Here is a 56,549-nt window from a genome sequence, read left to right on the forward strand (position 1 = left end):
CCGCCGAGCTCGTCGCCGCGGTGCGCGCGCGCGGGCTCGCGGACGTCGTCACCGTCACGTCGTTCGATCGCGCGCAGCTCGACCGCGTGCGCGCGATCGCGCCCGAGGCCCCGCTCTGCTGGCTCGTGCGCGACGACGGGACGAACCTGCCCGGCGCGAGCGAGCGCGAGCGGCGCGCGCTGCTCGCCGACCAGCGCGCGCGCGTCGACGAGGCGGCCGCGAGCGGCTTCGCGCAGGTCGGGCTGCGCGCCGGCGCGCTCTCGCGCGAGATCGTCGACTACGCGCGCGTCGAGCGCGGGCTCGAGGTGCGGGCCTGGGGCGTGCGCTCGACGGCCGACATGGAGCACGCGATCGCCGTCGGAGCGAACGGCATGACGATCGACTGGCCCGATCGCCTGCTCGCGCGGCTGCGCGAGCTCGGCGTGGACGCGCGCGCGGGCGCGCTCACGGAGGATGCGCGATGAAGCTCGACCGGGTGAGGCGGCGCCTCGAGCGCGCGTGGAACTGCGGGCTCACGACCGTGGGGCGCCGCAGCGGCGCGCCGCGCCGCGTCACGATCTGGTTCGCGCTCGACGGCGACGACGTCGTGCTGACCGGCGGGCCGGAGGGACCGCACTGGGTGCGCAACCTCGCCGCGCGCTCCGACGCGGTGCTCGAGATCGCGGGCGTGCGGCTCGTCGGGCGCGCGCGCGTCGTCGACGACGCGGCAGAGCAGGAGGCGATCCGCGATCGGTTCGTGCGCCGCTATCTCGGCGCGCGCCTCTCGAAGCTCTTCGGGGGCTACACGCGCTCGACGTGCGTGCGCGTCGCGATCGACCGCGTCGAGGACGCGCGCGCCTAGCACCCGCGGCGCGAGCACGCTCCGCGCAGCGAGTTCCGCGCGAGCGCCGGGCGTGCGCGCGCGCGCTACGCTGCGCGCCCGTGCCGCTCCGCCGCCCCGACCCCGCCGCCGAGACGTCCGAGCCCTTCCGGATCCTTCCCGCCGTCGGGCCCGAGAACGAGCACTTCTGGCGCGGCGGCGCCGACGGCCGTCTGCACCTGCTGCGCTGCGAAGCGTGTCGCGCCTTCGTGCACCCGCCGGCGCCCGTGTGCGGCGCATGCCTCGGGCGCGCGCTCGCGGTCGAGGCGGTCTCGGGGCGCGCGCACCTGCTCACCTACACGGTGAACCACCATCCGTGGATCCCGGGCTTCGAGCCGCCCTACGTGGTCGCGATCGTCGAGCTCGTCGAGCAGACGGGGCTGCGGCTCACGACGAACCTCGTCGGCGTCGAGCCGGCCGACGTGCGCATCGGCATGGCGCTGCGCGTCGTGTTCGAGCGGCGCGCGGGCGACGTGTACCTGCCGCTCTTCGAGCCCGACGAAGCTCCGGACGCCACCGCTCGCGCGGAGGCGCGCGGCTGACGTGGAGAAGCTCGAGTCGCGCGCGGTGATCAGCGGCATCGGCCAGTCGGACGTCGGCCGCCGTCTCGATCGCGACCCGCTCGCGCTCACGGCCGACGCGTGCCTCGCGGCGATCGAGGACGCGGGTCTGCGGCGCGAGGACATCGACGGCCTGTCGACCTATCCGGGAATGATGACCGCGGGCGGGCCGGGCTTCTCGGGCGCGGGCGTCACCGAGGTGCAGGACATGCTGCGCCTGCGCCTCTCGTGGTTCAACGGCGGGCCCGAGCAGCCCGGGCAGCTCGGCAGCGTGATCGATGCGGCCGCGGCCGTCGCGACCGGGCTCGCGCGGCACGTGCTGTGCTTCCGCACGGTGTGGGAGTCGACGGCGCAGGGAGCGGGCCGGCGCGCGGGCATCGGCGCGAGCGGGGGCGGCGGCTTCCGCGCGTCGGGCGCGCTGCAGTGGACGCTCCCGTTCGGCGCCGCATCCGCGGCGTGCTGGATCGCGATGTTCGCGCAGCGTCACTTCCACGAGTACGGCACGACGCGCGAGCAGCTCGCGCAGATCGCGCTCAACGCGCGCCGCAACGCCGCGCGCAACCCGAAGGCGATCTTCCGCGAGCCGCTCACGCTCGAGGACTATCTCGGCGCGCGCATGATCAGCGAGCCGTTCGGCCTCTACGACTGCGACGTCCCGTGCGACGGCGCGACGGCAGTCGTCGTGTCGCACGTCGAGACGGAGCGCGACCTGCGCAAGCCGGCGCTCGGGATCGAATCCGTCGGCTGTGCGCTGCGCGGGCGGCCGTCGTGGGACCAGTTCGACGACCTGACGACCATGGCGACGCGCGACGCGGCCGCGATGCTGTGGGAGCGCACCGACCTGCGGCCCTCCGACGTCGACGTCGCCGAGTGCTACGACGGCTTCAGCTTCATCGCGCTCTCGTGGCTCGAGGAGCTCGGGTTCTGCGGGCGCGGCGAGGGCGGTGCGTTCGTCGAGGGTGGCGCGCGGATCGCGCTCGACGGGGAGATCCCGCTCAACACGCACGGCGGCCAGCTCTCGGCCGGGCGCCTGCACGGCTACGGCTTCCTGCACGAGGCGTGCGTGCAGCTGTGGGGCGAGGGCGGAGAGCGCCAGGTGCCGGGCGATCCGCGCATCGCGGTCGCGGCCGCGGGCGGCGGCCCGCTCGGCGGAGCGCTGCTGCTCGCCCGACGTTAGGCGCGACGCGGGTCGGCCGTCGCCCCGCTCACGACAGCACGAGCTCGAAGCCGTCCTTGCCCATGCGGCGCGGGAGGTGCAGCTCGAAGAGCGCGCCGCAGCCCGTGCCCCGGAGCGCCGCGTCCACCTTCGCGCGCTCGGCCTTCGCGAGCGCGCGGTAGGCGTCGATCGGGCGCTGCGCCATGTAGAGCGTGTAGGCCTGCACGGCGCGCTCGGTCGTGCGGCCGCGGAGCGTCGACTCGACGCGGCCGACGATGCGCGGCGGCGCGCCGCCGTCGGGCAGCTCCTTCTTCGCGAACGCCTCGATCGCCGCGACGCCGTCGGCCACCCACGGCACGGCGTCGTGGCCGATCAGCTCGAGCACCGGGCGCAGCGTCTTCGGGAGCGCGTCGCGCGCGCACCACTTGCCCGCGTCGCCGGGCACCGGGTGGTTCATGCGCTCGACCCAGTTCGCGACGCGGTGGTACTCGCGCACGATGCGCCCGGGCACCGCATCGAGGTAGAGGTGCGCGTACATCGGGCCCATCAGCGCGCAGTCGGCGAGCGACGGGCGGTCGCCGAGCAGGTAGCGATGCTCGCCGAAGTGGTTCTCGAGCGCGGTGAGCAGGTCGTCGAGGTGCGTCTCGATCGGCACGATCGTCGCGTCGCTGACGCCGAGGAACGGGAGCGACCCCTTCATCGTGTCGGCGAACGCGTCCGCGCGCGCGGCGTCGTCCTGGATGGCCGCGAAGTCGCCGCGCGCCTTGAGCTCGCTCTCCTCGAAGTTCCAGCGGTAGTGCATCGCCGGCAGCACGAGGAACTCGTCGGCGTAGAGCTCGAAGAGGAAGGACACGACGCGCTGCACGGGCGTCGTCGGATAGAGCGGCGGCTGCGGGTGCGCGGCTTCGAGGCGGTCGAGGATGTCGCTCGTGTCCTGCCACGTATCGTCGTCGGGCGTCACGACGACGGGAATGAAATGGAGCCCGGTGCGCTTCCGGATGTCGGCGAAGTCGGGGAGCACCTCGGCGTAGCGGATGCCCTTGTAGCGGAGCGCGGGCCTCACCTTGCCCGAGAAGTACGAGATGTCGGCCGCGTGGAAGAGATAGGGTCGCTCGCTCACCGTCCTGTACCTCCGCTCGAGCCGTGGGCGAGCTCGAGCCACGTCGCGTCGTCCTCGACGTCGCGTGCGATCACGTCGACGTCCTCGCGCAGGCCGTCGAGGTAGGCGCGGAGCGCGTCGTCGCCGCGCCGCCGCCGCCACTCCGCGCGCACCTGCTCCTCGATCTCGTCGAAGGGCGGCACGTGCGCGTCCTCGCGCTCGACGAGCACGAGAACGTGCACGCCCGTGCCCGAGCGCACCGGCGCGCTCACTCCGCCCGGCGCGAGCTCCATCGCCGCGCGCAGCGCCGTCGGGCCGACGTACTCGCGGAGCTTGAGCGGCGGCAGGAGCACGTCGGGGAGCGGCGAGATCTCGGCATCGCCGAGCTCGTCGCGCACGCGCTCGAAGGGCTCGCCGGCCGCGAGGCGCTCGGCGGCGCGCGCGGCGCGCGCGTCCGGGCTCGCCCCGTCGTCCGCGCTCGCGCCGCCGGGCCCGGTCGCCGCGCCGCGGCGGAAGAAGACCTGGCGCACGTGCAGCCGCCCGGCCGACGCGAAGAACTCGCGATTCGCCTCGTAGAAGCGCTCGAGCTCGCGGGCGGTCGCGTCGTGCTCCTCCGCGTCGTCGACGATCGACTGGATCATCGAGGTCGTGAGGTCCGCCCGCACGCGGCGGTCGACGTCGACGAGGCCGAGCTCGACGGCGCGCTGCACGAGCAGCTCCTCGTCGATCATGCGGTCGAGCACGTGGCGGCGCAGCGCGCCGTCGACGGGCTCGCGCCGGTCGCTCTCGAGCCCGGCCACGAGCCGCTGGTACTCCTCGGTGCGGATCACCGCGTCGCCGACGCGCGCGACCGCGCCGGGCGGGAGGTCGCCCGCATCGGGGCGCTCGCCCACGATGCTGGCCGCGGCGAGCGCGAGCCCCGCGGTGGCCCCGAGAGCGAGCCAGCGCCGGGCTCGGCGATCGGCGGGCGTGTCCTCGGGCGCGTTGCTCAAGCGGGGCCTCGCGGTGGGCGGCGGAGGGTATCCCTTCGCTGCCGCGCGAACACCGCGCCCGCGGCGCGGCGGCGGGCCGCAGCGTCGCCCGCGGCGTGAGCGGAGTCACCGCGCGCGCGCGCAGGACGCGGAATGCTGCCGCGCGGTCGACGCAGCGGCGATCGGAAGCCGGGGAGGGCTGCGTGCGCAGCGAGCGATCCGACGGAGCAGGGCAGCGGGGCCTCCGCGCGCGAAGCGCGGCAGGGAAGTGGGCCGCTGCGGGCGCACTGGCGCTCGCGTCCGTCGTCGTCGCCGCCCCCATCGCGCGCGCGGACGCGGGTGAGTTCGGTGCCGAGGAGGAGGCCGGGGTCGAGGGCGCCGACGTCGGCGCCCACGGCGAGACGGGCTCCGCCGAGGCGCTTCCGCCCAGCATCCCCGACGAGAGCGGCGCCGAGGGCGACGAGGACGGGGAGTAGGCCTCGTCCTCGGACCGCCGGGCGCGTCGACCGCTGCGGTCGCCGCCCCGCGGCGAGCGAGGAGCGCGCGCCGGGAACCGGCACCCCGGCGCGGTGGCCGAGCGGAGCGGACTGCGGACGCGACGCCCGGCTCAGGGCTTCTTGCACGCGGGGCGGCGGCCCGCAGCGCGCGCCTGCTCGTAGAGCGGCATCGCGGTCGCGAGGCGCTTCTGCAGGTCGGCGATGCGCGTGCCGTGCGAGGGGTGCGTCGACAGGAACTCCGGCGGTGCGCCCTGGCTCGCGGCCGCCATGTTCTCCCACAGCTTCGGCGCCTCGCGCGGGTCGAACCCGGCGCGCGCCATGAGGTCGAGTCCGAGCACGTCCGCCTCGGATTCGTGCGCGCGGCTGTACGGGAGGATGCCCACCACCTGGATGCCGGCGCCGAGCACCTGCTGCGTCGCGTCCTTCGTCTCGGCCGACTTCCCGCCCGCGAGCACCTCGGTCCCGATCAGCACCGCCGTGCCGGCCGCGATGTTGCCCGAGGCGCGCTCGTTCGCGTGGCGCTCGAGCACGTGCGCGATCTCGTGCCCGATCACCGCCGCGAGCTGGTGCTGGTTGGCGGCGACGTCGAGCAGCCCGGTGTAGACGCCGATCTTCGCGCCCGGGAGTGCGAACGCGTTCGCGGCCTCGTTCTCGAAGAGCGTCACGTCCCAGCGCACGGGCGCGCTCGACGGCAGCACGGCCGTCACGGCGTTCGACACGCAGAGCACGTAGTTCGTCTTCGCCGCGTCCTTCGAGATGGGGAGCTCGGCGCGCATCTGGTCGTAGGCGGCGTTGGCCTGCATCTCGAGCTCGGCGTCCGAGACGAGGATCAGCTGGTGACGGCCGGTCGACGAGGTCTCACAGGCGAGGGCGCTCGCGAGGGCGAGGCAGGTGGCGAGCGCGGACGTCGTGGGGCGCATGCGGATTCCTCCAGTCCGGGTCGGGCCGCGCGGACATCGGGCCGGCGTCCGCGGGCGGGCGGCGAACATAGGGCGATGCCCTCGATCGTGCCCGGCGCCGGGCGCGCGTCGGCACGCCGGGTCGCGGCTCGCGGCGCGCGCGCGGCACCGGGAGGATCGCCCGATCAACTCTCGGGGCTGCACCGCCGAAGGGCTCGGCCATTCGGGGGAGGGCCGGTGAGCGCCGACGTCCAGCACGTGTTCCGCGAGTACATCCGGCTCGACCGCAAGCGGCAGGGCGAGGCGCTCTCGATCGCCGAGCACGAGCGGTGGGCCGTCCTCAAGCGCCGGCTCAACGTGCACTTCCAGCCCGATCTCCCCTCCCACCACGCCGATGCCCGCGGCTCCGTGCGCGTTCCCGTGCGGCTCGCCCTGCACTTCGAGCGCTTCGACGAGCTCGGCGGGAGCCTGATGACCAACCTCTCGCGCGGCGGGCTCTTCATCGCGACGACGAGCCCGCTGCCGATCGGCGAGCGCCTCCTGCTCGACGTCGTCGTCGACGACGGCGGTCGCACGGGGCCCGTGGTCGCCTTCCGCGCGCGCGCCGAGGTCGCCTCGCACGACACCGGCGCCGACCTGCAGGGGCGGCGGCGCGGGATGGGCGTGCGCTTCGTCGACGTCGACGAGGTGCAGCGCAAGGCGATCGACGACCTGTACGAGCGCGCCGCCGCGCACGCCGTCGGCATCCGACCGCGTCGTTAGGCCGGCGCGCGCGCGTTGCGATCCGGGCGGCCGCGCGCGACGCTGCCGGCATGGACGCGATCCGCAGCGTGCACGACCTCCCGACGCCCGCGCTCGTCGTCGAGCGCGAAGCGCTCGAGCACAACCTCGACGCCATGGCGCGCGCGCTCCCGGGCGCGCGGCTGCGTCCGCACGTGAAGGCGCACAAGTGCACGGCGATCGCGGCCCTCCAGCGCGCGCGCGGCCACGCGGGCTTCACGTGCGCGACGGTGCGCGAGATGGAGGGCCTCGCGCGCGCGGGCCTCGGCGACGACCTGCTGCTCGCCAACGAGGTCGTCGACGCGCGGCAGATGCGGCGCCTCGGTGCACTGGTCGAGGCGGGGGCGCGCGTCACCGTCGCGATCGACTCGCCGCAGACGATCGACGCGGCCGTTCGCGGCGGCGTGCGCGAGGCCGTCGTCGACGTGAACGTCGGCATGCCGCGCTGCGGGTGCGCGCCCGGGGCGGCGGGCGCGCTCGCGGACGCCGCGCGCCGCGCCGGGCTCTCGGTGCGCGGCGTGATGGGCTACGAGGGCCACGCGGTCGGCATCGACGAGCGCGCGCGCCGCGAGGAGCTGTGCGCCGCGTCGATGGCGCTGCTCGCGGCCGCGCACGCCGACGTCGGCGGCGAGCTCGTGTCCGCGGGAGGCACGGGCACGTTCGACTGCAACGGCGTCGCGACCGAGATCCAGGCGGGCTCGTACGCGCTGATGGACACGGCGTACGGGAAGCTCGACCTGCCGTTCCGTCAGGCGCTCTTCGGGCTCGCGACCGTCGTGTCCGTCGCGCCGGGCGACGCCTGGGCGGTGCTCGACTTCGGGCTCAAGGGGCTCGGGATGGATCACGGAAATCCGCAGGTGGCAGGCGCGAAGGTCTGGTTCTGCTCGGACGAGCACACGACGCTCGCCGGCGACGGGCGCGAGCCCGCGTTCGCGATCGGCGAGCGCGTGCGGCTCGTTCCCGCGCACGTCGACCCGACGGTCGCCTATCACGAGGCGCTGTGGCTCGTCGACGGCGAGCGCGTGCTCGACCGGTTCGAGGTGGACCTGCGCGGCTGGTGAGCGCCGCGCTGCGCGCGCGCGTCGCGGTGGACGGGCCGGGCGGGCCGCCGCGTGCGGCGCCTAGCGCGCGCGCCTCGCTCCGGCGTCGCGGTCGTCGTCGCGCACATCGCGGTCGCCCGGCGCGGGGCGCGCGGGAAGCGCGATGCGCGGGTCGTCGGGATGTGCGCGGTAGAGGATCACCGTGTGGCCGACGAGGCCGCACAGCTCGGCGCGCGCGCGCAGGGCGAGCTCGCGCGCGAGGCCCTTCTTGTCGTCGGGCGCGTGGAGGCGGACCTTCACGAGCTCGTGGTCCTCGAGCGCGCGGTCGATCGCGCGCGCGACGCCGTCGCTCACGCCTCCCTCGCCGACCTGCACGAGCGCCTTGCGCGGGTTCGCGAGGCCGCGCAGGTAGCGGCGCTGGAAGCCGGCGAGGCGCTTCGTCGGATCGTCGGGGGCGGTCGGCACGTGCGGCCTCGGCGCGCGGCGCCGGGAGGCGGTGCGCGGCAATACGGCAATACGGCAATACGGCGAGTCGGCGAGCGCTGCGTCGGGCGCTGGCCTGGGGCGCCGCGGCGACGGACGGGCGGCAGGGTAGGGGCGCGCCGCCGCGCGCGCACGCGGGCGCATGCGCACCTCAACGGCAGCGCGGCGGCTGCCGATAGGCGCGCCTGTCATGAGCGCCGCATCCACCAAGACGCCGTCGTTGCTGGGCCGCCTCGCGGTCAAGCTCGAGATGATCACGATGGAGCAGCTTCGCGACGCGACGGCTGCCCAGGGCCGCCACCCCGAGAAGCGCCTCGGCGAGATCCTGCTCGAGCTCGGCCATCTCGACCGGGCGGCGCTCGACAAGCTCGAGAAGGTGCAGCGCGACGTCGTCGCCAAGCACCGCGCCAAGCGCGCGGCGGGTGCGAGCCCGCTCGCGGACGCCGAGAAGGTCGAGGCGGCGCCGGCGCCCACCGCGGCCGATCGCGCGCGCAAGGCCGCGCTGCCGCCGAGCGATGCCGATGCCGGCGCGCCGAATCCCTCCCGCAAGGCGCCGACCGCCGCGCCGCCGACTCCGTCCGCGGCGCCCGCAGAGGCGGCGAGCGGCGACGCGAGCGAGCTCGACTTCGCGATCGGCGACGACGTCCCGTACGTCGCGATCGGCGACGACGCCGGACCGGCGCCCGAGCTCGAGCTCGCCTCCGGCCCCGGCCACGCGTCCGCCCCCGAGCCCGCACCCGCCGCCGCGTCGGTAGCTGCGACCGATCCGCCGCCGATCCGCCCTTCGCCGGCGGAGGCCGTCGCGGCCGCGCGTCCGCCGGTGGCTGCCGAGGGCGCCGAGGTCGCGGGCGGCGAGCACGGCGACTCGCTCGATCTCGCGCTGTCGTTCGGCAGCGGCGAGCGCGAGCGGCTCGCGACGCTGCTCGGCGACGCCGTCGCCGGCGGCGCGAGCGACGTGCACGTGCACGCGGGCGCGCCGCTCAAGCTGCGCGTCAACGGCGCGCTCGCGGACACGGGCGCCGAGCCGCTCTCCGCGGACGCCGCGACGCAGCTCGTGCTCGCCGCGCTCACGCCGGCCGAGCAGCGCGAGCTCGCGCGCGCGGGCGAGATCGACAGCTGCCTCTCGCTCCCCGGCGTCGGGCGCTTCCGCATGAACGCCTATCGTCAGCAGCGCGGCTTCGACGCCGTCTTCCGCGCGATCCCCGCGAAGCCGCCGACGCTCGAATCGCTCGGGCTCCCGAACGCGCTCGCGAAGTTCACCAACTACCACCAGGGCATGGTGCTCGTCACCGGGCCGGCGGGCTGTGGCAAGTCGTCGACCATGGCCGCGCTCGTGAACCTGATCAACGAGGAGCGCGACGAGCACATCCTCACGGTCGAGGACCCGATCGAGTACCTGCACGCGCCGAAGCGCTGCCTCGTGAACCAGCGCCACGCGGGACGCCACACGGGGAGCTTCGCGCGCGCCCTTCGCGCCGCGTTGCGCGAGGACCCCGACGTGATCGTGATCGGCGAGCTGCGCGACCTCGAGACCATCTCGCTCGCGATGACGGCCGCCGAGACGGGTCACTTCGTGCTCGCGACGCTGCACACGGCGAACGCCGTCCGCACCATCAACCGCATGATCGGCGCCTTCCCGTCGAACCGGCAGGACCAGGTGCGCACGATGCTCTCGGAGTCGCTGCGCGCCGTCATCTCGCAGCGCCTCGTGCCGACGGTCGACGGCTCGCGACGCGTGCCGGCGCTCGAGCTGCTCGTCATCAACAAGGCCATCGCGAATCTGATCCGCGACGAGAAGACGGTGCAGATCCGCTCGTCGATCCAGACCGGCTCGTCGCACGGCATGTGCCTGCTCGAGCAGTCGCTGAACGAGCTCGTCCGCGCCGGCACCATCGACAAGGAGACGGCGCTGTACATCGCCGAGGACAAGAAGCTCATCACCGCCTAGCGAGCTGGGCCGACGAAGGAACGACGCGTGGCACGACTCGACGAGATGCTCGTCTACCTCAAGGACAACGACGGCTCGGACCTGCACCTCGCCGCGGGGCTCGAGCCGCGAATCCGCGCGAAGGGGCGCATCCGCGCGATCGAGGGGCGCGACCGGCTCGCCGACGCCGAGCTCCGCGGGCTGCTCGAGGAGCTCGCCACCCCGAAGCACTGGAACGAGTACGTCGCGACCAACGACGTCGACTTCGCCTACGGACTCGAGGGCGTCGCGCGCTTCCGCGCCAACTACTTCGTGCAGGAGAACGGCGCAGGCGCCGTCTTCCGCATCATCCCCGAAGAGATCGTCCCGATCGACAAGCTGAAGCTGCCGGAGGCGATCCGCGGGCTCGCGAACCTGCGCGAGGGGCTCGTGCTCGTGACGGGGCCGACCGGCTCGGGCAAGTCGACGACGCTCGCCGCGATCATCAACGAGATCAACGCGAACAAGAGCCGGCACATCGTCACGATCGAGGACCCGGTCGAGTTCGTGCACCAGAACCGCAAGGCCGTCTTCTCGCACCGCGAGGTCGGGCTGCACACGCTCGGGTTCGGCCCGGCGCTGCGCGCGGCGATCCGCCAGGACGCGGACGTCATCCTCGTGGGCGAGATGCGCGAGCGCGAGACGATCTCGCTCGCCATCACGGCGGCCGAGATGGGCATGCTCGTGTTCGGGACGCTGCACACCAACAACGCCGCGAAGACGATCGACCGCATCATCGACGCGTTCCCGGCCGACGAGCAGAACATGGTGCGGCTCTCGCTCTCCGAGTCGCTCGCGGGCATCGTCTCGCAGCTGCTGCTCCCGACGGCCGACGGCAAGGGACGCGTCGCCGCGAACGAGATCCTGCTGCGCACGCCCGGGCTGCCGAACGTGATCCGCGAGAACAACGGCCAGATGCTCTACTCGATCATCCAGAGCGGGAAGACGCAGGGCATGCAGGCGATGGACGACGTGCTCTGGGACTACTGCCAGCAGGGGCGCATCACGCCGCACGACGCCTACATGAAGGCGACGGACAAGGCGCGCTTCGAGCCGCTCGTGAAGGAGTAGGCGCTGGCGCGCGCCGCTTGCGGCGCGCGGACGAGGTGCCACCCTGCGTCGGCCCGCGCTCGCCCGGCCGGGCGGAGAGCGCATGCTTCGTTGGCTCTGGCTCGTTCCGGCGATCGCGGTCTTCGGCGCGCTCGCCTTCCTGACGCACGGCTACGTCGTCGAGCGCATGGTGCGCGAGGCCGGCCTCGCCGAGCCGCTCGCCACGTGGCTCGGGGCGGGCGTGTGGTTCGGGCTCGCGCTGATCGTCGCGCAGCCGCTCGCCGAGCGTCTCGCGCCGCGCGCCGTCGGGCGCGCCGTCGCCGTTCCCGCCTACCTGTGGATGGGCGTGCTGTTCCTGCTGATCGTCGCGCTCGCCGCGTCGGACGCGGTGCTCGCGCTCGGCGTGCGCGCGGCGCACGCGGCCGGCGCCGTCGCGACCGCGACGCCCGCGGTCGGCGCCGAGCGCGCGGCGGTCGTCGCCACCGTCGTGCTCGCGGCCGCGGCCCTCGGGGTGCGCAACGCGCTGCGCGGGCCGCGCGACGTGCGCGTCGAGCTCGTGCTCGCGCGCTGGCCGCGCGAGCTCGACGGCTACCGCATCGTCCAGGTGAGCGACGTCCACATCGGCCCGATGCTCGGCGCGCGCTTCGCTCGCGAGATCGCGCGGCGCGTGAACGCGCTCGCGCCCGACCTCGTCGCGGTGACGGGCGACCTCGTCGATGGCCGCGCCGACCACCTCGCCGACGAGGTCGCGCCGCTCGCCGCCTTGCGCGCGCGCGACGGCGTCTTCTTCGTCACCGGGAACCACGACTTCTACTCGGGCGCCGACGTCTGGTCGCGGCGCGTCGAGGAGCTGGGCATGCGCGCGCTCCGCAACGAGGCCGTCCTGGTCGAGCGCGCGGGTGCGCGCTTCGCGCTCGCGGGCGTCGACGACCACCGCGCCGCGATGCTCCCGGGCGAGGGCGGCGAGGACCTCGACCGCGCGCTCGAGGGCGTGTCTCCGTCCGACGCGCTCGTGCTGCTCGCGCACGACCCGTCGACGTTCGCGCGCGCGCACGCGATGGGCGTCGACCTCCAGCTCTCGGGCCACACGCACGGCGGGCAGATCTGGCCGTTCCGCTGGCTCGTGCGCCTCGCCGTGCCCTTCGTCGAGGGCGTCCACCGGCGCGGCGCGGCGCAGCTGTACGTGAGCCGGGGGACGGGCTTCTGGGGGCCGCCGATGCGGCTCGGCGCCCCGGCGGAGATCACGGAGCTCGTGCTGCGCGCGCCCGCCGCTGGCAGCGGCGCGCGCGCCGCAGGAAACTGACGCGCCGCGCCGGAGCGCGCGAGCGGGAAGAGAGAGGAGACCGCGATGATCGAATGGAGCGAGCAGCACCTCCTGATCCGCGACGCCGTGCGTCGCTTCATCGAGGCGGAGATCGTCCCGAACCTCGACGAGCTCGAGCACGGCGACCTGCCGCCCTACGACATCCTGCGCAAGCTCTACGCGACGTTCGGCATCGACGAGCTCAACCGCGCGCGCTTCGCGAAGATGATCGAGAAGGCGAAGTCGGGCGGCGCCGACGCGGCGCCGCGCAGCGACGAGGAGCGCGGCGATCGCAGCGACGGCGCCGCGATGCAGCTCATCCCGATCATCGAGCTCTGTCGCTACTGCCCGGGCATGGTGACGGCGATGGGCGTCTCGGTCGGGCTCACGGGCAGCGCGGTGATGTCGAAGGGCACGATCGAGCAGAAGGAGCGCTGGGGGCTCGACCTGCTCACGTTCGCGAAGGTGGGCGCCTGGGCGATCACCGAGCCCGGCTCCGGCTCCGACGCGTTCGGCGGCATGAAGGCGAGCGCCCGGCGCGAAGGCGACGAGTTCGTGCTGAACGGCTCGAAGACCTTCATCACGAACGGGCCCCACGCGGACACGATCGTGTTCATCTGCAAGCTCGACGAGGCGGGTGTCGACCCGCGCGACCGCCGCATCCTGAACTTCGTGCTCGACCGCGGCATGCCCGGCCTCGAGCAGTCGAAGCCGCTCCGCAAGATGGGCATGCACTCGTCGCCGACCGGCGAGCTCTTCCTGAACGACGTGCGCGTCGGAATGGACCGCCTGCTCGGTGGCGAGAAGGCACTCGAGAAGGGGTCGGGGCGCTCGAGCGCGAAGGACACCTTCCAGACCGAGCGCAGCGGCGTCGCCGCGATGGCGCTCGGCATCGTCGAGCGGTGCCTCGAGCTGTCGGTCGCGTACGCGAAGGAGCGCGTCCAGTTCGGGCAGCCGATCGGGCAGTTCCAGCTCATCCAGGACAAGCTCGCGCGCATGGAGGTCGCGCGCGTGAACCTGCAGAACCTCGTCTTCCGCGTGATCGAGGGGGCGGCCGTCGGCCGGCCGATGACGCTCGCCGAGGCGTCGGCGATGAAGCTCTACGCCGCGCGCGCCGCCGTCGAGGTGTCGATGGAGGCCGTGCAGGTGTTCGGCGGGAACGGGTACATGTCCGAGTACCGCGTCGAGCAGCTCGCGCGCGATGCCAAGGTGCTGCAGATCTACGCCGGCACCGACGAGATGCAGATCCGCGCGATCGCGCTCGACCTGCTCAAGGGATAGCCGGGGGTGCCGGTCGAGCGGCTGCGCATCGAGGTGCCCGGCCGCGGCCTCCGGGAGATCACGCGCGAGGTCGGCGCCGCCGTCGCGCGCGCGGGCGTCGCGGAGGGGCTCTGCACGGTCTTCGTGCGCCACACGTCGGCGAGCCTCGTGATCCAGGAGAACGCCGACCCGTCGGCCGCCCGCGACCTCGAAGCGTTCCTCGACCGCCTCGTCCCGGAAGGCGACGCCCTGTTCACGCATACGGCCGAAGGTGCGGACGACATGCCGGCCCACGTGAAGTCCGCTCTCACTGCAACCTCCGTGGCCATCCCGGTGTTAGGCGGGAGGCTCGGCCTCGGGACGTGGCAGGGCGTGTTCCTGTGGGAGCACCGCCGGAGGCGGGGCGCACGCGAGGTGCTGGTCCACACGGGCGTGTGACCGGGCGGCGCGCGCCGGCGCCGCTCCCGGGCGCGCGGTGCCGGGCCGGGCCGTGCACCGCGGTCAAGCGGCCCGGTGCAGGGCCCGATACGGCGCGCCATGCACGCGCCGCGCGATCCGATCTCCGACGCCTTCCCGCACGTGCCGCGGCGTCGCGCGCGCCGCAGCCGCCGCCGCTCGCGACGGGCCGCCCGGTTGATCGCCCCGTTCGGTCTCCTCGCGCTGCTCGCCGTGCTCTCGATGGGAACGATCAAGATCGTCGAGGTCGCGGTGCCGACGCCGTCGCAGGGAGCACGGCTCCCCGATCGCGGCTTCGCCGAGAGCGAGCGCGTCTCGGGCCCGCACGAGCTCGAGTCCGTGCTCGACCGGCGCTACGTCCCGCGCGTCGAGGTGCCGGGCGAGCGGCTGTCGTTCGGAGAGGAAGACGACGCCCTCGCGCCGTTCCTGCCGCCGCAGGTCGCCGGCGGCGACGACCTCGACGCCGCGCTTCTCGACGCGGCGTACTAGCGAGCGACGCGCGGCGCCGTTCGCGCGATGCGCCGCGCTACTTCACGATCTCGAGCAGCTCGACCTCGAACACGAGCGCGGCGCCGCCCTTGATGGCGGGAGGGGCGCCGGCGTCGCCGTAGGCGACGTCCGACGGGCACAGCAGGCGGCTCTTCCCGCCGACGCGCATCGTGGTGACGCCGTCCTGCCAGCACTTCACGACGCCCGCGAGCGGCGTGCGGAACGGCTGGCCGCGCTCGACCGACGAATCGAAGACGCTGCCGTCGCGCAGCGTGCCGTGGTAGTGGACGACCACGGTGTCGCTCACGGTCGGCTGGTCGCCGGTTCCGGCGCGGAGCTCGTCGACGAGCACGCCGCTCTCGAGCCTGCGCACGCCGGGCTTGCGCGCCTCGGCGTCGAGGAAGGCCTGCGAAGCCTGCTTCTCGACGGCGGCCGCCGCGCTCGCGCGCGACTGCATCAGCTCCCGGATGCGCGGGCCGTACGTCTGCCCGTCGAGGTCCATCGCATTCCCCGCCAGGGCGTCGCGCATGCCGCGCTGCACCACCGCGAGCTCGTCGGCGCTGAGCGCGAACGGCGCGAGGTTGCGCGCGGCGAGCGTGCCGAGGAAGTAGAGCGTCTTCTCCTCGTCGGTCTTCGGCGGGCCATCGGCGGCGAACGACGCGGCTGCGACGAACGATCCGAGGGCGAGTGCGAGCACGGCAACGAGCGGGCGCGGGATCATCGATTCCCTCCGTGGGCGTCGCGGGACGCGAAGGCGCGCGAGCATACCAACGGACGTGGGGCGCGCTCGCGCGCGGCCGGGCTCGGATGCCGTCCGGTGTGCGCCGTCAGCGGCGTGTGCGGCGCGGTGTGGCGCGCCCGCGCGCATCGGCGAGAGCCGCGCGCAGGTAGCGGCCCGTGTGCGAGCCGGCCGCGCGAGCGACGTCCTCGGGCGTTCCCTGCGCCACGATCCGTCCGCCTTCCGGGCCGCCCTCGGGCCCGAGGTCGACGACCCAGTCCGCGCAGCGGATCACGTCGAGGTTGTGCTCGATCACGACGACGCTGTTGCCCGCGTCGACGAGCTGCTGCAGCACGGCGAGCAGCTTGCGGACGTCGTCGAAGTGCAGGCCCGTCGTCGGCTCGTCGAGGATGTAGAGGGTGCGGCCCGTGGCGCGCTTCGCGAGCTCGCGCGCGAGCTTGATGCGCTGCGCCTCGCCGCCCGACAGCGTCGGCGACGGCTGGCCCAGATGGAGGTAGTCGAGCCCGACCTGCTGCAGCAGCTCGAGCGGCGGCGCGATCCGCGGATGGGCGGCGAAGTGCACGAGCGCCTCCGCGACGGTCAGCTCGAGCACGTCGGCGATCGAGTGCCCCTTGTAGCGGACCTGCAGCGTGGCCTCGTTGAAGCGCCGTCCCTGGCAGGCCTCGCAGCGCACGTACACGTCCGGGAGGAAGTGCATCTCGATGCGGCGGACGCCATCGCCCTCGCACGACTCGCAGCGACCGCCCTTCACGTTGAACGAGAAGCGACCGGGCTTGTAGCCGTGCACGCGCGCCTCGGGCAGCTGCGCGAAGAAGCCGCGGATCTCGTCGAACACCTTGATGTAGGTGGCGGGATTGCTGCGCGGCGTGCGCCCGATCGGGCGCTGGTCGATGTCGATCACCTTGTCGAGCTGCGCGAGGCCGTGGATCGCGCGGTGCGCGCCGACCGGCCGCTGTGCGTCGTGGAGCTTCCGCGCGAGCGCGGGGAAGAGGATGTCGTTCACGAGCGTCGACTTGCCGGCGCCCGACACGCCCGTCACGGCCGTGAGCACGCCGAGCGGGAGCTCGACGTCGACGTCGCGCAGGTTGTTGGCGCGCGCGCCGACCACCTTGATGGATCCACTCGCCCGGCGTCGCTCGCGCGGCGTCTCGATGCGCATCCGCCCCGACAGGTAGGCGCCCGTGAGCGAGTGCTTCGCGCGCTCGAGCTGCTTCGGCGTGCCGTCGAACACGATCTCGCCGCCCGCGACGCCCGCACCGGGCCCGAAGTCGATCACTCGGTCGGCGGCGCGGATCGTCTCTTCGTCGTGCTCGACGACGACGACCGTGTTCCCGATGTCGCGCATGCGCTCGAGCGTTCCGAGCAGCCGCGCGTTGTCGCGCTGGTGCAGGCCGATCGAGGGCTCGTCGAGGATGTAGATCACGCCCGTGAGGTCGGAGCCCACCTGGCTCGCGAGCCGGATGCGCTGCGCCTCGCCGCCCGACAGCGTCGGCCCGGCGCGGTCGAGCGAGAGGTAGCCGAGCCCGACCGACGCGAGGAAGTGCAGCCGCGCGCGGATCTCCTTCACGAGCTCGGCGGCGATCTGCTTCGCGGCACCCGCGAGGGCGAGCCCGTCGAAGAACGCGAGCGCGTCGTCGACCGTGAGCCGGGAGACGTCGACGATGCTGCGCGCGTCGACGCGCACCGCGCGGCTCTCGACGCGGAGCCGCGTGCCCTCGCACGCCGAGCACGGCCGATCGGCGAGGAACTGCGCGAAGTAGCGCTTCGCCCGCTCGCTCGTCGTCTCGCGGAAGCGGCGCATGAGGCGCGGCAGCGCGCCCTCCCACGTCTGGACGAACTCGGCCTTGTCGCCCTTCTTCCCCTGCCACTTCACGCGGAAGGTCCGCTCGCCCGCGCCGTGCAGCAGCGTCTCGCGCTGCTTGCGCGTGAGCTTCGCGAACGGCACGTCGAACGGAATGCCGAGCTGGCGGAGGATCTGCGTGCGCAGCCCCGACCAGCTCGTCTTCGTCGAGAGCTCGCCACCCCACGGCTTGACGGCGCCCTGATCGAGCGTGAGCGACGGGTCGGGCACGACGAGATCGGGGTCGATCTCGACGCGCACGCCGAGCCCGTTGCACTCGGCGCACATGCCCTGCGGACTGTTGAACGAGAAGGCCTGCGGCGTGAGCTCGGGGAACGAGAGCCCGCACGCGCCGCACGCGGCCGACTCGGTGAACGTGCGATCCTCCGCGCGCGCGCCGTCGCCGACCGAGGCGATCAGCGTGCCCGCTCCGACGGCGAGCGCGGTCTCCACCGACTCGACGAGCCGCGCCTTCGGCGCGCGCGCGCCGCGCGCGACGACGAGCCGGTCGACGACGGCCTCGACGTGGTGCTTGCGGCGTTTGTCGAGCGCCTGCGTCTCCTCGGCGAGCACGACCTCGCCGTCGACGCGCAGCCGCACGAAGCCCCTGCGGCGCGCGTCCTCGAGCAGCTCGCGGTGTTCGCCCTTGCGGTTGACGAGGAGCGGCGCGAGCAGCGTGAGGCGCGCGCCGTCGGGCAGCCCGAGCAGCTCGTTCGCGATCTGCTCGGCCGTCTGCCCCGCGACGCGCTCGCCGCAGCGCGTGCAGTGCTGCTCGCCGACGCGCGCCCACAGCACGCGCAGGTAGTCCGAGATCTCGGTGATCGTGCCGACCGTCGAGCGCGGGTTCGTGCCGGTCGTCTTCTGCTCGATCGAGATCGTCGGAGAGAGGCCGCGGATCGTGTCGTACTTCGGCTTGTCCATCTGCCCGAGGAACTGCCGGGCGTAGGCCGAGAGCGATTCGACGTAGCGACGCTGCCCCTCGGCGTAGAGCGTGTCGAATGCGAGCGACGACTTGCCCGAGCCCGACACGCCGGTCAGCACGACGAGCTTCCGCTTCGGGATGCGCACCTCGACGGACTTGAGGTTGTGCTCCCGGGCCCCCTTGATGTGGACGTGGTCGAGCTCCATGACGGCGGGCGAGTCTACGCGAGCGAACGGGCCGGCGAAACTACGGCGAAGACGCGTCGCTGCCGCGCGGGCGCCGCTCGCGTCTTCAGTCGCCCCATGCGGTCGCCGATAGTCGCGCGGTGCGAGGCCCGCGGTAGCGCCTCGCCTCGAGTCGAGCCCGGCTTCAACGTACGGGCAGGAGGGACCCCGGGATGTTCGGTCAGACCCAGCCTCGCAGCGCCGGCCGCGCGCGGCGGATCGTGGCGGCGCTCTGCGCGATCGCTCTCGTCACCTGCGTCGGCGCCAGCACGAGCTTCGCCATGGACGACGCGGACATGGAGTGGGAGGCCGCGATGCCGGCCGACGTCGCCGCGTCCGATCCCTCCGCCGACGCCCTCTTCCTCCGCCCCCTCGGCCTCGCGGCGCTCGTCATGGGCGTCGCGCTCTTCGTTCCCGCGGCCGCCATCACGCTCGTGACGCGACCTCACGAGATCGGCAAGCCGCTCCAGGGCCTCGTCATCGCGCCGGCCCGCTACGTCTGGGCGGACGGTCTCGGCAAGCACTGATCGACGCGCGCGCCGATCTCCGCCACGGCGGCGGGCGGCGCGCGGAGCACCGAAGGATCCGCAACGAAGGGCGAGGCGACGCTCCGGCGTCGCCTCGCCCTTCTCGTTTGCGCGCCCCCTCGCGCGCCGGCCCGCGCCGGATGGCGTCGCGAGGCGATGGCGGTAGCCTCGCCCGCCCCCGGTGGAGGCCCGCGACCCGCGATGAGCGAATCGCTGCAGACGTGGCTCGACGCGCACTCGTCGCTCGCGCAGCTCGTGTACGTCGCGTCGCTCCTGCTCGCGGCCGTCGCGGTCTACTGGATCACGCGCGCGATCCTGGCGCTGATCATCCGCAGCTGGGCCGCCGCGAGCGAGACGCTGTGGGACGACGCGCTCGTCGACGCGCGCGTCTTCGGTCGCATCGCGCACCTCCCGCCCGCGCTCGTCGTCTACTACGGCGTCCAGTTCGTCCCCGGCCTGCACGCGACGCTGGCGCTGCTGATCCAGCGCGTCGCGTTCTCCGTCCTGATCGCCGTCGCGACGCTCGCGACGACGGCCTTCCTCTCCGCCGCGAACTCGATCTACGCGAGCGTGCCGGAGAACCGGACGAAGCCGATCAAGGGCTACCTGCAGGTGCTGGGCATCCTGCTCTACCTGATCGCCGGGCTGCTCATCGTCGCGACGTTGATGGACCGCTCTCCGCTGCTCTTCCTGTCGGGCATCGGCGCGATGACGGCCGTCCTCCTGCTCGTCTTCCGCGACACGATCCTCTCGCTCGTCGCGTCGGTCCAGCTCACGAGCAACGACATGATCCACGTCGGCGACTGGATCGAGATGCCGAAGTTCGGCGCCGACGGCGACGTGATCGACGTCGCGCTGCACACCGTCAAGGTCCAGAACTGGGACAAGACGATCACGACGATCCCGACGCACGCCCTGATCGCCGAGTCCTTCAAGAACTGGCGCGGAATGCAGGACGCGGGCGGTCGCCGCATCAAGCGCGCGATCCACGTCGACCTCTCGACCGTGCGCTTCCTGGAGGACGACGAGATCGACGCGTTCGGGCGCTGGGAGCTGCTCGGCGACTACATCGCGCGCAAGCGGCGCGAGCTCGGCGAGCACAACGCCCGCGTCGGCGGCTCGGGCGACGCGACGAGCGGCGCGCGCCGGCTCACGAACGTCGGGACGTTCCGCGCCTACGTGGAGCGCTACCTGCGCGCGCACCCCGGCGTGCACGCGGACATGACGCTGCTCGTCCGCCACCAGCAGCCGACGGAGCTCGGGCTCCCGATCGAGATCTACTGCTTCACGAACACGACCGAGTGGGCGGCCTACGAAGGCATCCAGGCCGACATCTTCGACCACGTGCTCTCGATCGTGCCGCAGTTCGGGCTGCGCACGTTCCAGAGCCCCGCCGGTGCGGACGTCGCCGGGCTCGTCGAGCGGGCCCGCGCAGGCGCGTCGCCGGCGCCCGCAGGAGCGGACGCATGACCCTGCCGAACCTCGAGGGACGAGTGGCCGTGGTGACGGGTGCGAGCCGCGGCATCGGCGCGGCCCTCGCCTCGGTGTTCGCGCAGCGAGGTCTGCGGCTCGGCCTGTGCGCGCGCGGCGAGCCCGCGCTCCCCGGCGGCGATCGCGTCGTCGCCGCTCGCGTCGACGTGCGCGACGAGCGCGCCGTCGAGACGTTCGCGCGCGACGTCGTCGAGCGCTTCGGGCGGATCGATCTGTGGGTGAACAATGCCGGTGTGCTCGAGCCGATCGCGCCCGCGCGCGACGTCGAGGTCGAGGCGTTTCGCGCGCACATCGACACGAATCTCGTCGGCGTCTTCCTCGGGACGCGCACGTTCGTGCGCCACGTTCGCGCGCGCGGCGGCGAGGGCGTTCTGATCAACGTCTCGTCGGGCGCGGCGTGGAGCGCCTACGCCGGGTGGGCCGCCTACTGTGCGGGCAAGGCCGCGGTCGAGCGCCTGACGGAGGTCGTCGCCCTCGAGGAGGCCGAGCACGGGCTGCGCGCGTACTCGGTGGCGCCGGGCGTCGTCGACACGCAGATGCAGGAGCAGATCCGCGCGTCGAGCGCCGAGGCGTTCCCGATGCTCGAGCGCTTCCTCGCGATGAAGCGCGACGATGCGTTCAACTCGCCCGAGTTCGTCGCGGAGCAGTTCCTCGCGATCGCGTTCGACCCGGACGCGCGCCCGGCCGAGGTCGCCCACCGCATTCCGTTCGAGTGACCGCGGCGCGCGCTGCGCGCGAGCCGCCCGCGCGGTCAGTGCCAGAGCGCCCACGCGAAGGCGAGTAGCGCGGCCACGAGCGCGACGAGCGCGACCGTCGCCGCGACGCTCGCGGGCGCGCTCGCGCGCGAGGCGCGCCCGGTCGGGTCGGCGCCTGCGTCCGCGCCTGCACCCGTCAGCGCGCGCTCGCCGTCGGTGCGGGCGATCGCCGCTGCGTCGCCCATCCCGGCGCTCGCGGCGTGCGCGACGGCGATCTGCACCGTCACGTTGTCGGGCCCGCCCGCGGCGTTCGCGGCGGCGACCAGCGCGTCGACCGCCTGCGATGCCGGCGCGCGCGCCGCGAGCACCTCGATCTCCGCGTCGCTGATGACACCGCAGAGGCCGTCCGAGCAGAGGAGCACGCGGTCGCCCGGTGCGAGCGCGAGCTCGAGCGCGTCGACCTCGACCTCGGCGTCGACGCCGACCGAGCGCAGGATCTCGTTGCGTCGCGGATGGGTCTCGGCCTCCTCGGCCGTCAGGAGCCCGCGCCGCTGCAGCTCGCCGACGACCGAGTGGTCCTCCGTCACGCGCTCGATTGCGGCCGCTCCCGCGCGCAGCCGGTAGGCGCGGCTGTCGCCCACGTGCGCGACCGCGGCACGCCCGTCCGGACGCGCGAGGAGTGCGACGAGGGTCGTGCCCATGCCCTGGAGCGTCGGGTCGCGGAGGGATTCCGCGTGGACGCGCGCGTTGGCCGCGCGAACCGCGAGGACGAGCGCTTCGGCGAGGGCGTCGGCGGGTCGGCGCCCCGCGTCCGCGTCGAGCGCCTCGCCGACGGCGTCGACGGCGATCCGGCTCGCCGTGGCGCCGCCGCGGTGGCCGCCCATGCCGTCGGCGACGACGAGCAGGAACGAGCCGTCGGGCGCCTCGAACACGCCGCAGGCGTCCTCGTTGTGCGGCCGCGCGCGCCCGACGTCGGTGCGCGACGCGAGCTCGTAGCGAAGGGTCGCGGGCGGGGAAGGGTCTCGGGGCTCGGGAGGGGGAGGCGCCATCCGGTCGCGCGTGGCCTCCGCCGGCGCGCCGCAGGCCGGTGCGGCCGCGGCTCGCCGGCCGTCGTCACGGGGTGCCGAGTCCGGGCGACGCGCCGCCGCGGCATGCTGCGCATCGCGTCGCGCCGCGAGCCGATGCCGCGGCGGCCCGCGACCTCGTGCCGAGATCGGGAAGGCAATCTCCACGGGCGGGGCGACGCGCGGCCGCGCAGCGCGGCTCGCGCGTTCGTCCCCTCGGCCCTCGCGCTCGCATCCGGCATCGCGACCCCGAAGGGGCGACGACGAGCCGACGCGGGTGCGGCCGCGCAGATGGCTCCGCGCGCCGCCGCCGGCGAGATGCTCTCAGGAGAAGTCGCGGTCGAGAACCGTCTTGCGGCCGTCCTGGCGGGCGCGCTCGACGGCGGCGTCGCACATCGCGCGGATGCGGTCCGACAGCGCGGTGAGGACGGACGCCGAGGTCTTCATGTCGCCTCGGTCCTTGATGTACGTCTTCACCTTGGAAGCGACGACCAGAACTTCGTTGTCAGCCATGGATGCGTGCCCTCGCGTGGTGGCGCCCGACGGGGCGAGCTCCTGCGCGCGCGTCTCCATCCACGAGCTCCGCCCGGCCCTGGACCCGCCCGAGGCGCGTCCGTGGCGTGCGGCCCCGCGCTTCCCGCTGCGGAAGCGCCGAGCGCCGGTTGCCCGGACGAGGCGCGCTTCTCACAGCCGACCGATCGCGAGGTCTCCACGGATGGAGATGCGCGCTCCCGACCCCCCGCCGGGTGCGCCGTTGACGCGCCGGAGAATGGCCCGTGGCTCGCGAGGGCGCAATGCGGCTAGCCTCGCGCGATGTCGCCGCGTCGCGCCGCCGACCCCGCTCCGCCCGGGTCGGGCGCCAGCGCGACGCTGCTCCGCGGCGTCCGCATCTGGACGGGGAGCGACCCGGGCGGGTCCGATCTCACCTCGAGCGATCACGCCTGCGAGCGCGAGCCCGGATTCGTGCGGATCGAAGAGGGACGGGTCGTCGCGGTCGGGCGCGGCGAGGGCCCGGCCGACGGCGCCGAGGTCGTCGAGCTTGCGAACGGGTTCGCGATCCCCGGGCTGATCGACGCCCACGTCCACATCGGGATCGATCCGGCGCGCGGGGTGGCCGCCCAGGCACGGCAGCCCGCCCACGAGCGCTGGCTCGCCATGACGCAGCGGGCGCGCGCCATGCTGCGGGCCGGTATCACGACGGCGCGCGACCTCGGCGGCCCCGACGGGCTCGAGCTCGCGCTGCGCGACGCGATCGCGCGAGGCGAGCTCGCCGGGCCGCGCCTCGTGTGCGCCGGGCAGCCGGTCACGACACCGGGCGGGCACTGCCACTTCTGGGGAGGCGAGGCGGCGACGGATGCCGACGCGCTGCGCGTCGTCGACCGCCAGCTCGCGCGCGGCGCCGACTGGATCAAGGTGATGGCGACCGGGGGCGTCGCGACCGCGGGAACGCGTCCGGCAGACGCACAGCTCGACGCCGCGTCGATCGCGCGCGTCGTCGCACGCGCCGCGGCGAGCGGGCGGCGCGTCGCCGCTCACTGCCACGGCACCGCGGGCATCCGCAATGCGGCCCTCGGCGGCGTCGCCACGATCGAGCACTGCTCGTTCGCCGGCGCCGACGGCTTCGGCGCCGATCTCGACACGGCGTCGACGGACGCGGGAATCCCGGGCGTCGCGCACGACCGGCTCGCGGAGGGGCTCGCCGCACTCGCGCGCTACGCGGGCCTCTCGCCCGCGCAGGCGCTGCGCGCGGCGACGAGCGGGGCCGCGCGCGCTCTCGGGCTCGAGTGCGAGACGGGCCGGCTCGCGCCGGGACTCGCCGCGGACGTGCTCGTGCTCGAGGCCGACCCGCTCGTCGACCTCGGCGCGCTCGCGCGACCGCTCGCCGTCTTCGCGCGCGGGCAACGCGTCGCGCTCGACGACGCGAGCGCGAGCGCGGAGTACGCCGCGCCGCGCGCGAGGTAGCGCGCGGGCCGCGCGCCGGCGGTTCGCTCGCTGCTACTGCCGGCGCCAGGCGAGGTAGCGGCGCACGTGCGGCACGAGAGGGCGGCCGTCGAGCTCGTCCTCCGCGACGAACCCGCCCCAGACGACCTCGCGCCGGTCGACGCGCACGTCCGGGCGCTCGGGCGCGTGCCACTCGAAGACCCACGCGTGCTCGCGCTTGTGGTCGTGGTCGATCGCGAAGTCGATCGCGTCGCGCAGCGCACTCTCGTCGAGGTCGATGCCGACCTCCTCGTGCAGCTCGCGTCGCGCGGCGGCGCGCGGCGTCTCGCCGCGCCCGATGCGGCCGCACGGCAGCGTCTCGCCGCGCCGGTAGGAGTTGCGCACGAGCAGGAGGGCGCCCTCGTGCCAGACGGCGACGAACGCGCCGCGCTCGCGCGGCCGCCGCACGAACCACCACGCGCGCATGACGCGGTAGCCGACGCGGTAGACCGTGCGGAGGAGCGCGTCGAGCATGGCGCCAGGGTCCGCGCTCGCGCCTCAGCCCGCCAGCGCGCGGGCGACGAAGCGCGCGATGTCGGCCCGCGCGGTCGGCGCGACGTCGCGGAACGCGAGCCCCGCGAGGCCCGGCGCGACGCGCCGGCACTCGGCGCGCGCGCGCACGGCGACGCGGTCGGGGAGCGCGATCTCGAGGTTGAGCCGCTCTCCCTCGAGCAGCGCGGGCCTCGCCGCCGCCGGATCGAGCTCGACGAGGCAGCCGGTGGCCGAGAGCTCGACGACGCGGCCGACGAAGCGTCGGTCGCCGTGCACGCCGCGGAAGGGGAAGCGGACCGGAGCTCGCGGCGCGCGGCGGGGCTCGCGCTCGAGCAGAGTCTGCAGGACGGGGAAGAGGTCGGCGAGCGCCGCGGGGCGGCGGACGAATGCGACGTCGGGCCGCCGCTCGCGCGCGGCGATCGCACGCGCGGCGCCGAGCACGACGACCGGCGCGCCCGGCGCGGCCGCGTCGACGCACTCCGCGTCGACGAGCTGCACGTCGACGAGCTGCGCGTCGACGAGCTGCGCGTCGAAGGCGCCCGCGGGTTCGCCGCGGGACGCGTGCGCGGGGCCGACGTCGACGAGCTCGTAGCCGAGCGCGCCGAGCGCCTTGCGCGTCGACGGGGCGAGCGAGGTCGGAGCAGTGTGCACGGCGATGAGCGGGCGGCGCCGCCAGGAGGCTTCAGGAGCAGGCATGTCGCGCCTTATCGGCGCGGGATCGCTGCGCTTTACTGCGCGGATGCAATCCGCGCCGACGTCCGCTCACGGTTGCGGGCGGTTCGCCCCGTCGACGACCGGCGACGCCCACCCCGGGACGTTCCTCGCCGCGCTCCTCGACTGGCTCGACGCGCGTTCGCGCGGCATGCGCGTCGTCCTTCGCCTCGAGGATCTCGATCCCGAGCGCAGCAGCCCGGCGAAGGCGAGCGCGCTCGAGCGCGACCTCGCGTGGCTCGGGCTCGAGTGGGATGCGACCCTGCGCCAGAGCGATGCGCGCGCCGAGCACGAAGGCGCGCTCGATCGACTGGCGGCGGGCGGCGCGCTCTACCCGTGTGCGTGCTCGCGCAGCGCGATCCGCGCCGGCGCGCGGCGCGCGCCCGATGGCGGCTACGCCTACGACAATCGCTGTCGCACTCGCACGCTGCCGGCCGGCGGCTGGCGCGCGAGCGGCGAGCCGCTTCGCGCCCGTCTCGTGGACGGCCGCATCGAGCTGCGCGACGAGAGCGGCGCTTCGCTCGCGCAGGACCCGGCGGCCGAGATGGGCGACCCGGTCGTGCGCAGGCGCGACGGGTCGATCGCCTACCAGCTCGCGAGCGTCGTCGACGACGCGCGCGAGGGCGTGACGCGCGTCGTCCGCGGCCGCGACCTCGCTGCGAGCACGGCGACGCAGGTCGCGCTCCAGCGTCTGCTCGGCCTTCCCGAGCCCGTGTATCGCCACCACTTCCTGCTGCTCGAGCGCGCCGGCGGCGGGAAGCTCGCCAAGCTGCACGGCGCCGTCGGCGCGAGCGAGCTGCGGCGGGCCTACCCGAGCGGGGACGCGCTGGTCGGCTGGCTCGCCCGCGCGGCCGGCCTTCGGCCGACCGCGGCGCCGGTCGCTGCGCGCGAGCTCGTCGGCGGGTTCGCGTGGGAGCGCGTGGGCGACGCCGATCGCGTCGTGCGCTGGACGGGAGACGCGCTCGTGCTCGACGACGATCCGCCCGCCGCGCGACGCACCGGCGCTCGACGCACTGACGCATGACGCATCGGCGTGTGACGCACCGGGCGCGTCGCACCCGGGCGCGACCGCGTGCGCCCGCGCGTGCGGCGCGCGGCGATGCTCCCATCAGCGCGCGCCGACCGGGATCTCCAGGTCGGCGAGCAGCTCCCGCTGCTCGACGGCGGGCAGCCCCTTCATGAAGCGGATCTCGTCCGCACCGAACGAGAGCCACCACGCGCTCCCCGCGACGCCGAGGCCGTACACGACGGGCGGCGTCTCGACGCCGGCGTTCGCCGCGTGGAGCTCGACCCAGTACGCGGGCTGCGGCGCGACGAGCCACGGCGCGCGCCAGTCCGACGACGAGAACGCCCAGCTCCCGAGCACGCGCGCGATCGTCTCGGGCGACTGGATCACCGCCGTGACCGCGCCGGCCGCATCGACGACGACGATCTCCGCGACGGCGTCCGCGGCGGGCGGGCGCGGCGAACGGCGCGGCAGCTCGTTCGCGCAGGCGGCGACGAAGGCGGCCGCGACGATCAGCGCCGCGGCCACGTCGGTGCGGCGCGCGCTGCGCGCGCGTGCGGAGTGCGATCGCTCGATCATCTGGACCTCCCGGGCCGCGGGCTGCGGCGCGCGGACTCTACGCCCGCGCGCGGTGCCGCGCGACTAACGAATGAGCTCGAGCACCGAGGCCTCGCCCGGCACGCCCACCCGCAGCGGGAACCCGTAGAAGCCCGTGCCGCGGTGGACGTAGAGCCGCGCGCGTCCGCGCGCGAACAGCCCGTGGTCGGGCATGCGCGTTCCGAACATCGAGAGCACCGTCCAGTCGAGGCCGAGGCTCACGAGCCCGACCTGTCCGCCGTGCGTGTGCCCCGACAGGACGAGGTCGACGTCGTCGTCGGGCAGGTGGTGGAAGGCGCTCGGATCGTGGAGGAGCAGGAGGCGCAGGTGCCCGTCGAGGCGCGGGTGCGCGCGCAGCAGCTCGCGCAGGTGGGCGTCGCGGTCCCGCCGCACGAAGTCGGCGCCGACGATCTGCACGGGGCCGGCCTCCGTGCCCGCGACGGTCGCCGCGTCGACCAGCAGCTCGACGCCGTTGGCCGCGAGCGCGGCGCGCACCTCGTCGGGTGCTTCGTGGTCGTGGTTCCCGAACACGGCATAACAACGGTCGGGCACGCGGCGCAGGGGCGCGAGCGCGCGTTCGAGCGCGCCGGGCGTCGCGTTGCTCTCCATCGTGAGGAAGTCGCCCGTGAGCAGGACGAGGTCGGGGTCGCGATCCACGAGCCGGTCGACGAGCGCCGCGAGGCGCGAGACGGGCTGCCAGGGGCCGAGATGCGGGTCGGTGATCTGCACGATGCGGAGCGGGCGCTCCGCGAGCGGCGCCGGCGCGCGCCCGCGGTGGCGCTCGACGGGCACGCGCGTCAGCCGCTCCGGGTCGTCGTCGCCGAGCCGCACGCGCACGACCTCGTGCACGGGCCGCGCACTCGTCGCGAGCGCGACGAGGCCGATCGCGTAGGGCGCGACGTCGAGGGGGCGCAGGGCCGCGAGCAGTGGCTCCGTGTCGAAGCCGCCGAGGCCGAGCAGCCAGAGCGGCCCGCGGACGGCGAGCAGCGCGAGCAGCCAGAACGTCGCGAGAAAGCTCGCCGCGACGAAGGCCTGGCCGGGCACGGACACGAGGCGGCGGAAGAGCTCGCCGCGCAGGCGCGCCCGCACGAGGTGCGCGTAGTGGACGCCGGTGGCCGCGATCGCGGCGGCGGAGGCGAGGTCGACCCACGGCAGGGCGGCGGGGCCGACCCATCCGGGCAGGCGGAGGTGGACGGCGAGCGCGCCCGCGAGCGAGATCCCGAACGTGACCGTGCTGAAGACCGCGAAGCTGCGCCCGCGCTGCACGGCCGCGTAGAGCGGAACGAGCAGCCAGGTGGCGGCCGCGAGGAGCGGGAACGCCCAGCGCAGCAGGTGCGGAAGCGGATCGGGCATCGGGGTGGCGGCTCTCCTCGAGCGGGGGCGCGTTCGGGATTTCTACATGAAGCCTTCATTATCTCTTGAGATAGTCGGGACGCTGTGCCACGCTCGCGCGCGTTTTGAGGGGTTTTATCCCCTCGCTCGGTGCGCTTCGCACCGGCTCCATCCAGTGAGGACAGGCGGATGCGGATGCGGCTCTCGATGCTCTCGGTGCTCTTCGCGTTCTCGGTGGCGAGCCCGGCGCTCGCGGTCTCGACCTTCCACAGCTCGGCGAGCTTCCTCGGCGCGCTCTCCACGTACGTCGTCGAGGACTTCGAGGACGAGGCGCTCGTCGGCACGCCGAACTCGGGCGGCGTCTCGAGCCTCGTGCTGAGCGACTTCACCGTCACGTCGAGCAAGCCGGCGCTGAAGATCCTCGGCGCGCCGGCGTTCGGCAACCACAACACGACGCCGGGCGGGAGCCAGTACCTCTCGGCCGACACCGACCTCGGCTTCGTCGCCGCGTCGGTCGGCGTCTCGGCCTTTCCGGGCCCGGTGAACGCGGTCGGCTTCGAGCTGATCGACTTCGACCTGATGCCGGCGGTCGTGACCGTGAACGGCCACTCCTACTGGGTGAAGCCGACCGGCGACGGAGGCTCGCGCTTCTTCGGCGTGATCGCGGACGCGCCCATCACGTCGCTGCGCATCGGGCCGCTCGGCCTCGACAGCCACTGGAGCATCGACGACCTGGTGCTCGGGAGCACGCGTCGCCTGATGCCGGCGGTGCCGGAACCGAGCGCGGCGCTCGTGTTCGGAATCGGCTCGGTGTTCGCGGCCACGGCGACGCGGCGCCGCCGCATCGCGCGCGCCTGACGCGCGCCGCGCCCACGCCGCTCGCGGCGTGCGCGCGAGCGGAGTACGAGACGGGGCGGGTCGCCGTGCGGCGCCCGCCCCGTCGTGTTCCGGCGATCCGACCGCTCGCTAGTAGCGGTAGTGATCGGGCTTGTAGGGCCCCTCGATGGGCACGCCGATGTAGTCGGCCTGTGCCTTCGAGAGCTTCGTGAGCTTCACGCCGAGCTGCTCGAGGTGCAGCCGCGCGACCTCTTCATCGAGCTGCTTCGGCAGCATGTAGACCTTGCGCTCGTACTGGTCGCGGTTCTTCGCGAGCTCGATCTGCGCGAGCACCTGGTTCGTGAACGAGGCCGACATCACGAAGCTCGGGTGGCCCGTCGCGCAGCCGAGGTTCAGCAGCCGTCCCTCGGCCAGGATCAGCACCGAGTGACCGTCCGGGAAGATCCACTCGTCGTACTGCTCCTTGATGTTCTCCTTGCGGATCCCGGCGATCTTCTTGAGCCCGGCCATGTCGATCTCGTTGTCGAAGTGGCCGATGTTGCCGACGATCGCCTTGTCCTTCATGCGCGCCATGTGCTTCGCGGTGATGATGTCGAAGTTGCCCGTCGTGGTGACGAAGATGTCCGCGGTCTCGACGACGTCCTCGACCGTCTTCACCTCGTAGCCTTCCATCGCGGCCTGGAGGGCGCAGATCGGGTCGATCTCGGTCACGATGACGCGGCAGCCCTGGCCGCGCAGCGCCTGTGCGCAGCCCTTGCCGACCTCGCCGTAGCCGCAGACCACGGCGACCTTTCCGCCCAGCATCACGTCGGTGGCGCGCATCAGGCCGTCGGGCAGCGAGTGCCGGCAGCCGTAGATGTTGTCGAACTTCGACTTCGTGACCGAGTCGTTGACGTTGATGGCGGGGAACAGGAGCGTGCCGGCCGTCGCCATCTGGTAGAGGCGATGCACGCCCGTCGTCGTCTCCTCGGAGACGCCGCGCACGTTCTCGCTGATGGGCGTCCACTTCTTGCGGTTCTCCTCGAACTCGCTCTTCGCGAGCTCGAGGATCACGCCCCACTCCTCGGCGTCGGTCGCCGGGTTGAAGTCCGGCACCTTCTCGGCCTGCTCGAACTCGCGCGCCTTGTGGATCCACAGCGTCGCGTCGCCGCCGTCGTCGACGATCTGGTCGGGCCCGCTGCCGTCGGGCCAGACGAGCGCCTCCTTCGTGCACCACCAGTACTCCTCGAGCGTCTCGCCCTTCCACGCGAACACCGGCGTTCCCTGCGGATCCTCCGGCGTTCCGTGCGGCCCGACCACGACGGCGGCCGCGGCGTGGTCCTGCGTCGAGAAGATGTTGCACGACACCCAGCGCACGTCGGCGCCGAGCTCGGTGAGCGTCTCGATCAGCACTGCAGTCTGGATCGTCATGTGCAGGCTGCCCATGACCTTGATGCCGGCGAGCGGCTGGCTCGCGCGGTAGCGCTCGCGGATCGCCATGAGGCCGGGCATCTCGTGCTCGGCCAGCCGGATCTCCTTGCGGCCCCACGCGGCCAGGCCGAGATCCTTCACCTTGTACGGCAGTCGTTCGCTCATGGTCGTCCTTCCTTCGCGGTTGGGTTCGGGTCGTGATCCGGGCCCGGTCGGCCGCGGCGCACGCGCGGCGAGTTCAGTCGGTCGTCGGGGCATCGCGCGGGCCGGCGAGCGCCGCGCGCATCGGGTCGACGGACGTATATCTGGATATCCGGATGGGCTGATACAGCGCGGGAGTAAAGCTCGCGGCCCGCAATGCGTCAAGCGCCCGAACGCGGGCGATCGCGGTCCGAGAGCGATCGGGGACGTCCGCTCCCGACACCGGACCCTGACTCCGTGGGCCGGCCGACGGCGGCCGCGATCGGCCCCCGCGAGGTGGTCAGCCGAGGAGCTGGACGGCCACGGCCGCGGCGCCGGCTGCGACCGCGAGCCCGCCGAGCACCGCGGCGAAGCTCGCGACCCGCGCGGCGCGGCGCGCCGCGGCGGCCGCCTCGAGGGCCGCATCGCGGGCCTCCGTCGTCCGCTCGCCGAGGTCCTGCAGCGACTCGAGCTGCTCCTCGACCTCCCAGAGCCGGGCCAGCCGCTCGTCGAGTCGCTCCTCGTTGCGCGCGAGCGCGTTCTCGATCGACTCGAGGCGCAGCGTGATCCCGTCGAGCCGGGCTCGGACGACGTCGGGCGCGCCGGCGGCGGGAGTCGTGTCCTGTGTGCGGCCGCCGAGGCCGAGCCGGCGCCAGAAGGAGGTGCGGGTGCGCCGCTCGCCCACCGGGACGGGAAGCGCGCGCGCCGGGCCGGTGCTCGTCAGCGCAGCGGGCGTCGTCGCCGCCGCGTCGGCCGGCGCGCCCGCGGCGGTGGGGGCGGGCGCGGCAGCGGACGCCGCGCCTCTCGCCGTGGCGGCGGCGTCGGCGCCCGTCGCGGTTTCCCCGTCGTGCGCGCGCTCGCGGTCGGCCGCGGTGGTGCTCGTGGTCTCCCGCGCGGGTTCGTGCAGCGATTCCATCTCCGGGGCGCTCCTTCTCGCTCGGGTGGGTGTGCGCCTCCGGTGGGCGCGCGGCTCGCGCGCTGCAACGTAGCAGTCGACCGCGCGGCGGCGGCGCCGCCGCCGCGCCGACCCGGCTGGTACGATGCGCGCCGTGCAACGCAAGATCCCGCTCGAAGGCTGCTTCAACTTCCGCGATCTCGGCGGCTACCCGACGCGCGACGGGCGTCGCGTCCGATGGCGGCGCCTCTTCCGCAGCGACGGCTTGCAGCTGCTCACCGATGCGGACGTCGCGCACCTCCGCGACGACCTGCGCCTCGCATCGATCGTCGATCTCCGGTCGACGGCCGAGCTCGAGCAGGACGGTCGCGGCCGGCTCGCGGGGACCGACATGCGGTTCCACCACGTGCCCTTCTTCGACGGGCCGCGCTCCGCCCAGCGCCCGCCCCCCGAGCAGACGCTCGCCGACCTCTACCTCGGGATGATCGAGCGCGCGGGTGCGCCGATCGCGCGCGCGATCTCCGTGCTCGCCGAGACCCCGCCCGACCGCGCCGCCGTGTACCACTGCGCCGCGGGCAAGGACCGCACGGGCGTCCTCTCCGCCCTCCTGCTCTCGCTGCTCGGCGTCGACGACGAGCTCATCGTCGCCGACTACGCGCTCTCGCAGGAGAGCATGGACGACGTGATCGCGCGGCTCGAGTCCTTGCGCGGGTACGAGGACATCTGGAAGGAGCTCCCGCCCGACACGATGCACGCGCATCCCGACACCATGCGCCGCCTGCTCACCGCGCTCGACGAGCGCTGGGGCGGAGCGGCCGGCCTCGCGAAGTCGATCGGTGTCGCGCCGCGCGCGCTCGACGCCCTGCGCGAGCACGGGCTCGAGTGAGCGCCGGGCGCGCCTAACGAGCCCCCACGCGCTCGCGCGCCGCTTCGCGGACGGCCTCGGGCGCGAGCTGGTAGGCGACGCCGCAGAACTGGCACTCGACCTCCTGCCCCTCGCCGCGTCGCACCATCTCGCGCAGCTCCTCGGGGTCGAGGAGCCGCAGCGCGCCGATGGCGCGCTGCTCGTCGCACGGGCAGTGGAAGCGCGGCGTCGCGCGCGTGCGCGCACCGAGCTGGACGTCGCCCGCGAGCCGGTCGAGCAGCGCATCCGCGTCGAGCCCGTCGCGCGCGACGAGCGCCGCCGCGTGGGGCAACGCCTTGATGTTGGCCTCGAGCTCGGCGAGGACACCGTCGTCGGCTCCCGGCAGCGCCTGTACCAGGAAGGCCGCAGCGCCGACGACCGCACTGCCCTCCCCGTGCTCGACGGAGAGGCCCATCGCCGAAGGCGCCTGCTCGCTCTCGAGCAGGTAGCGCGTCAGGTCCTTCGCGATATCGCGCATCGTCATCGGGACGTAGCCGGAGTACGGCTCGCGCCAGCGCGGGTGGAAGCGGACGACCGCGAGAATGCCCGTGCCCACGGCGTCGGCCAGGTCGGGCCGGCCGTCCTCGCGCGTGCGTCCCTCGGCGCGTCGGTGTGCGACCGTGCCGCGCACGTCGAGCTCGGCCGTCGCGATCGCCGTGACCGTTCCGAGCGGGCCCTTCCCGCGCAGCTGCAGCTGCACGCTCTCGCCGGACTTCTTGCTCGCGGCCATGAGGAGCGCGGCCATCAGCGCGCGTCCGAGTGCGCCGGCGGCCGCGGCCGACGTCGGTGCGGTCGCGACCGCCGTCCGGACGAGCCCCGTCGCGGTCAGCGCCATCGCGCTCGCGCTCCCGTCCGCCGTGCTCGCCCGCACGAGGACGTCGACGACGGGCGGCGGCAGCGCGGGCTCGTTCGACGACATCGCGGCGCACCATAGCTCGCGCGTGGCGCCCGCCCGGCCACCTCCAGAAACGCGCGGCGCCCGATCAGCCGTCGTCGCCGTCGTCGCTTCCGTCCTCGAGCACGCGGGCGGCCTCGCCGTCGGGCAGCTCCTCGACCCCGCGCAGCCGCCGCTCGATCGTGCGCGACCTGCTCGACGCGACACCGATCGTGTTCGACGCCTCCTGCAGCTTCTTGTCGACCTTGTCGAGCAGGTCGCCGAACCGTCCGAACTCGGTCTTCACGGCGCCGAGCACGCGCCAGACCTCGGCCGACCGCTTCTGGATCGCGAGCGTCCGGAAGCCCATCTGCAGGCTGTTCAGCAGCGCGAGCACCGTCGTCGGGCCGGCGACCACGACGCGGCACTCGCGCTGCAGGCGTTCCGCCAGGCCGGGGCGTCGCAGCACCTCCGCGTAGAGCCCTTCCGTAGGAAGGAACATCACGGCGAAGTCGGTCGTCGCGGGCGGGCACACGTACTTGTCGCGAATCGTCCGCGCCTGCTGCAGCACGCGCTGCTCGAGCGCGCTCGCCGCGGCCTCGAGCTCCGGAGTGCTCGCGCGCTCCTGCGCGTCGACGAGCCGCTCGTAGTCCTCCTGCGGGAACTTCGCGTCGAGCGGCAGCCAGACGGGCTCGCCGCCGTCGCCCTCGGCGCCCGGGAAGCGGATCGCGAAGTCGACGCGCTCGGCGCTTCCGCGCCGGAGCTGGACCTCGCGCTCCCACTGCGCGGGCGCGAGCGTCTGGTCGAGCAGCGCCTCGAGCCGCGTCTCGCCGAACGTCCCGCGCGTCTTCACGTTGGTGAGGACCCGCTTCAGGTCGCCGACGCCGACGGCGAGCGACTGCATCTCGCCGAGGCCCTTGTGCACCGCCTCGAGGCGTTCGCTCACCTGCTGGAACGCCTCGCCGAGGCGCTTCTCGAGCGTGCCCTGCAGCTTCTCGTCCACGGTGGCGCGCATCTGCTCGAGCTTGCGCTCGTTCTCGCCGCGCAGCGCGTGGAGCTGCAGGTGGAGCGTGTCCTGGACGTCCTTCAGCTGCTTCTGGATGCCCTCGCTCGCACCGCGCAGCGCGCCGCCGACCTCCTCGCGCAGGTGGCGCGTGTGCGTGGCGACCTCCTCGCGGCTGCGGGCGAGCTCGTCGCGGACGCCGCGGTCGACGCGCGTCTGCAGCTGCGCCAACACGTCGAGCCGCGCTTCGAGGCGCCGCGCGGCATCGCCGCGCGTCCGGAGTGCGACGACGACGAGCAGCGCTGCGCACGCGCCGACGAGCAGCGCGAGGAGCACGAGCCCGGCCTCGAGCGCGCCGAGCGGATGCGTGCCGTCGAGCGCCGCCGCGAGCCGCGATGCGAGCTGGCCCATTCGCTTCCTCCTCCGCCACCTTCGCGCGCGCTCGTGACAGCCCCGGTCACGCGCCGCGCCGCACCCACTCCTCGATCGCGAACGCGTGCTCGTTGCGCGCGTCGGCGGCGTGTGCGCCGACGGCGACGCGCTCGAAGCCCTCGGCGCGCGGGTCCCAGTCGGGGAAGTGCACGTCGCCCGCGACGTCCGCGTCGACGCGCGTGAGCCAGACGCGCGTCGCGAGAGGCAGCGCGAGCGCGTAGATCGCCGCACCCCCGGCGACGATCGGCGCGCGGTCGCCGAGCCCGTGGGCGAGCGCGATCGCCGCCTCGAGGCTCGACGCGCGCTCGACGCCCTCGGGCGCGAACGACGCGTCGCGCGTGAGGACGACGAGCGTGCGGCCGGGAAGCGGGCCGGGCAGCGACTCCCACGTGCGGCGCCCCACGAGCAGGCAGTGGCCGAGCGTCGTCGCCTTGAAGTGCGCGAGGTCGGCCGAGAGCCGCCACGGCAGCCGGCCGTCGCGTCCGATCACGCGCCCGCGCGACATCGCGACGATCAGGCCGAGCTCGTCGCGCGCACCGTCCTTCGCCAACGGGCGGCGCTCAGACCGCGACGGGCGCGGCGATGTGCGGGTGCGGGTCGTAGCCTTCGAGCCGGAAGTGCTCGAAGCGGAAGTCGTCGATCCGCTTCACCTGCGGGTCGAGCTTCATCGTCGGCAGCGGGCGCGGATCGCGCGAGAGCTGCAGGCGCGCCTGGTCGAGGTGGTTCGCGTAGAGGTGGACGTCGCCGAACGTGTGGACGAAGTCGCCGGGCGCGAGGTCGCACACCTGGGCGACCATCATCGTGAGCAGCGCGTACGACGCGATGTTGAACGGGACGCCGAGGAAGAGGTCGGCGCTGCGCTGGTAGAGCTGGCACGAGAGTCGCCCCTCGGCGACGTAGAACTGGAACAGCACGTGACACGGCGCGAGCGCCATGCGCGGCAGGTCGGCGACGTTCCAGGCGGAGACGATCAGCCGCCGCGAGTCGGGGTTGCGGCGGATCTCGTCGACGACGCCCGCGAGCTGGTCGATCGCATCGCCCGTCGCTCCGGGCCACGAGCGCCACTGGTGGCCGTAGATCGGGCCGAGCTCGCCCTGGTCGTCCGCCCACTCGTCCCAGATCGAGACGCCTTCGCGCTGGAGCGGCCCGACGTTCGTTCCGCCCGCGACGAACCACAGCAGCTCGTGGACGATCGACTTCGTGTGGACCTTCTTGGTCGTGACGAGCGGGAAGCCGCGCGCGAGGTCGAAGCGCAGCTGGTGGCCGAAGAGGCTCCGCGTGCCCGTGCCCGTGCGATCGTTCTTGTCGACGCCGCGTTCGAGCACCTGCGCCATCAGATCGAGATAGGAGCGCACGGCGCGGGAGACTAGTTCAGTCCGCGTCGTCGAGGAAGTAGTTGAAGCCTTCGCTCTCCTCGCCGTGCAGCAGCTCGTAGGCGTGCGCGGCGCTCGTCGCGTTGAAGAGCTGGTCCTGGAAGGCGGCGTCGCTCCCGATCGTGCGCGCGAGGCTCGCGAGCACGAGCAGGTGGCGGTCGCGCTCGGCCCGCGACGTGCCGAGCAGCACCATGCAGTGCACGGGCCGGCCGTCGGGTGTCGGGAAGTCGAGCCCCTCGCGCGACAGCGCCATCACGCCGGCCATCGGCATCCCGTCGTCGAGCAGCCCGTGCGGCACCGCGAGCCCGCCGCCCAGGCACGTCGATGCCTGCTCCTCCCGCTCGAGCACCGAGGCGAGCAGCGCCTCGCGCGTCATCGCGCCCATCGGGTGCGTGCGCACCATGCGATCGACGAGCTTCTCGATCGCCTCCTCCTTCGTCGCGGCGCGGAAGCCCGTCGCGATGTGCTCCTCCTGCAGGAAGTCGATGAGCCGCAGCCGGTCGCGCCCGAGCTCGCCCGCGCGTCCGAGCGCCATGCGCGTCAGCAGCGGGCCGACGATCTCGTTCAGCGTCACGACCGCGAGCACGACGGCGGCGAACAGGCCCGCGACGTCGGCGAAGCGCGCGTCCTCCTGGATGAGGAGCACGAGCCCGACCGCGACGCCCGCCTGCGGCACGAGTGCGAGGCCGAGGTTGCGGCGCACGCGGTCGGGCGCGCCGGCGAAGCGCATCGCGAGCTCGGCCGACGCGAGCTTGCCCGCGAAGCGGCCGGCGAACAGGAGCAGCGCGGCGAGGCCCGCGACCGGCAGCCGGTCGAGCGCCAGGTGCATGCCGGCCATCGTGAAGAAGATCGCGAGGATCGCCGGCTCGAAGTCGGCGAAGACGCTGTCGACGAGGTGCTGCCGCTCGCGCGCGATGTTGGTGTGCACGAAGCCGAGCGCGAGGCACGTGAGCAGCGGCGAGACGTGCAGCGCGGCGGCGAGCCCGCACGCGACGAGCAGCGAGGCGACCGCGGCGGTCGCGAGGCGTTCGGGCCCGACCCCGATGCGCGCGACGACGTTCATCGCGACGGCGAGCGCGCCGCCGACGAGCGCGGCGAGGGCGAGCTGCGTGACCGGCGGCGCGAGCGCCGTCGCCGCGGTCGCGTCGGGCGCGGCGACCCACGCGCGCGCGAGCTCGAACAGCACGATGCCCGCGACGTTGTCGAGCGCGACGGCCGCGAGCAGCGTCTTCACGAAGACGCCCTTCGATCGCGTCTCGCGCACGAGGCTCACGACCGTCGCGGGAGCCGTGTCGATCGACACCATCGCGAACAGCAGCGCGAGCTCGAACGGCACGCCCGCGACGCCGCGCAGCAGCGCGAAGACGAGCAGCGGCGTGATCGTCGCCTCGGTCGCGAGCAGCGCGAACAGCCGGCGCCCCGCGTTGCGCAGGCGGCGGAGGTTCAGGTGCGCACCGACCGTGATCGCGATCAGCCCGAGCGCGAGGTTCGTGAGCGGCTGGATGCCGTGGAGCGCGTCGTCGCCGACCCAGCCGAGCCCGCTCCCGCCGATCGCCGCGCCGCCGAGGATCTGCCCCGTGATGCGCGGGAGCCCGGCGCGGCGCGCCAGCTCGCCGAACGCCACGCCGGCGACGATCACGATCGCCAGGGCGAGCAGCGGGCTCGCGTTCGCGAGCGATGCCGGGTCGAGCGTCATGCGCGGCGAAGGTAGCCGCGCGCGCTTCAGAGCAGGTTGCGGAGGATCTCGACGCCGCCCACGCCCGTGCCGACGAGGCTGCCGATCGTCGTCAGCACGAAGACGAGGAAGACGCGCAGCAGCCGGCTCTGCCACCAGCGCCGCGCGTGCGCGAGGTCGTCGCCCACGCTCTGGAACTCGCGCACGAGCGGCGGCACGAGCCAGGCCTGGACGAAGGCCGCGACGTAGCCGGCGCCGATGACGGGGGTGAGGCTCGTGAAGGGCGCCGCGAGCCCGGCCGCGGCGATGGTGACCGGGTGCGCGAGCGCGAGCGCGCCGCCGAGCGCCGTCGGGATCGCGTTGGCGAGGAACCAGTAGAGCGCGTTGTCGCCCGCCTCGGCGACGCCCTTCGTCAGCCCGATCGCGACGAGCGCGCCGACGACGATCGCGGGCACGCCCCAGCCCACCCACTTCGCGATCGCCGAGACCGGAGGGATGCGCTCGATCTCGTCCATCTCGACGGGGCGTCGCTCCGCGAGCGCCGCGCGCATGCCGGCGACGTGGCCCGCGCCGACGACCGCGACGACGCGGTCGCCGCGCGCCTCGCGGATGCGCTGCGCGAGATAGGCGTCGCGCTCGTCGATCAGCACGCGCTTGAGCGTCGGCATCGCCGCGCCGAGCTCGCCCATCAGCTCGTTCAGCACGTCCTTGTCGCGGATCTCGCGCAGGCCCTCCTCGGTGATCTCGGGCGCGTCGAGCGTGCTCGCGAGCATCGTCGAGAGGAGGCCCGCCTTGCGGTACCAGGGCAGGGAGTGCCACGCGCGGCGCAGCGTGATGCGGATGTCGCGGTCGCACAGCGCCACCGGAATGCCGAGCTCCCGCGCGACGCGGCTCGCCTCGAGCAGCTCGCTGCCCGGCATCACGCCGAGCCGCCCGCCGAGCCGCTTCTGGTACGACGCGAGCACGAGGTTCGCGAGCAGCGTGGCGAGCTGCTGCTTGCGGATCACCTCGCGCAGGTCGAGGTCCTCGAAGCGGCGCTCCTGCGAGAGCGCCTCGTGGCGCTGCGCGTCGAGCTCGATGCACACGCAGTCGGGCGCCTCGGCCTCGATCACGCGGCGGACGAGGTCGACGGATTCGCGCGAGATGTGCGCGGTGCCGACGAGCACGAACTCGCGGCCGTCGACGGCGACGACCTCGACGTCCGGGCTCTCGCGGTGCGAGCGCGCGGCGTCGTCGTCGGCTCCGCCCGCGGCGTCGGACCGGGTCTCGGACATGGCGGCGGAGCTTCGCGCCTCGACCGGGGCGGGGCAAGCGACCACGTCGTCCGATGCGGTGCGCGCGGATGCGCGCTGCGGGGCGGGGACGCATACTGCGCGCCGTCCGCGCGCTCCCGCGTCGCGCGCGCACGACCAGGAGGGGGCTCGCCATGCATCGTTCGCTCGCGTCCGTCGCGCCGTCGTTCGCATCCCTCGCCGCCGCCGCGCTCTTCGCCGCGTGCGGTGCGCAGGAGCCCGCGTCGTCGGCCGCTTCCCAGCCCGCTGCGGCGCCGAGTGCGCCGGCGCCCGCACCCGCTCCGGAGCCCGCGGCGCCGTCGCCGGCGGAGGCGCTCGCGAAGCGCGCGAACGCGGTGTTCGGCGTCCTCCCCGCGGTCGCCGAGAGCGCGAACAACGTCGACAGCGATGCGCGCGTCGAGCTCGGGCGCGCGCTCTACTACGACAAGCGCCTGTCGAAGAACCACGACGTCGCCTGCAACAGCTGCCACCAGCTCGATCGCTTCGGCGTCGACGGCGAGCCGACGTCGCCCGGCCACCAGGGCCAGCGCGGCGATCGCAACTCGCCGACGTCGCTCAACGCCGCGCTCCACATCGCGCAGTTCTGGGACGGGCGCGCGGCCGACGTCGAGGCGCAGGCCAAGGGGCCCGTGCTCAACCCGGTCGAGATGGCGATGCCGAGCGCCGAGGCCGTCGAGTCGACGCTGCGCTCGATCCCGGGCTACGCGCCGATGTTCGAGGCGGCCTTCCCCGAGGAGGACCAGCCCGTCACGTTCGACAACATGGCGCTCGCGATCGCGGCCTTCGAACGGCGGCTCGTGACGCCGGGCGCGTTCGACGCCTTCTTGCGCGGCGACGCCGGCGCGCTCGACGCGCAGCAGCAGCGCGGCCTCGCGACGTTCATGGACACGGGCTGCATCACCTGCCACAACGGGCCGACGATCGGCGGCAAGAGCTTCCAGAAGCTCGGCCTCGTGCATCCGTACGAGACCGCGGACCTCGGGCGCGAGAAGCTCACGGGCAACGCGTCCGACCGGCACGTCTTCAAGGTGCCGGGCCTTCGCAACATCGCGGAGACGGGCCCGTACTTCCACGACGGCAGCATCGCGACGCTCGACGAGGCGATCCGTCTGATGGCGCACCACCAGCTCGGCAAGGAGCTCGACGACGCGCAGGTCGCCGACATCGCGGCGTTCCTGCGCGCGCTGACGGGCGACGTCGACGCCGATCTCGTCGCGATGCCCGAGCTCCCGGAGAGCGGGCCGAGCACGCCGGCGCCCGACCCCTCGTAGCGGCGCGGCGCGCCTAGCGTCGCGCGTTCGCGAGGAGGCGCGCCGGGAGCGCGCGGCTCGCGAGCAGCGCGGCGACGGCGGCGGCGTACAGCGCGGGCTCGCGCAGGTCGGCCTTCGCGACCCAGAGGAAGTGGAGCGCGGCGAGCGCGGCGGCCGCGTAGGCGAGCCGGTGCAGGCGCGGCCAGCGGCGTCCGAGGCGCCGCATGGCGGCGCGCGTCGACGTCGCGGCGAGCGGCGTCAGCGCCGCGAAGGCGGCGAAGCCGACGGCGACGTACGGACGCTCGGCGAGCTCCTCGGCGAGCAGCGACGGCGCGAACCCGAGGTCGAAGGCGAGATAGGTCGCGAAGTGCGCGCAGGCCCAGCCGTAGGCGAGCAGGCCGAACGTCCGCCGCTCCGGCGCGAGCCACGCGAGCCCGAGGAATCGCCGCGCGGGCGTGACGGCGAGCGACGCGAGCAGGAACCGCAGCGCCCAGATCCCCGTCGCGTGCTCGATCTCCTCGACGGGGTTCGCCCCGAGCCCGTCGCCCGCGAACGCGCGCGCGACGAGCACGCCGAGCGGGAGCACGCCGAGCGCGAGCGCGGCGGCGCGCACCGCGCGCCGCCGCGTCGTCGCCGGAGACCGCGTCGACCGCATCCTCGCGCTCAGTAGTTCCGCCGCAGATCCATGTCGGCGTAGAGCCCGCCCACCTGCTCCGCGTACCCGTTGAACATCAGCGTCGGGCGCTTGAAGAGCTCGCCGATGCGCCGCTCGCGCGCCTGGCTCCAGCGCGGGTGCGACACCGCCGGGTTCACGTTCGCGTAGAAGCCGTACTCGCGCGGTGCGCTGTCGCTCCACGTCGTGCGCGGCTGCTCCTCCTGCAGGCGGATGCGCACGATCGACTTGATGCTCTTGAAGCCGTACTTCCACGGGACGACGAGCCGGATCGGCGCGCCGTTCTGCGGCAGCAGCACCTCGCCGTACATCCCGACCGCGAGGATCGCGAGCGGGTGCGTCGCCTCGTCGATGCGGAGGCCCTCGCGGTAGGGCCAGTCGAGGATCGCGCGGCGCTGTCCGGGCAGCTGCTCGGGATCGAGCAGCGTCTCGAACGCGACGTACTTCGCCTTCGACGTCGGCGCGAAGCGCGCGAGGACGTCGCCGAGCGGGATGCCGACCCAGGGGATCACCATCGACCACGCCTCGACGCAGCGCAGGCGGTAGATGCGCTCCTCGAGCGCGTGCGGACGCAGCAGGTCCTCGAGCCCGACGCGCCCCGGCCGAGCGACCTCGCCCTCGACCACGATCGACCACGGCTCGGTGCGGAGCGACGCGCCGTTGCGCTTCGGGTCGCCCTTGTCCGTCCCGAGCTCGTAGAAGTTGTTGTAGCTGGTCGCGTCGTCGTACGCGGTCGGCTCGTCGTCGACGCGGAACCGGGGCGGGGCGGGAACGACGCCGTCGAGCTTCTCGCGGGCCGGTGCCGCGGCGACGTCGGGCGCGGCCTGCGCGCGGCCGGAGTCGTCGGAGCAGCCGAGCGCGCCGGCGCCGAGGAGCGCGCCGCCCGCCGCCGCGGCGCGCAGCAGCTCGCGCCGTCGCAGCCACACGGCGCGGTCGGTGACTTCGCGGGCGGGGATCTTCGGGATGTCCGTCCTTCGCACGTCGGCGCTCCTCTGCTCGGCGCGCGGCCGGGCGCGACCGGGGCCTTCGATGCGCGCGGGGCCGCGCGGTCGCGCCGCCCGCGGCCCGAGCGTATCTCGGCCGTTCGCCCGCGCCGGCGAGCGCGCCCGCGCGCTGCGAGCGGCGCGCGGCTCCTTGAGTCGGAGCTGCGCGCGGCCGATGGGGGCGTGCGCATCGGCTGCGGGCGGTCTGCCCGCGGCGCGCGCACGTCGCGGATGGGCGACGGAGGAGCACGGGATGACGGACGGCCGCGGTCTGCAGTCGCTCTTCCGCCAGGATCTCGATCGCGCGCTCGTCACCAGCTACCTCGTCGGGGCGGTGCTCCCCGTGCTCGTCCTCGCCGTGGCCTATCTGCTCGCCGCTCCGGCGGCGTCGAGCGCCGAGGGCCTCGATGCGGCGCGGATCGCGGGCCTCGCGGCCGGAACGGCGCTCCTCTCGCTGTCGGGCTTCTTCGCGATGCGGCGTCTCGCGCGCCGCGCCGTCGCGCAGCGCGACGCCGACAACGCGCGGCTCGCACGGCTGCTCGCGACCGCGCGCACGCTCGCGACGAGCGAGCACACGGAGGAGATCGCGGCCGCGACCGCCGACAGCGCGCTCGCGCTGTGCGGGGCCGACGCGGCCTTCGTGCTCGAGCGCGACGCGAAGCGCGGCGACGAGTTCGCGCTCGTCGGAAGTGCGGGCGCGAGCGCGGGCGCGATCTACGGCGAGCTCGAGCACGAGCTCGCCGACCTCGCCGCGGGCGCGCTCGAGCAGCGCACGGCCGCGCACATGAGCTTCGATCGCGCGACGACCGACGGGCGGCTCGCGCGCGGAACGGCCGTCGTCGTTCCCGTGCGCGCCGAGTCGGCGCGGATCGCCGTCGCGGTCGTTCGCGTCGGCGAGAGCGCCGCGCTCTTCGACGGCGCCGCGCTCGATGCGCTCGACACGCTGTGCGGCATCGGCGGCGTGGCGACCGACAACGCCGACCTGCGCTACACGCAGCGCAACTTCTTCGCCCACGTCACCGACCTGCTCGTGACGGCGCTCGACGCGCACGTCGACCGCCGCGACGGCCATGCGCCGCACGTGGCGGAGCTGGCGCACCGCGTCGGGCGCGAGCTCGGCTTCGACGACGAGGCGCTCCGCCGCCTCCACTTCGCCGCGCTCCTCCACGACGTCGGCATGCTCAAGATCGCGCGCGATCACCAGCGCGACCCGGCCTGGTTCCGCAAGCACTCGCTCTACGGGGCCCGGATGCTGAGCCGCATCCGCGTGTGGCGCGAAGCGGCGCCGATCGTGCTCGCACACCACGAGCACTTCGACGGCTCGGGCTATCCCAATGGGCTCGTCGCCGACGCGATCCCGATCGAGTCGCGCGTGATCCTCGTGGTCGACGCGTTCGACGCCATGACGCGCGACGACACGCACCGCCGCGCGCGCCCCGTCCCCGAGGCGCTCCAGGAGCTGCGCGACGGCATGGGCGGTCAGTTCGACCCTGCCGTCGTGCGCGCGTTCCTGGACCTCGCGCAGCGCGGCGAGATCGACCTCGCCGCGCGCTGAGCGCGGCGCCCGCCCGCGCGCGACCCACGGCCCGAGTCCGCGCTCGCCTTCCCGTTTTCCCGTCTTTTCGCGTTCCCGTCCACCGGTCGCCGCGCGCCGCGTCGATTCCAACGACGGCGGAACGCGTCCGTCACCACGCCAGCGATGTTAGGCGCCGTTGGTAAAGGCCACCAAGACGACTCCCGATAGGGCCTCCGATTTTTCACGGAGGCCGCGATGCAGCGATCGCGCCAGCCCATCGGGACTTCGCCCGGCACCCGCGTCGCAGCCGCGCGCGGCGCGGAGCGTCGCGCGTGAGCCCGGCCGAGGCGCTGCGCGAACGCAACCGCAGGCGCTGGCGACGCCGGCGCGTCCGGCGCATCGCCGCGATCCTCCTGCTCTTCCCGCTGCTCGTCGCGGCCGGGCTGCTCGGTGGCAACGCGGTCGAGGTCTTCGGCGACGACGGAGCGGCCGGTGGCGCGTCGCCGCCGCGCAGCGCGGTGGCGGAGCGGCGCGCGGTCGCGAACGCGGCGGGCGCGGCGGGCACCGTCGACGGCGCGCGGCACCGCGTGCCGATCACCGTGCCCGTCCCCGCGCCCTATGCGCTCGAGGGGCCGAACGCCATCCGCACCGTGCGCGTCGACGCCGAGCCCCGCTACCGCGGCTACGAGCCGCGATCCCACGTGTCGCCCGAGGTGCGGCGAGAGATCGCGCGCCTCGATGCGCTCCGTCGCGAGCGCACCGAACGCCTGGCGGCGTTCGAGCGCGCGGGCGTCGCCGCTCGCGAGCTCAACGTGATCGACGCCGTCTTCCGGCCCTCTGCGCTGCTCCCGTTCGCGATCGATCGCGACGACGATCGCTGGGAGATCGAGCGCCTCTACGTCGAGCTCGCCCCGAGCGCGACGGCTCTCGGCGGCGTGCTGCCCTCGGTGCCCGAGCCCGGCACGGGCGCGCTCGTCTCGATCGGGCTCGCCCTCGTCGCGATGCGCGACCGCGGCCGCCGCCGCGCGCGCCACCCCCGCGCCGTTCCCTCGCGCGTTCGTTAGTCGCCGCCGGTGCCCGGGAGACGGCGCCCGCCGGAGCGGCGGTGCGCGATCACGTCCGGAAACGACCGGTCGGGCCCGCCCGCGCGCGCTACTCGTCGCGAGACCGCGGCCGGCGCCGCGGCGACGAGGCCCGCGTGCGCCGCGGCGCCGCGGCGGCGTGGCGACCCGGCGACCCGGACGGAGTGCGCAGGCGATGGCGACGGCGAGCGCCCCGACGACCGCGGCGATGCCCTTCGACCGCGAGACGTGCCTTCGCGCGTGGCGCGCGCGCGATGCGCGCTTCGACGGCCGCTTCTTCGTCGGCGTCCGATCGACGGGCATCTTCTGCCGGCCCGTCTGCCCCGCGCGTCCGCGTCCCGAGAACTGCCTCTTCTTCCCGACCGCGGCCGCGGCGTTCGAGGCCGGGCTCCGACCGTGCCTGCGCTGTCGCCCGGAGGCGGCGCCCGGCAGCCCCGCGTGGTGCGGGACGTCGTCGACCGTGCGCCGCGCGCTGCGGCTGATCGAGGAAGGGGCGCTCGACCGGGGAAACGTCGGCGGGCTCGCGACGCGGCTCGGCATCGGCGAGCGGCACCTGCGGCGCCTGTTCCTCGAGCACGTCGGCGCCTCGCCGCTCGCGGTCGCGCAGGCGCGGCGCCTGCTCTTCGCGAAGCGCCTGATCGACGGCACGCGGCTCTCGATGACCGACGTCGCGCACGCCTCGGGCTATGCGAGCGTGCGGCGCTTCAACGAGGCGGTGCGGCGCGCGTACGGCGTCGCGCCGAGCGAGCTGCGCGCGCGCGTGCGCCGCGCCGGCGAGCCGCGCGCCGAAGGCTCGCCGTTCGCACTCCGCCTCGGCTTCCGCGCCCCGTACGACTGGCCGTTCGTGCTCGGCTACCTGGCCGCGCGCGCGACCCCCGGAGTCGAGCGCGTCGCCGGCGGATGCTATGCGCGGAGCTTCGCGCTCGGCGACGCGGTCGGCGTCGTCGACGTCGCGTGCGACGACCCGGCCGGCCAGCTCGTCGCGACCGTCCGGCTGCGGACCGCGGCGACGGCGCGCGCGCCCTCGCTGCTCGACCTCGCGGAGCGCGTCCGAAGGCTCTTCGATCTCGCCGCGGATCCTGCCTCGATCGCCGAGCGGCTCCGGCGCGACGCGCTCCTGCGGCGCGCGCTGCGCCGGCACCCCGGCCTGCGGGTGCCGGGCGCGTGGAGCGGGTTCGAGCTCGCGGTGCGCGCGATCCTCGGCCAGCAGGTGACCGTGAAGGGCGCGACGACGCTCGCCGGGCGACTCGCGCGCGCGCTCGGCGAGCCGATCGAAGGGGGCGTCGCGCCGCCTCCTCGCGCACCCCGCGCCGCGGACGTCGACGAGGCCGACCTCGCCGCTGCGCGCGTCGACCGGCTCTTCCCGCGTCCCGAGGCGGTGGCCGCGGCCGACGTCGCGGCGATCGGGATCCCGGCGGCGCGCGCGGACGCGATCCGCCGGCTCGCGGACGCGGTCGCGAACGGCGCGCTCGCACTCGACGGCACGGCGGCGCCCGAGCGCACGCTCGAGGCGCTGCGCGCGATCCCGGGCGTCGGCGACTGGACGGCGCAGTACGTCGCGATGCGCGCGCTCGCCGAGCCCGACGCGTTCCCCGCGTCGGATCTCGGTCTGCGCCGCGCGCTCGCGCCTCCCGGCGCGAGGCGCCTCCCGACCGCGCGCGAGGTCGAGCAGCGGTCGACCGCGTGGCGGCCGTATCGCGCCTACGCCGCGGTCGCGCTCTGGCAGCTCGCGGGCGACGCGGCGCGAGACGCCACCTAGCCTCGCGGCGCCGCGCCGCGGCGGCCTCGACTCCCGCGCTGCGCGGTCGCATCCGAAGCGCGCGGCGCGGCGCTCGGCGTCGAGATCGCGCGCGGGGCGGCCTACCGTGCGCGCGTGTCCTCGACCGCCGACCGCGTCGACTGCTCGCACCGCCCGCCGTGCCCGGGCTGCCCGCGCCTCGGCGAGCCCGGGATCGCACCCGGCCCGGCGCTCGCGCTCGCGCGCATCGCCCGCGAGGCGGGGGCCGCGCTCGCGCCCGTGCGCGAGGCGGGCGCGGTCGGGCATCGGCACCGCGCGCGTCTCATGGTGCGAGGTCGCGCGCGCGCGCCGCGCATCGGGATCTTCGAGCGCGGCACGCACCGCGTCGTCCACATTCCGCGCTGTCCGGTCCACCATCCGGTCGTGAACCGCGCCGCCGAGGCGCTCGCGCGCGCGATCCGCGCGACGGGATGTCCGCCCTACGCCGACGCGCCGCACCGCGGCTGCGTGCGCGCGCTGCAGGTCGTCGTCGAGCGCGCGTCGCAGCGCGCGCAGGTCGTCGTCGTGACGAACGACGCGACGCTGGAAGCGACGCCGCGGGCGGTCGACCTGCTCGCAGCCCTCGCCGACGACCTCGCCTCCGCAGAGCTCCTCCACAGCCTCTGGTGGAACGGGAATCCCGCGCGCACGAACACGATCCTCGGGCCGCACTGGCGGCTCGTCGCGGCGCCCGGGGCGCCCGCGCGGGCGGGTGCCGGCGCGCTGCCGGACGAGGCGGGATGGGTGTGCGAGCGGATCGGCGGCGCGCGCGTCTGGTTCCCGCCCGGGGCGTTCGGCCAGAGCCACCTCGCGCTCGCCGATGCGATCGTCGAGCGCGTGCACGCGCTCGCCGCGCGACGCGGCGCGCGGCGCATCGCAGAGGCGCACGCGGGCTGCGGGGCCATCGGTCTCGGGCTGCTCGCGCGCGGCGCGCACGTCGCCTTCAACGAGCAGAGCCCGGCAGGCCTCGCCGGGCTCGCGCGCGGCATCGCCGACGCGCAGCCCGAGGGCCCCGGCGCCGCGCGAGCGCGCGTGCTCGCGGGGCCGGCGGGCGAGGCGGCGGGCTCGGTCTCGGGGCCGGCGGGCTCGGCGCCCGGCCTGCTCGACGGCGCCGAGCTCGCGATCGTCGACCCGCCGCGCCGCGGTCTCGAGCCGTCGCTCGCGGCGGCGCTCGCCGCGAGCGACGTGCCCGCGATCGCCTACGTGAGCTGCAGCGTGACCAGCCTCGAACGCGACCTCGCCGTGCTGCTCGAGAGCGGCCGGCTCGCGCTGACGAGCCTCGAGCCGTTCGCGCTCTTCCCGTTCACCGAGCACGTCGAGACGCTGGCCGTGCTCGAGGTGCCCGGCCGCGCGGCCCGGTCCTCTCCGCCCATCCACTCCATCTAACCCCTCAATCGAAGCCCGCGGGAGTCCGATCGGGCCCCCGATCCATCGACGATCGACTTCGTCCCGACCGGCCGGAGGGGGAAGGCCCGTGCTTCGAGGTGTCGGAACGGCGCTCCTGCTCGCCGTGCTCGGATTCGTCTCGCCCGCGTTCGCAGAGGACGCCGCCTCCGGAGCGCCGCCCGCTCCCGAGCCGATCGCCGTCGCGGCGGGCAATGCGTCGCCCGAGCTCGCGGGCGCGCACGAGGGCTTCGCGGAGTGGGTGCGCGACCAGCTCGGCGCGTCGGGCGTTCCGGTCCGATCGGGACTCGAGGTGCGCCGCGCGCTGCCGCCGCGCGATGCGGAACACCCCGCCCAGAACCGGTCGACGAAGGCGTTGCTCGAGGCGCTCGGTCGCGTCGGCGCGGAGCGCGCACTGCTCGTCGACCTGCGGCTGCGCGACGGGACGGCCGAGGCCGTCTTCCGCCTCCACGACGTCGACTCGGCCGCGCTTCTCGGCGCGCGCCGCGCGACGGGTCCCGTCACCGAGATCGCGCAGGCGAGTGGCGCGGCGCTCGCGCAGGTCGCGACGCTGGTCGGGGCCGAGACCACTCCGTCGTCGTCGGTGCCGGCGGTGCCGATCTCCGACCTCGCGGCCATGACGCGGTCGCTCGCCGCGTTCGACCGCGGCCGCGCCGCAGATGCGTGGCGGGAGCTCGGCGATGCGGCGTCCGCGCCCGCGCGCCGTCTGCGCGAGCGCATCGAGGCGGCGGTCCAGCACCCGAAGGCGCCGCTGCACGAGAAGGCGCGCATCCTCGCGGCGACGGGCGACGCCGCGGCGGTGTGGGACCAGATCGAGGGCGAGGCGCGCGCGCAGGTGAGCGGCGCGAAGCCCGCGCGCGTCGACACGCTCGTCGCGGCGGGCGAGGTCGCCTCTGCGCTCGGCGACGCCGACAGCGCGCGCACGTTCTTCGAGACGGCGACGCGTCTCGACGCGTCCGACGCGGACGCGCAGCGCGGCATCGCGAAGGTGCTCGAGCAGGCCGGCGACACGGCGAACGCCGTGCGCGCGCTCGAACGCGCCGTCGAGGCGGAGCCCGACGACATCGACGCGAAGCTCGAGCTCGCGCGCCTCACGCCCGACGCCGGCGAGCGGGCCGCCGTCCTGCTCGACGCGGGCGATCGCGCGTCGGCGCGACTCGACGTCGACGCGGCGCAGCTCTACTACGAGAGCGCGGTCGAGGCCGACGCGAACGTGGAGGGCGTCGCGGCCGAGCGCGCCGCCGGTGCGCACTCGATCGTCGGCGACCACCTCGCCGCGCGCGCCGCGCTCGAGCGCTCGATCGAGGTCGACGGCGCGACGTCGCCGCGGCTGCGTGCGCTCGCGAAGGCGCACCGCGTGGCCGGCGAGGTCGAGGCCGCCTATCAACGCTACAACGAGGCGCTCGGGCTCGACGACAGCGACTCGGTGACGCTGCGCGAGCTCGGCGAGCTCTACGCCGACGCGCAGCGGAGCGACTCCGCGCTGCCGTACATCGAGAACGCGGCCGCGCTCTCGCCCGACGACCCGCGCGCGGCGCGCGCGCTCGCGAAGCTGCTCCACCAGCGCGGCGACGCGAAGCGGTCGCTCGAGTACTTCGATCGCGCCGTCGAGCTGGGGGGCGCCGAGCCGGAGGACCTGCGCGAGATGGCGGCCGTGCAGCGCGAGCTCGGCCAGCCCGAAGCGGCCCGACTCACGCTCGAGGGCGCGGTCGATCTCGACCCGGTCGACGCCGCGATCCGCACCGACCTGGCCACGACCTACGAGCTCACCGGCGACGCGAAGGCGGCCTCCGAGCAGCGCGCCGTCGCGCTCGCGCTCGAGCAGGACTGGCTCGACGGGATCGACGCGAAGAGCGAGGTCGCGGTGCGCAACGAGGCCGACCTCGACGCCTCGCGTCCGATCTCGGAGCGCTTCGCCGCGCTCGTCCACAGCTTCGGCCGGCCGCGCGAGCGCGTCGCGCTGCTCGGCGTCGCAGAGGAGCGCGACGCGATGGGCGAGGCGCGGCAGTGGCTCTGGCCCTTCGTCGCCGACGTCGACGCGATCGAGGCCGAGCTGCTCGACGCGATCGGCGCGTCGCACGGGGTCGTCGCGACGCCGCGCATCGAGGACTACCTGGTCCCGCTCGCCGAGGACGCGCTCGAGTTCGACTCGCCCGCCTCGCTGCGGGCGGGCGCGATCGCCGACCTCAACATCGGCCTCGCCACGGATGCCGTCTTCGTCGCGCGCATCGCGCGCCGCGAGCGCGGCACGCGCGACATGACCGTGTGCGGGACGACCGACTTCTACGAGGTCGAGGTGCGCCTGCTCGAGGGCAGCGACGAGGCCGAGGCGGCCGCGCTGTCGAACGTCGCGTGCATCCCGGACGGCGTGGCGGCCTACGCGTCGCTGAACCTGCGCGCGCTCGCGATCTACGCGCTCTTCGTCGCGCTCGTCGTCTACCCGTTCGCGCGCGGCTGGGGCCGCGTCGTCGTGCGGGTGAAGCTCCCGCCGAAGACGAAGGCGCTCTTCTCCATCTCGCTGTCGAAGACCCCGCGCAAGCTCAAGGAGGTGACGGAGCCCGCGAACGGGTCGGCGCGCTACCGCATCGAGAAGTCGCTCAAGAGCCTCAACCGCTACGAGCGGCCGCTCGACCCCGACAAGCCCACCGTCTTCAACATGATCCCGGCGCGCCGCCGCGCCTTCTACGTGACGCTGCGCGGGCCGCTCCTCGACCACGCGACCGACGAGCTCGTCGGGAACTTCCTCGAGTCGCAGCAGGTGGTGGTGACGCGCGGGCGGACGACCGAGGTCGAGTTCGACCTCGCGCCGAACGAGGCCGCGATCCAGGTCTCGGTCTTCGACGGGAAGGAGCGGGCGAAGCAGGCGATCGTGACGGTCGCCGGCCGCCGGAACCTGACGCGCTACCTGAAGGAGGAGTCGGCCTTCCTCTACCTCGGCGAGGGCGAGCACACGATCGTCGTCAGCGACCGCAACCGCGTCGCCGAGCGCACGATCACCGTCGTGAGCTTCGACCCGCAGACGATCGAGGTCGATCTGTCGCGCGAGCACGAGGTCTACTTCACGGGCTGTCCGCCGGCGGCCATGCACTACCTCGAGGGCGACTACGCCGCGGCGGCCGACGCGCTCGAGCGCGCCGGCCAGGAGGGCATCGCGCACGAGATCCGCGCGCGCTGGCTGACGCGCACCGGTCGCGTCGCCGAGGCGACGCGCGAGCTCGAGGCGGCCGGCCAGCACGACGAGGCCGCGCGCCTGCGCGCCGCGCACGCGCCCGACGAGGCCGGCTCCGGCGAGCTCTACGAGCAGGCCGGCGACTTCGCGATGGCCGCCCAGCAGTACGAGCGCGCGGGCGACCGGGCCGCCGCGGCCCGCGCCTACGAGGCCGCGTACGACTACGAGAACGCGATGGAGTGCTACCGCGAGCTCGGCGAGATCGAGAAGGTGATCGAGCTGCTCGAGAAGACGTCGGACTACCTCGAGGCCGGACGCGTCGCCTACGACGCCGGTCAGCTCGACCGCGCCGTCTACGACTTCCAGCAGTGCGACAAGCGCCACCTCAACTACACCGAGGTGTGCCGGCTGCTCGCGCGCGTCCTGATCGACAAGGGCGAGCTCGACGTCGCGGCGGCGAAGATCGAGGAGGCGATCGCGCTCGGCGGCGAGGACAGCTGCCCGATCGACCTGCACCAGCGCTATGCGGAGATGCTCGAAGAGCTCGGTCGCGTCGACGAGGCGCTCGCCGCCTGGGAAGCCGTGCGGCGCCGCGACCTCACGCGGCCCGAGGCGAACACGCGCATCGAGGCGCTGCGCAAGGAGAAGGGGCGCATCGAGACGGCCGCCGCCACGCAGCTCGCGACGGCCGCCGCACCCGCGGCCGCGCCCGCCGTGGCGCCGACCGTCGCCGAGAGCCGCTACGAGGTGATCCAGGAGCTCGGTCGCGGTGGCATGGGCGTCGTGTTCAAGGCGCGCGACAAGCACCTCGGCCGCGTCGTCGCGCTGAAGCAGCTCACCGAGAACCTGAAGGACCACCCGACGGCCGTGCAGTTCTTCGAGCGCGAGGCGCGCTCGGCCGCGGCGCTCAACCACCCCAACATCGTGACGATCTACGACGCCGGCCAGGAGAACGGCACGTACTTCATCTCGATGGAGTTCATGGAGGGGACGCCGCTCGACGCGATCCTCAAGAAGCACGGCGCGATCAAGCCCGCGATCGTCGCGCGCCTCGCGACGCAGATCGCGGCGGGCCTCGACTACGCGCACCGCAACAAGATCATCCACCGCGACATCAAGACCGCGAACCTGTTCTTCACGAAGGACAAGATCGTGAAGATCATGGACTTCGGTCTGGCGAAGATGGTCGAGGAGGTGCGCCGCGGCGCGACCGTGATCGGCGGGACGCCGTACTACATGGCGCCCGAGCAGGCGACGGGCGAGAACGTCGACCACCGCGCCGACCTCTACGCGTTCGGCGTCACGCTCTTCCAGCTGCTCACGGGCGCGGTGCCGTTCGCCAAGGGCGACGTCACCTATCATCACCGCCACACCGCACCGCCCGATCCGCGCGGCCTCGTCGCCGACATCCCCGACGCCTTCGCCGAGACGATCCTCGCGCTCATGGCGAAGGATCCGGCCGACCGCATCCAGACCGCCGCCGAGGTCGGGCGCGTCTTCCAGGCCTGGATCGAGAGCGGCGCGAAGGGCTGACACGCGACGCGGGCCTCCATGTAGACTGCGCGCCCGCTGCTCCGGCAGCGCGACGCGGAGGGCGACATGGCGGCTTCACTTCACGCAGGCACGGGACGGCTCGAGGGCAAGGTCGCGTGGGTCACGGGCGCGGCCTCGGGCATCGGGCTCGCGTGCGCGCAGCGCTTCACGGCCGAGGGCGCGACCGTCGTCGGGCTCGACCTCCACGAGACCGAGGACTGGAAGCGCAGCTTCGACGGCGCCGCGAAGCTCGTGTGCGCCGACGTGCGCGACGAGGACGCGCAGCGGCGCGCCGCCGACGAGATCGTCGCCGAGCACGGCGCGCTCGACGTCGTCGTCACCGCGGCCGGCGTCGCGGCGGGCGGCCCCGCCCACCTGATTCCCGGCGACGAGTGGGATCGCGTGCTCGCGATCAACCTGAAGGGCACCTATCTCACGTGCAAGGCCGCGCTCCCGCACATGATCCGCCAGCGCTCGGGCTCGATCGTCACGGTCGCGAGCGTCGAGGGGCTCGAGGCGGCGGAGGGCGGCAGCGCGTACAACGCCTCGAAGGGAGGCGTCGTCCTCTTCACGAAGAACGTGGCGATGGACTACGGCCGCATCGGCATCCGCGCGAACGCCATCTGCCCCGGCTTCATCGACACGCCGCTCTTCCGCAGCATCTTCGATCTCGAGGCGATGGCCGAGCAGCGCGAGCGCACGCGCTTCCAGCACAAGCTCGGTCGCTTCGGGAAGCCCGAGGAGATCGCCGGTGCGGCGCTCTTCTTCGCGTCCGACGACGCGAGCTTCGTGACGGGACAGGCGCTCGCCGTCGACGGCGGCTACACGGCCGGCAAGTCGATCGGGGTCACGGAGAAGATGGGTCTCGTGTAGCCGGCGGGTGCGGCGCGACGCGGCGCGGAACGAGCGCCGGGAACGCCGCGATGCCGACGAGCCCCGCGGCGACGAACACCGCCGCCGCCTCGCCGCGCGGCAGCGCGCCCGCCCAACCCGTCAGCGCGATCATGCACAGCGTCGACGCCGCGAGGCGCAGCCCCGCGCGCGGGCGGGACGTCGGGCTCGGCGCGTGGGCCGCGGGGTCGTCGGCGACGGGGGGCATCCGGGCAGCGGCTCTCTCGGTGGGGTGGGCGCGAGCTCGCGAGCCCTATCGGTGCTTTGCCGGACGTGTCTTGAGGTGGAATCGCGAGCCGCATCTCGGACGTGAGCCGGGGGAAGCGGCGGGAAGCGCGGCCGCGCTCCGCGCTTCGGAGGTCGCCCCGGCGGCTACGCGCGCGGCGGAGCGGCGGCGCGGAGCGCGTCGACGACGAGGCCCGGCGTCAGCAGCTCGGGCAGCAGGACGGGCGCCTGCGGCTTGCGCGGGTCGTAGACGAGGTACATCGGGACGCCCGCCTTCCCGAAGCGCGCGAGCTCCTCGGCGATCGCCGTGCTGCGATGCGTCCAGTCGCCCTCGAGCACGGCGACGCCGAGCTCGGCCACGGCGTCGCGCACGGCGCCGCTCTCGAGTGTGCCCGCCTCGTTGACCTTGCACGTGATGCACCAGTCCGCGGTGAAGTAGACGAAGACGGGGCGGCCGCTCGCGAGCGCGCGATCGAGCGCGTCGCGCGACCACGCCTCGGCGCCGTGCGCACTCGCGGCGTCGGCGGGGCTCGCGGCCGCGGGCGCCGCGTCGAACGGCATGCGCGGGAGCGCGACGACGGCGGCGAGCACGCCCGCGATCGCGAGCGCGCGAGCGGGCAGCGCGCGCCCCGCGGCCTGCAGCCGCCCGAACGCCCACGCGACGAACGCGACGGCGACGAGCAGCGCGAGCAGCGCGACGACGGCGTCGACGCCCGCGAGGCGGCCGACGATCGACACGAGCCACACGACCGGCGCGAGCACCGCGAAGCCGAGCGCGCTGCGCAGCGTCACCATCCACGCGCCCGGCCGCGGCAGGAAGCGCGCCCACGTCGGCACGAGCGTGACGAGCACGAACGGCAGCGCGAGCCCGATGCCGATCGACGCGAAGATCGCGACGATCACGAGCGGGCTCGCGGCGAACGCGAAGCCGACGGCCGTGCCGAGGAAGGGCGCCGAGCACGGCGTCGCGAGCACGACGGCGAGCAGCCCCTCGAAGAAGCTGCGCCGCGTGGCGGTTCCGTGCGTGCCGACGTCGGCGAGCGCGCCGGTCGGCGCGAAGATCTCGAACACGCCGAACAGGTTCAGCGCGAACGCGACGAGCACGACGCTGATCGAGGCGACGAACACGGGCTCCTGGAACTGGAAGCCCCAGCCGATCGTCTCGCCGCCCGCGCGCAGCGCGATCACCGCGAGCGCGAGCGCGACCATCGAGCCGACGACGCCGGCGGCGTAGGCGGCGCCGTGCGCGAGCACCTCGCGGTGGTGGCGGTGCGCGAGCTCGGTGACCGCGAAGACCTTGATCGCGAGCACGGGAAGCACGCAGGGCATGAGGTTCAGCACGAGCCCGCCGAGCAGCGCGTAGAGGATGGCGAGCCCGAGCGGCACGCGCGCGGGCGCGACGCCCGTCGCCGCGGCGTCGCTCGCGGCGGCATCGCGCCACGGCGTCCCGATCGCGGCGACCGCGGCGCCGGCCTCGGCGCGCGGGAAGGGCAGCGCGAGCTCGACGGCGATCGCGCGCCCGGTCGACGGGTCGCGCAGCGCGGCGACGCCGCCGAGCTGCTGCGGGCCCTCGGGCGCGGCCGCGCCCGCGAGCCCCTCGAGCTCGACGAGCAGGTCGCCGCGCGAGAAGGGATGGGCGCGCACGCCCGTCGCGCGCAGCTCGACGCCCTCGACGAGGTCGGGAATGAAGCCCCAGCCGAGCTCCTCGGCCGCCGACTCGGGCGGCGTGCAGCCCGCGCGCCCCTGGCAGCCGATCGCGACGGCGGCCTCGAACGCGTCGCGCGGGCGGATCGCGCTCTGCGAGAGCAGCGCCTGCGCCTCGAGCCCGAGCGCGGCGAGCGGGCGCGGCGCATCGGCCGCGGCCGCGTCGAAGAGCGCGAGCGTGCGCGCGTCGGCGGGCGTCCGCCCCGCGCCGACCTCGACGTCGCGCGCGAGCGAGATCTCGCCCGGCACGCACGCGATCTCGCAGACGAGGAAGGTCGCGGTGACGTCGATGTGGAGCGCGCCCGCCGCGTCGGGCGCGACGCGCGCGTCGCTGTGCAGGAGCACGCGGCCCTCGTAGCCGTACGTCGTGATCAGTCCGTCGGACTCGGAGAACGCGCGCGGCGTCACCCACTTCGTCGGGCCGACGTCGAGGCCCGGCGCGCGCCAGTCGAGCTCGGTCGGGAGCCCGGCGTCGCCGGGGCTGCGCCAGTAGATGTGCCAGCCGGGATCGAGGTCGAAGAGCACGCCGACGCGCAGTGCGTCGCCCGGCGCGACGCGCTCGGCGTCGACGAGGAGGCGCGCTTCGACGCGCATCTCCTGGCCGTCGAAGCCGCCCTCGCCGACGACACCGGGCGGGCTCGCGGCGGCACGGGCGGCGGCCGGCGTGGAGGCGAGTGCACAGGCGGCGGCCGCGAGCAGCGCGGCCGCCACGCGGGCGCGCGCCGAGGGCGCGCGCAGCGAAGGGGGTCGGACGGGGGCGGCGAGCCGGCTGCGTCTCACGCGGATCCTCCGGAGCTCGGATGCGGGGCGGTGCGCGGCGCGGCGGGCTTCGCGGCGACCTCCCGTGTCGCCCGTTCTCGGATGGATCTGAAGCCGCTGCGGTTCGCCGGTCGCGCGCGCTCGCACGCGCCGCGCGCTCGCGCTCCGCCGCCGCGACCTTCCTGCACACCTCGCGCCGCCCGCTCGCTCGCTTCCCGCG

General features: G+C 74.5%; 51 protein-coding genes (1 of these 51 cut by a window edge). 27 read left to right on the forward strand and 24 right to left on the reverse strand.

The window, feature by feature from the left end:
* From R3E88_11510 to R3E88_11525, 4 genes are all read left to right on the forward strand, one after another.
* On the forward strand, positions 1 to 464 hold the final stretch of the coding sequence (locus R3E88_11510; GenBank protein ID MEZ4217097.1) for a glycerophosphodiester phosphodiesterase family protein. It extends 517 nt beyond the left edge of the window; only the last 464 of its 981 coding nucleotides appear in the window; the start codon falls outside the window, past its left edge; its stop codon occupies positions 462 to 464.
* A complete protein-coding gene (locus tag R3E88_11515; protein ID MEZ4217098.1) occupies positions 461 to 841 on the forward strand; it encodes a nitroreductase family deazaflavin-dependent oxidoreductase in 381 nt (126 codons plus the stop codon). Before R3E88_11510 ends, R3E88_11515 begins: the two co-directional genes overlap by 4 nt.
* A gap of 80 nt (positions 842 to 921) precedes the next feature.
* The gene (locus R3E88_11520) at positions 922 to 1,401 is read left to right on the forward strand and encodes an OB-fold domain-containing protein (GenBank protein ID MEZ4217099.1); all 480 of its coding nucleotides are present in this window, start codon (positions 922 to 924) and stop codon (positions 1,399 to 1,401) included.
* Position 1,402: 1 nt separating this feature from the next.
* Positions 1,403 to 2,596 carry a thiolase family protein gene (locus tag R3E88_11525; protein ID MEZ4217100.1) on the forward strand — a complete coding sequence of 398 codons (1,194 nt, stop codon included), beginning with the start codon at positions 1,403 to 1,405 and terminating at the stop codon, positions 2,594 to 2,596.
* A gap of 28 nt (positions 2,597 to 2,624) precedes the next feature.
* Here R3E88_11525 and R3E88_11530 read toward each other — a convergent pair whose 3' ends face one another.
* Entirely contained in the window at positions 2,625 to 3,695 is a 1,071-nt protein-coding gene (locus R3E88_11530; GenBank protein ID MEZ4217101.1) for a glutathione S-transferase family protein, read from the reverse strand.
* Positions 3,692 to 4,666 (reverse strand): peptidylprolyl isomerase, encoded by a 975-nt coding sequence (locus R3E88_11535; protein MEZ4217102.1) that lies wholly within the window; start codon positions 4,664 to 4,666, stop codon positions 3,692 to 3,694. Before R3E88_11535 ends, R3E88_11530 begins: the two co-directional genes overlap by 4 nt.
* Before the next feature lie 182 nt (positions 4,667 to 4,848).
* Here R3E88_11535 and R3E88_11540 point away from each other — a divergent pair, with 182 nt between their 5' ends.
* The gene (locus R3E88_11540; protein MEZ4217103.1) at positions 4,849 to 5,121 is read left to right on the forward strand and encodes a hypothetical protein; all 273 of its coding nucleotides are present in this window, start codon (positions 4,849 to 4,851) and stop codon (positions 5,119 to 5,121) included.
* A gap of 131 nt (positions 5,122 to 5,252) precedes the next feature.
* On the opposite strand, the gene R3E88_11545 is transcribed toward R3E88_11540, so the two are convergent.
* Positions 5,253 to 6,062, reverse strand: a complete 810-nt coding sequence (locus R3E88_11545; protein MEZ4217104.1) for a M48 family metallopeptidase — start codon at positions 6,060 to 6,062, stop codon at positions 5,253 to 5,255.
* Positions 6,063 to 6,278: 216 nt separating this feature from the next.
* Between R3E88_11545 and R3E88_11550 the strand changes: the two genes are divergently transcribed.
* Together R3E88_11550 and R3E88_11555 are read left to right on the forward strand one after the other, a co-directional pair.
* Entirely contained in the window at positions 6,279 to 6,803 is a 525-nt protein-coding gene (locus R3E88_11550; protein ID MEZ4217105.1) for a PilZ domain-containing protein, read from the forward strand.
* Between the two features lie 50 nt (positions 6,804 to 6,853).
* Positions 6,854 to 7,882: an alanine racemase gene (locus tag R3E88_11555; protein MEZ4217106.1), complete on the forward strand. Its 1,029-nt coding sequence runs from the start codon at positions 6,854 to 6,856 to the stop codon at positions 7,880 to 7,882.
* A gap of 60 nt (positions 7,883 to 7,942) precedes the next feature.
* On the opposite strand, the gene R3E88_11560 is transcribed toward R3E88_11555, so the two are convergent.
* Positions 7,943 to 8,326: a YhbY family RNA-binding protein gene (locus tag R3E88_11560; protein ID MEZ4217107.1), complete on the reverse strand. Its 384-nt coding sequence runs from the start codon at positions 8,324 to 8,326 to the stop codon at positions 7,943 to 7,945.
* Between the two features lie 208 nt (positions 8,327 to 8,534).
* On the opposite strand from R3E88_11560, the gene R3E88_11565 reads away from it, so the two are divergent.
* From R3E88_11565 to R3E88_11590, 6 genes are all read left to right on the forward strand, one after another.
* The gene (locus R3E88_11565) at positions 8,535 to 10,292 is read left to right on the forward strand and encodes a PilT/PilU family type 4a pilus ATPase (GenBank protein ID MEZ4217108.1); all 1,758 of its coding nucleotides are present in this window, start codon (positions 8,535 to 8,537) and stop codon (positions 10,290 to 10,292) included.
* 27 nt (positions 10,293 to 10,319) lie between these two features.
* Positions 10,320 to 11,381, forward strand: a complete 1,062-nt coding sequence (locus tag R3E88_11570) for a PilT/PilU family type 4a pilus ATPase (GenBank protein MEZ4217109.1) — start codon at positions 10,320 to 10,322, stop codon at positions 11,379 to 11,381.
* Positions 11,382 to 11,463: 82 nt separating this feature from the next.
* Entirely contained in the window at positions 11,464 to 12,663 is a 1,200-nt protein-coding gene (locus R3E88_11575; GenBank protein ID MEZ4217110.1) for a metallophosphoesterase, read from the forward strand.
* A 45-nt stretch (positions 12,664 to 12,708) separates the two neighbouring features.
* On the forward strand, positions 12,709 to 13,944 hold the full coding sequence (locus R3E88_11580) for an acyl-CoA dehydrogenase family protein (protein MEZ4217111.1): 1,236 nt from the start codon (positions 12,709 to 12,711) through the stop codon (positions 13,942 to 13,944).
* 6 nt (positions 13,945 to 13,950) lie between these two features.
* Positions 13,951 to 14,361, forward strand: coding sequence for a secondary thiamine-phosphate synthase enzyme YjbQ (locus tag R3E88_11585; protein MEZ4217112.1), 411 nt, complete (start codon positions 13,951 to 13,953; stop codon positions 14,359 to 14,361).
* 195 nt (positions 14,362 to 14,556) lie between these two features.
* Positions 14,557 to 14,868, forward strand: a complete 312-nt coding sequence (locus R3E88_11590; protein MEZ4217113.1) for a hypothetical protein — start codon at positions 14,557 to 14,559, stop codon at positions 14,866 to 14,868.
* Positions 14,869 to 14,905: 37 nt separating this feature from the next.
* Here the strand turns inward: R3E88_11590 and R3E88_11595 are convergent, their stop codons facing one another.
* Both R3E88_11595 and uvrA read right to left on the reverse strand, forming a co-directional pair.
* The gene (locus R3E88_11595; GenBank protein MEZ4217114.1) at positions 14,906 to 15,589 is read right to left on the reverse strand and encodes an FKBP-type peptidyl-prolyl cis-trans isomerase; all 684 of its coding nucleotides are present in this window, start codon (positions 15,587 to 15,589) and stop codon (positions 14,906 to 14,908) included.
* 106 nt (positions 15,590 to 15,695) lie between these two features.
* Positions 15,696 to 18,575 (reverse strand): excinuclease ABC subunit UvrA, encoded by a 2,880-nt coding sequence (gene uvrA / locus R3E88_11600; GenBank protein ID MEZ4217115.1) that lies wholly within the window; start codon positions 18,573 to 18,575, stop codon positions 15,696 to 15,698.
* Positions 18,576 to 18,874: 299 nt separating this feature from the next.
* Between uvrA and R3E88_11605 the strand changes: the two genes are divergently transcribed.
* The 3 genes from R3E88_11605 to R3E88_11615 all read left to right on the forward strand — a co-directional run bounded on the left by R3E88_11605 (position 18,875) and on the right by R3E88_11615 (position 21,327).
* Entirely contained in the window at positions 18,875 to 19,120 is a 246-nt protein-coding gene (locus tag R3E88_11605) for a hypothetical protein (protein ID MEZ4217116.1), read from the forward strand.
* Between the two features lie 201 nt (positions 19,121 to 19,321).
* Positions 19,322 to 20,590: a mechanosensitive ion channel family protein gene (locus R3E88_11610; protein ID MEZ4217117.1), complete on the forward strand. Its 1,269-nt coding sequence runs from the start codon at positions 19,322 to 19,324 to the stop codon at positions 20,588 to 20,590.
* Positions 20,587 to 21,327 carry an SDR family NAD(P)-dependent oxidoreductase gene (locus R3E88_11615; GenBank protein ID MEZ4217118.1) on the forward strand — a complete coding sequence of 247 codons (741 nt, stop codon included), beginning with the start codon at positions 20,587 to 20,589 and terminating at the stop codon, positions 21,325 to 21,327. Before R3E88_11610 ends, R3E88_11615 begins: the two co-directional genes overlap by 4 nt.
* A gap of 35 nt (positions 21,328 to 21,362) precedes the next feature.
* On the opposite strand, the gene R3E88_11620 is transcribed toward R3E88_11615, so the two are convergent.
* Together R3E88_11620 and R3E88_11625 are read right to left on the reverse strand one after the other, a co-directional pair.
* Entirely contained in the window at positions 21,363 to 22,238 is an 876-nt protein-coding gene (locus R3E88_11620) for a protein phosphatase 2C domain-containing protein (protein MEZ4217119.1), read from the reverse strand.
* Positions 22,239 to 22,694: 456 nt separating this feature from the next.
* Complete coding sequence (locus tag R3E88_11625) at positions 22,695 to 22,943, reverse strand: hypothetical protein (GenBank protein ID MEZ4217120.1); 249 nt, start codon at positions 22,941 to 22,943, stop codon at positions 22,695 to 22,697.
* A 240-nt stretch (positions 22,944 to 23,183) separates the two neighbouring features.
* Between R3E88_11625 and R3E88_11630 the strand changes: the two genes are divergently transcribed.
* Complete coding sequence (locus R3E88_11630) at positions 23,184 to 24,332, forward strand: amidohydrolase family protein (protein ID MEZ4217121.1); 1,149 nt, start codon at positions 23,184 to 23,186, stop codon at positions 24,330 to 24,332.
* A gap of 33 nt (positions 24,333 to 24,365) precedes the next feature.
* Here R3E88_11630 and R3E88_11635 read toward each other — a convergent pair whose 3' ends face one another.
* Both R3E88_11635 and R3E88_11640 read right to left on the reverse strand, forming a co-directional pair.
* Positions 24,366 to 24,824 carry an NUDIX hydrolase gene (locus R3E88_11635; GenBank protein MEZ4217122.1) on the reverse strand — a complete coding sequence of 153 codons (459 nt, stop codon included), beginning with the start codon at positions 24,822 to 24,824 and terminating at the stop codon, positions 24,366 to 24,368.
* Positions 24,825 to 24,848: 24 nt separating this feature from the next.
* Positions 24,849 to 25,538, reverse strand: a complete 690-nt coding sequence (locus tag R3E88_11640; protein ID MEZ4217123.1) for a PilZ domain-containing protein — start codon at positions 25,536 to 25,538, stop codon at positions 24,849 to 24,851.
* On the opposite strand from R3E88_11640, the gene R3E88_11645 reads away from it, so the two are divergent.
* A complete protein-coding gene (locus R3E88_11645; protein ID MEZ4217124.1) occupies positions 25,537 to 26,577 on the forward strand; it encodes a glutamate--tRNA ligase family protein in 1,041 nt (346 codons plus the stop codon). The two genes, R3E88_11640 and R3E88_11645, sit on opposite strands and share 2 nt — an antisense overlap.
* Before the next feature lie 84 nt (positions 26,578 to 26,661).
* Here the strand turns inward: R3E88_11645 and R3E88_11650 are convergent, their stop codons facing one another.
* Positions 26,662 to 27,138: a hypothetical protein gene (locus tag R3E88_11650; GenBank protein MEZ4217125.1), complete on the reverse strand. Its 477-nt coding sequence runs from the start codon at positions 27,136 to 27,138 to the stop codon at positions 26,662 to 26,664.
* 63 nt (positions 27,139 to 27,201) lie between these two features.
* A complete protein-coding gene (locus R3E88_11655; GenBank protein MEZ4217126.1) occupies positions 27,202 to 28,509 on the reverse strand; it encodes a metallophosphoesterase in 1,308 nt (435 codons plus the stop codon).
* Positions 28,510 to 28,677: 168 nt separating this feature from the next.
* Between R3E88_11655 and R3E88_11660 the strand changes: the two genes are divergently transcribed.
* Positions 28,678 to 29,346, forward strand: a complete 669-nt coding sequence (locus R3E88_11660) for a PEP-CTERM sorting domain-containing protein (protein ID MEZ4217127.1) — start codon at positions 28,678 to 28,680, stop codon at positions 29,344 to 29,346.
* A gap of 108 nt (positions 29,347 to 29,454) precedes the next feature.
* Here the strand turns inward: R3E88_11660 and ahcY are convergent, their stop codons facing one another.
* Both ahcY and R3E88_11670 read right to left on the reverse strand, forming a co-directional pair.
* Positions 29,455 to 30,900: an adenosylhomocysteinase gene (gene ahcY, locus R3E88_11665; protein MEZ4217128.1), complete on the reverse strand. Its 1,446-nt coding sequence runs from the start codon at positions 30,898 to 30,900 to the stop codon at positions 29,455 to 29,457.
* Positions 30,901 to 31,216: 316 nt separating this feature from the next.
* A complete protein-coding gene (locus R3E88_11670; GenBank protein ID MEZ4217129.1) occupies positions 31,217 to 31,831 on the reverse strand; it encodes a hypothetical protein in 615 nt (204 codons plus the stop codon).
* 133 nt (positions 31,832 to 31,964) lie between these two features.
* Here R3E88_11670 and R3E88_11675 point away from each other — a divergent pair, with 133 nt between their 5' ends.
* The gene (locus R3E88_11675; protein MEZ4217130.1) at positions 31,965 to 32,696 is read left to right on the forward strand and encodes a tyrosine-protein phosphatase; all 732 of its coding nucleotides are present in this window, start codon (positions 31,965 to 31,967) and stop codon (positions 32,694 to 32,696) included.
* A gap of 13 nt (positions 32,697 to 32,709) precedes the next feature.
* Here the strand turns inward: R3E88_11675 and R3E88_11680 are convergent, their stop codons facing one another.
* The 6 genes from R3E88_11680 to R3E88_11705 all read right to left on the reverse strand — a co-directional run bounded on the left by R3E88_11680 (position 32,710) and on the right by R3E88_11705 (position 39,345).
* Entirely contained in the window at positions 32,710 to 33,633 is a 924-nt protein-coding gene (locus R3E88_11680) for an Hsp33 family molecular chaperone HslO (protein MEZ4217131.1), read from the reverse strand.
* Positions 33,634 to 33,697: 64 nt separating this feature from the next.
* A complete protein-coding gene (gene rmuC / locus R3E88_11685) occupies positions 33,698 to 35,002 on the reverse strand; it encodes a DNA recombination protein RmuC (GenBank protein ID MEZ4217132.1) in 1,305 nt (434 codons plus the stop codon).
* A 46-nt stretch (positions 35,003 to 35,048) separates the two neighbouring features.
* A complete protein-coding gene (locus tag R3E88_11690; protein ID MEZ4217133.1) occupies positions 35,049 to 35,573 on the reverse strand; it encodes a dihydrofolate reductase in 525 nt (174 codons plus the stop codon).
* A 10-nt stretch (positions 35,574 to 35,583) separates the two neighbouring features.
* Positions 35,584 to 36,378, reverse strand: coding sequence for a thymidylate synthase (locus R3E88_11695; GenBank protein ID MEZ4217134.1), 795 nt, complete (start codon positions 36,376 to 36,378; stop codon positions 35,584 to 35,586).
* Positions 36,379 to 36,394: 16 nt separating this feature from the next.
* A complete protein-coding gene (locus tag R3E88_11700) occupies positions 36,395 to 38,092 on the reverse strand; it encodes a PTS sugar transporter subunit IIA (protein ID MEZ4217135.1) in 1,698 nt (565 codons plus the stop codon).
* A gap of 26 nt (positions 38,093 to 38,118) precedes the next feature.
* On the reverse strand, positions 38,119 to 39,345 hold the full coding sequence (locus tag R3E88_11705) for a TraB/GumN family protein (GenBank protein MEZ4217136.1): 1,227 nt from the start codon (positions 39,343 to 39,345) through the stop codon (positions 38,119 to 38,121).
* Positions 39,346 to 39,497: 152 nt separating this feature from the next.
* Here R3E88_11705 and R3E88_11710 point away from each other — a divergent pair, with 152 nt between their 5' ends.
* Entirely contained in the window at positions 39,498 to 40,634 is a 1,137-nt protein-coding gene (locus R3E88_11710) for a cytochrome-c peroxidase (protein MEZ4217137.1), read from the forward strand.
* 13 nt (positions 40,635 to 40,647) lie between these two features.
* Here R3E88_11710 and R3E88_11715 read toward each other — a convergent pair whose 3' ends face one another.
* Entirely contained in the window at positions 40,648 to 41,226 is a 579-nt protein-coding gene (locus R3E88_11715; protein MEZ4217138.1) for a protein-methionine-sulfoxide reductase heme-binding subunit MsrQ, read from the reverse strand.
* A 50-nt stretch (positions 41,227 to 41,276) separates the two neighbouring features.
* Complete coding sequence (msrP, locus tag R3E88_11720; protein MEZ4217139.1) at positions 41,277 to 42,266, reverse strand: protein-methionine-sulfoxide reductase catalytic subunit MsrP; 990 nt, start codon at positions 42,264 to 42,266, stop codon at positions 41,277 to 41,279.
* A gap of 256 nt (positions 42,267 to 42,522) precedes the next feature.
* Here msrP and R3E88_11725 point away from each other — a divergent pair, with 256 nt between their 5' ends.
* The 6 genes from R3E88_11725 (at position 42,523) to R3E88_11750 (ending at position 53,623) form a co-directional block, all read left to right on the forward strand.
* Positions 42,523 to 43,824, forward strand: a complete 1,302-nt coding sequence (locus tag R3E88_11725; protein ID MEZ4217140.1) for an HD domain-containing phosphohydrolase — start codon at positions 42,523 to 42,525, stop codon at positions 43,822 to 43,824.
* 293 nt (positions 43,825 to 44,117) lie between these two features.
* Entirely contained in the window at positions 44,118 to 44,849 is a 732-nt protein-coding gene (locus R3E88_11730) for a PEP-CTERM sorting domain-containing protein (protein ID MEZ4217141.1), read from the forward strand.
* Between the two features lie 226 nt (positions 44,850 to 45,075).
* Positions 45,076 to 46,626 (forward strand): AlkA N-terminal domain-containing protein, encoded by a 1,551-nt coding sequence (locus R3E88_11735; protein MEZ4217142.1) that lies wholly within the window; start codon positions 45,076 to 45,078, stop codon positions 46,624 to 46,626.
* A 114-nt stretch (positions 46,627 to 46,740) separates the two neighbouring features.
* On the forward strand, positions 46,741 to 48,030 hold the full coding sequence (locus R3E88_11740; GenBank protein ID MEZ4217143.1) for a hypothetical protein: 1,290 nt from the start codon (positions 46,741 to 46,743) through the stop codon (positions 48,028 to 48,030).
* An 88-nt stretch (positions 48,031 to 48,118) separates the two neighbouring features.
* Complete coding sequence (locus R3E88_11745) at positions 48,119 to 52,750, forward strand: protein kinase (protein MEZ4217144.1); 4,632 nt, start codon at positions 48,119 to 48,121, stop codon at positions 52,748 to 52,750.
* A gap of 66 nt (positions 52,751 to 52,816) precedes the next feature.
* Positions 52,817 to 53,623, forward strand: coding sequence for an SDR family NAD(P)-dependent oxidoreductase (locus tag R3E88_11750; protein MEZ4217145.1), 807 nt, complete (start codon positions 52,817 to 52,819; stop codon positions 53,621 to 53,623).
* Here R3E88_11750 and R3E88_11755 read toward each other — a convergent pair.
* Positions 53,598 to 53,849, reverse strand: coding sequence for a hypothetical protein (locus tag R3E88_11755; GenBank protein MEZ4217146.1), 252 nt, complete (start codon positions 53,847 to 53,849; stop codon positions 53,598 to 53,600). The genes R3E88_11750 and R3E88_11755 overlap by 26 nt on opposite strands.
* 164 nt (positions 53,850 to 54,013) lie before the next feature.
* Positions 54,014 to 56,350, reverse strand: a complete 2,337-nt coding sequence (locus R3E88_11760) for a thioredoxin family protein (protein MEZ4217147.1) — start codon at positions 56,348 to 56,350, stop codon at positions 54,014 to 54,016.
* Between the last annotated feature and the right edge of the window lie 199 nt (positions 56,351 to 56,549).

It is taken from the genome of Myxococcota bacterium, from assembly GCA_041389495.1.
Taxonomy (GTDB): domain Bacteria; phylum Myxococcota_A; class UBA9160; order UBA9160; family UBA4427; genus JAWKRT01.

What these genes read in the sequence shown, in the direction of transcription:
- R3E88_11640 (MEZ4217123.1), bottom strand. Translation starts at nt 25,538, where the DNA reads ATGCCTGCTCCTGAAGCCTCCTGGCGGCGCCGCCCGCTCATCGCCGTG.
- R3E88_11580 (MEZ4217111.1), top strand. Translation starts at nt 12,709, where the DNA reads ATGATCGAATGGAGCGAGCAGCACCTCCTGATCCGCGACGCCGTGCGT.
- R3E88_11605 (MEZ4217116.1), top strand. Translation starts at nt 18,875, where the DNA reads ATGGACGACGCGGACATGGAGTGGGAGGCCGCGATGCCGGCCGACGTC.
- ahcY (MEZ4217128.1), bottom strand. Translation starts at nt 30,900, where the DNA reads ATGAGCGAACGACTGCCGTACAAGGTGAAGGATCTCGGCCTGGCCGCG.
- R3E88_11545 (MEZ4217104.1), bottom strand. Translation starts at nt 6,062, where the DNA reads ATGCGCCCCACGACGTCCGCGCTCGCCACCTGCCTCGCCCTCGCGAGC.
- rmuC (MEZ4217132.1), bottom strand. Translation starts at nt 35,002, where the DNA reads ATGGGCCAGCTCGCATCGCGGCTCGCGGCGGCGCTCGACGGCACGCAT.
- uvrA (MEZ4217115.1), bottom strand. Translation starts at nt 18,575, where the DNA reads ATGGAGCTCGACCACGTCCACATCAAGGGGGCCCGGGAGCACAACCTC.
- R3E88_11750 (MEZ4217145.1), top strand. Translation starts at nt 52,817, where the DNA reads ATGGCGGCTTCACTTCACGCAGGCACGGGACGGCTCGAGGGCAAGGTC.
- R3E88_11565 (MEZ4217108.1), top strand. Translation starts at nt 8,535, where the DNA reads ATGAGCGCCGCATCCACCAAGACGCCGTCGTTGCTGGGCCGCCTCGCG.
- R3E88_11515 (MEZ4217098.1), top strand. Translation starts at nt 461, where the DNA reads ATGAAGCTCGACCGGGTGAGGCGGCGCCTCGAGCGCGCGTGGAACTGC.
- R3E88_11650 (MEZ4217125.1), bottom strand. Translation starts at nt 27,138, where the DNA reads ATGATCGAGCGATCGCACTCCGCACGCGCGCGCAGCGCGCGCCGCACC.
- R3E88_11655 (MEZ4217126.1), bottom strand. Translation starts at nt 28,509, where the DNA reads ATGCCCGATCCGCTTCCGCACCTGCTGCGCTGGGCGTTCCCGCTCCTC.
- R3E88_11710 (MEZ4217137.1), top strand. Translation starts at nt 39,498, where the DNA reads ATGCATCGTTCGCTCGCGTCCGTCGCGCCGTCGTTCGCATCCCTCGCC.
- R3E88_11705 (MEZ4217136.1), bottom strand. Translation starts at nt 39,345, where the DNA reads ATGTCCGAGACCCGGTCCGACGCCGCGGGCGGAGCCGACGACGACGCC.
- R3E88_11575 (MEZ4217110.1), top strand. Translation starts at nt 11,464, where the DNA reads ATGCTTCGTTGGCTCTGGCTCGTTCCGGCGATCGCGGTCTTCGGCGCG.
- R3E88_11625 (MEZ4217120.1), bottom strand. Translation starts at nt 22,943, where the DNA reads ATGGAGACGCGCGCGCAGGAGCTCGCCCCGTCGGGCGCCACCACGCGA.
- R3E88_11725 (MEZ4217140.1), top strand. Translation starts at nt 42,523, where the DNA reads ATGACGGACGGCCGCGGTCTGCAGTCGCTCTTCCGCCAGGATCTCGAT.
- R3E88_11645 (MEZ4217124.1), top strand. Translation starts at nt 25,537, where the DNA reads ATGTCGCGCCTTATCGGCGCGGGATCGCTGCGCTTTACTGCGCGGATG.
- R3E88_11735 (MEZ4217142.1), top strand. Translation starts at nt 45,076, where the DNA reads ATGCCCTTCGACCGCGAGACGTGCCTTCGCGCGTGGCGCGCGCGCGAT.
- R3E88_11755 (MEZ4217146.1), bottom strand. Translation starts at nt 53,849, where the DNA reads ATGCCCCCCGTCGCCGACGACCCCGCGGCCCACGCGCCGAGCCCGACG.
- R3E88_11700 (MEZ4217135.1), bottom strand. Translation starts at nt 38,092, where the DNA reads ATGACGCTCGACCCGGCATCGCTCGCGAACGCGAGCCCGCTGCTCGCC.
- R3E88_11630 (MEZ4217121.1), top strand. Translation starts at nt 23,184, where the DNA reads ATGTCGCCGCGTCGCGCCGCCGACCCCGCTCCGCCCGGGTCGGGCGCC.
- R3E88_11660 (MEZ4217127.1), top strand. Translation starts at nt 28,678, where the DNA reads ATGCGGATGCGGCTCTCGATGCTCTCGGTGCTCTTCGCGTTCTCGGTG.
- R3E88_11670 (MEZ4217129.1), bottom strand. Translation starts at nt 31,831, where the DNA reads ATGGAATCGCTGCACGAACCCGCGCGGGAGACCACGAGCACCACCGCG.
- R3E88_11610 (MEZ4217117.1), top strand. Translation starts at nt 19,322, where the DNA reads ATGAGCGAATCGCTGCAGACGTGGCTCGACGCGCACTCGTCGCTCGCG.
- R3E88_11615 (MEZ4217118.1), top strand. Translation starts at nt 20,587, where the DNA reads ATGACCCTGCCGAACCTCGAGGGACGAGTGGCCGTGGTGACGGGTGCG.
- R3E88_11555 (MEZ4217106.1), top strand. Translation starts at nt 6,854, where the DNA reads ATGGACGCGATCCGCAGCGTGCACGACCTCCCGACGCCCGCGCTCGTC.
- R3E88_11680 (MEZ4217131.1), bottom strand. Translation starts at nt 33,633, where the DNA reads ATGTCGTCGAACGAGCCCGCGCTGCCGCCGCCCGTCGTCGACGTCCTC.
- R3E88_11595 (MEZ4217114.1), bottom strand. Translation starts at nt 15,589, where the DNA reads ATGATCCCGCGCCCGCTCGTTGCCGTGCTCGCACTCGCCCTCGGATCG.
- R3E88_11635 (MEZ4217122.1), bottom strand. Translation starts at nt 24,824, where the DNA reads ATGCTCGACGCGCTCCTCCGCACGGTCTACCGCGTCGGCTACCGCGTC.